The following is a 57671-nucleotide window of genomic DNA, read 5'->3' as shown; positions in this document are numbered from 1 at the left end:
CCACGGCCGCCGGCTACATCGGCAAGTCCTTCTGGCCGGACCCGCTGCTCAAGGGCGCGATCGACGACTTCACGGTGTGGCACTCGGCGCTGAGCGCCGAACAGGTGGCCGGTACGGTCGGGGACATGCCGACGGTCCAGGATCTCTCGAAGACGTCCTTCGAGGTCCGTACGACCACCGGAACCGCTCCGTCCCTCCCCACCGCCGTCCGCGCCTCCTTCTCCGACGGCTACGACCGCGATCTGCCGATCACCTGGGACGCCGTACCGTCCGACAAGTACGCCCAGCCCGGTTCCTTCACGGTGTCGGGCACGGCAGCCGGACGTGGCGTCAAGGCGACGGTCACCGTGGTCCGCGAGGGGCAGCTCACCGTCGACCTCGGCTCGGACACCGGCGCGTTCCACGGCGGTGCCTCCGGCACGCTCTACGGCGTGTACGGACCGGACGTCCCCAGCAACAACCTCATCGAGGGCATGGGCCTGCGCACAGTCTCCACCAAGGCGCAGGACGGCCCGCAACACCCCGGTGCCGACGCGCTGGAGGTGGTGAAGCCGCTGGCCGACTCCACCGACGGTGACGTCTACATCTACATGACCGACATCCACCGCGGGTTCCCCTACGAGTGGCCGGGCGACTCCCCCGCGCAGAAGCTCAAGCTCTACGAGGAGAAGATCGCCAAGCAGGTGGACCAGGTCCTGCGACTGCCGGAGCAGTACCAGGACAACATCGTCTTCGTGCCGTTCAACGAGCCCGAGGGCAACATGTTCGGCACCGGCCAGTGGAGCTACAACAAGGTCAGCTGGCTGAGCGACCCCGACGACTTCCTCGCCGCGTGGGACAGCGCCTACAAGCTCATCAAGGGCAAGATGCCCGACGCGCGCATCGCCGGCCCCAACACCAGCGTCCTCTTCGACCAGGTGAAGGGCTTCCTCGCGCACACCCTGGCCGCCGACACCGTCCCCGAGGTGATCACCTGGCACGAACTGAGCCACCCGGAAGCGGTACGCGCGAGCGTCGCCAAGTACCGGGCGTGGGAGAAGGAGCTGTTCAAGGGCACCGACCATGAGGGCACCCAACTCCCCATCAACATCAACGAGTACGCCTTCAACTACCACACCTCGGTTCCGGGCCAGATGATCCAGTGGGTGTCCGCGATCGAGGAGTCCAAGGTGGACGCCGACATCGCGTACTGGAACATCGACGGCAACCTCTCCGACTCCGCCGTGCAGTCGAACCGCGGCAACGGGCAATGGTGGCTGCTCAACGCGTACGCCTCGATGAGCGGGCACACGGTGACGGTGAACCCGCCGTTCCCCGGCGAGAACTACACCATGCAGGGCGTCGCCACCCTCGACGAGAAGAAGAAGCAGGCACGGCTGATCTTCGGCGGCTCCACCGGCAAGGGCCACATCACCTTCGCGGGCGTTCCGGAGGAGCTCTTCGGACAGAGCGTGCACGCCTGGGTGCGGGAGATCGAGTGGACCGGGCAGGTGGGCGATTCCTCGGGCCCGAAGCTGCTGGCCGAGCAGAACGTGGAGGTCTCGAGCGACGGCACGGTCTCCCTCGGCTTCGGCGACGGCACGCTGCCAAAGCTCAAGGAGTCCTCGGCGTACGAGATCGCCCTCAGCCCGGCCGGAAAGGCGAAGGCCACGCAGTCCCCGCCGGTGCGCTGGCAGAGCTCGTACGAGGCGGAGGACGCCGCTCACACCGGTTCCGGCTACTCCAAGAACGGTCCCGAGGGCTCGCCCCGTGATGTGTCGAAGTTCTACACCTCCGGCGGCTACAACGTCGGCGGCCTGCGCACCGGCTCGGACGTCACCCTCGACTTCACCGTGGACGTGCCCGAGGACGGCACCTACGACCTGAGTGTCTTCGCCAACTCCCTCAACACCTTCGACAAGGTGAAGGAACAGGGCCCCACCAACGTCTTCCTGCGCGTGGACGGCAAGGCGGACAGCGAGCAGGAGCTGTACCTGCCCCTCGGCTACAAGTGGGTGGTCTGGGACCACACCGACACCACGGTGAAACTCACCAAGGGCAAGCACACCCTGACTCTCGCCGCGAAGAGCGCCGACGGCAAGGGCGTCACCAAGGGCGACGCCATCGTCGACCGCCTCACTCTCTCCCTCCCCGAGGCATCCTCGAGCACCCAGGTGTACGAGGGTGAACTGGCCTGGCTGGACGGCGGGGCACGGCCCCTCTACGACCTGCCGAAGCGGGCGGACACGGGATCGGGCGCGGCCCGGCTCCCGAAGAAGGGCACCGCCACCTTCTGGGTCTACTCCCCCGCCGACCGCGAAGCCACCCTCAGGATCGACACCCTCGGCGGCACGGGCGCCCGCGTCTCCGTCAACGGCCAGCGCGTCCTGCGCCTGGGCAAGGACGGGGACAGCGTCGCGGTCTCCCTGTCCGGCGGCGTCAACAAGGTGACGGTGACCGGAGGTTCGTCCACCACCCTCGTCGACCGCCTGACGGTCACCCCGACCGAGGGCACCCTCAAGACGCGTACGTACGAGGCGCAGGACGCCACCCTCGCCGGCTCGGCCACGCTCAGCCCGCTCTCCCTGGCCACGGACGGCACCGCCATCACCGGCATCGGCGGTGACCCGGGCAACGGCAACACGGCCACGTTCACCGTCGCCGCGGACAGGTCGGGCCTGTACGCGCTGCGCATCCGCTACTCCAACCCCGAACAGTCCCCGGCCACCCACTACAACCCGGACCCGCTCGCCCGCCACGCCGACCTCACCGCCAACGGCGGCACGACGCAGCGGGTCACCTTCCCGCACACCTTCCACCAGAACGACTTCTGGGAGCTGACCGTCCCGGTCCAGCTCGAGAAGGGACAGAACACGCTCACCTTCCGCTCCGAGGAACTGCCCAACTTCGACGGCACCACCTACGCCTCGGACACCTTCCCCGGGGTGCTGCTCCGCTCCCGCTACGCGCCGCTGCTCGACCGGATCACGGTCGCGCAGTACGCGAAGGAGGTGCGATGAGGTGACCGGCGTCAGCGGCGAGGCGACGCGCCCGAAGACCGGGTAGCGAGGACGCGCCCGAAGACCGGGTAGCGGGGCACCGCCTCCCGCCCGCCAGGGCACGCCCACCCCGCCACCGACACCGCGAGCAGACGCCCGGGCCCGTCAGACCGACGGACCCGGGCGTTTCGCTGTTCGAAGCCTGCGCCGGCCCGGTCGGTGTCGTCGGCCGACGTCGGCGCCGTGACCTGCCGCTGATCGTCGAGGGACTCGCGCCGGCAACGGCAGCACCACGACCGCGTCCTCCACTCGGTCCCCAACCGAGCCGGGGCGGTTCACCCTGCTGGGCTTGCGAGCCGACAGCAGCGTTTGCACCACAGCCCGTCCAGCCGCTCTCACCCACACAACGAACACCGCTCAGTCAGGCAGCGCCACAGTGAGGTCCACCTCGACCAGCTGTCCCGGGCCGAGCTGCTCCATGCCCAGGAGCATGCCGACGGAGGGCAGTGCCGGACCCACGACGGAGCCGTGCAGCCGACGCCAGGCGCCGGCCAGGACATCGCTGTCGTCACTGCGCACGTAGACCACCGAGCGGACCACGTCCTCAGGCCGGGCACCGACAGCGTCCTCGACGCCTCGCCCACGCCCTCCAACGGCCGCTCCGCCTGGTCAACCTCTCTGGCGGAACGAGAGTCCCGCGATCACAGACGTCCCACGCGTGGGGCGGGGCCGGACGGTCCAGGCGGCGGCAAGGCTGTCGACGAGGATCAGCCCCCGACCGCTCTCGGAGTCGGCGCCCGGGTGGGCCAGTTCGGGTTTGCCGGTACCCGGGTCGGAGACGGCGAGCCAGTAGTGTCCGTCGGCGGGCCACAGGACGAGTTCGATGAGGTCCTCGCCCTCCCCGCAAACGCCGTGACGGATGGCGTTGGTGACCAGCTCCGAGGTCACCAGGCCCAGGTCGTCGCCGAGGTGGGGGCGTAGGACCTGCGGCAGCGATTCGGCGACGGCGTGCCGGGCCCGCCGTACGGAGGTGGGGTGGGCGGGGAAGCGCCAGTGGACGGGCACGAAAGGGACCTCGGGCATGACGAACTCCACGTCTGTGTAAGGGGTTTGGGGTCGCCGGTGACCTACCGCCCTGGCCGCGGACACACCCGTCCCAGGGCAGGCGGGCATGCTCGCGCGGTGCGCTTCCGGCATTGCGGTGTGTAACTTGCGCGATACTGACAGTAGAGCAAGCGGTGGTAAATTTTTCACGCGCTCAAGAGAATTCACCACCGAGAGGTAAGGCGGCCTCCGAGTGCGACAGAGCGGACCCGCCGGATGGAAGGAACCCCATGCCCCCGAGGACGACCCCCACGGAACGGCAGAAGCGACTGGGAAGTGAGCTGCGGCGCATCCGTACTGTGGCAGGCATGTCCGCAGAGTTCGCGGCGGGCCTACTGGGTGTGGACCGAGGCAAGATCTCCAACATCGAGTCAGGAGTTCGGGGCATCAGCACCGACCGCCTGCGCACACTGGCGTGCAACTGCGATGTGACCGATGAGGCATACGTCGAGGCGCTCGTAGAGATGGCCCAGGTGAGTACAGGCTGGTGGGAACGCTATCGAGGCATCCTGCCCCAAGGCCTGCTGGACATCGCAGAAACGGAAAGCAACGCTGTACGCATGCGCGGCGCCAACACCGTGCACGTGCCGGGCATGCTCCAGACATCGGAACAGGCGATGGCCATCTTCCGAGCCGCGGTCCCTGCTCTGCCCGAGCACGAGGTTGCCCTGCGACTCGCGCTGCGTTCGGAACGCCAGCAGGTGATCACCGGCGACACCGCGACCCCGTACGTCGCTGTCATCCACGAGGCCGCACTGCGGATGCGGTTCGGCGGTACCGACGTGGCCCGCGCCCAGTTGGAGTACCTGCTGGAGGTCTCCGAGCGGGACAACGTCACCGTGCTCGTCCTCCCCTTCACCCACGGCGCCTTCCCTGGAGCCGGTCAGACCGTCGTCCACATCGAAGGACCCGTACCGCAGCTCGATACAGTGCAGGTGGACAGCTCCCACGGACCCACCTTCCTCCACGCCGAGGGGCAGTTGGCGAAATACCGGGCACAACTCGATCTGTTGGAAGGTCTGGCACTGCCGCCAGAGCAGTCCCGAGACTTCATTCGTGAACTCGCACGCCAACTGTGAGGAGCACCAGTGCGCGACATCACCTGGGAGAACCCCTTCTGCGCCGAGGGCAGCTCCTGCTTCCGCCTCGGCACCGACGCCGAAGGCAACGCCTACATAGCCGTTGCCGGCCAAGAGGACCACTACCTCACCGACTCCCTCGAAGCCCTGCGCACCCTCATCACCGACATCAAGGCCGGCAAGGCCGACCACCTGCTGTAGGACCTGCCGCGCACTGCACCGCCAGGAGCAATTGTCAAGGCCTGTGGATGGGAGCCGGGCCGACCCAGCGGTGGTAGGCGTCTACGTCGACGTTGCTGCCGCACACGATGGTGACGACGTGTCGGCCGGCGAAGCGGTCACGGTCTTCGAGGATCGCCGCGATGCCGAGCGCGGCCGAGGGTTCGACGACGAGGCCGGCGTGGTCGAGGAGCATCCGCATACCGGCGGTGATCGACGCTTCCTGGACCAGGACGGCGTCGTCGGCGACCAGGAGGAGGTCGTCCAGGACGGCCGGGATGGGACACCGGCCGGCGACGCCGTCAGCGATGGTGTCGGTCGAGTCGGTGGTGACGACACGTCGTTGGCGCCACGAGTGTGTCAGCGCCGGTGCGCCCAGCGGCTGGACGCAGATCACCTCGACTTCGGGTGCCAATGCCTTCACCACATGACCCACGCCAGTGGCCAGCGCCCCACCGCCGAGAGCAATCAGGACGGTGTCGAACGACGCGCGGTGTCCACCAGTTCCAGGCCGATGGTCGCCGCGCCTTCGCAGGTCTCGATGTCTAGGCTGTCTTCGACCAGCCGGATGCCGTCGTACCGTTCTTCTCCGGCTTCCTGCCCAAGCTCCCGCAGCCCGTGCAGCCGCCGCGGCTGTGGGAGTGCCGCCCGCCCGCGTTCAAGACTGTCGATGCGGGCACGTTCGTCTTCGACGCGCCGAACCTCCTCATCGGGCTCGACCGGCACGGCTATCGCACCGTGTGCATCGGCGGGGTGACCTACTTCTCGCGGGAGACACCGCTCGGGTCGGTGCTGCCCGACATGTTCGACGAGGACCACTGGCGGCCCAGTTCTGTTCCCCGGAGCCCGACTCCACTCGCCACCAGGTCGACCACGCCCTGACCGTCGCCGAGCAGTACGCCAAACGGCCGCTGTTCCTGTTCGTCAACGTCTCCGCCACCCACGTCCCCCACGGCCACTACACAGGCGACAGTGGCGACTCCTGGCACTCACAGGCCGCAGCGCTCGCGTACGCCGACGAACACCTCGGCCGCCTGGTCGACGGGCTCACCGGCAAGAAGAGATGGCTGATCATCATGTGCTCCGACCACGGCGACGCTTTCGGGGAAGACGGCTACCACGGCCGTGGCATCGCTCACCCGACCGTGCTGAACGTGCCGTTCGCGGCCTGGCTGTCAGAGTAGGCGGCTACGCTCCCCGGCCATGACCGACACATCCCAACGGGGGACGAGGCGCGACGCTTCCGTCATCGTGGCCCGAGACGCGGACGGCATGGTCGCCGTCCTGACCGCCGAGTTCCCCCAGCACGGCGGCGAGTACGTGTTCCTGCCCGGAGGACGTCGGGAGGACGGCGAGACACCGGCGGAGTGCGCCCGGCGCGAGTTGCGTGAGGAAGCCGGCGTCACCGCCCAGACCTGGCGGCCCCTCGGCTCGTACGCCATCACCCTGAACTCCACTGCCCGCATCCACCTTTTCCTGGCCGAAGGTCTTACCTTCGGCCCGCAACAGCTCACGCCCAGTGAGGAGAGCTTCAAGCTCATGTGGTGGCCGATGCCTGACGCGATCCGGGCCGCCACCGAGGGACGCTTCCTGCTTCAGGGAGGCCCGCTGGCACTGCTGCTGGCTCAGCAGGTCATCGCGGTCTGAGAGGAGTCGATCCCGGGCACCGGCCGATAGCCCGGTCTTGTCATTTTCCACGTCAGCGGATACACCCCTTCTCGGCTGGCTGAGGCGCCGACACCCGGAGCCCAGGGGGCGAGCCACTGAACGGCCCTGCGCTGGTTCCCTGTCTCCGGCCGCGGAGGACAGGGTGCCGACCTTTGCGAAGAGGCCCCGGCGCCACCCCGTGGGTCAGGCAGCCGGGGCCGAGGGCCGTCCAGGGACACTACGCTCCGGGTGCCCGATCAGGGAGAGTGACGCCCCCTGCTCGGACAGCTGGCACGTTCACCTCACCCATTCGTACTCGTCGTCGTCCCCTCCGGCGTCGCGGCCGTCCTCGCTGACCCGCCGCGCGCCCCGCCGTCAGTCGATACCGTGTACAACAATCGACTGACGAGGCATCAGAGCGACTCGGAACGCGGGGACGCAACGCGTCGCACACACACGGAAGATCGGCGAGCAGGGCCGCTATGAGCTGATCGAGGAGATCGAGTCCGGCGGTATGGGCACGGTCTGGCGGGGCTACGACGCCGTTCTCGACCGGGAGATCGCGGTCAAGCTCATCCGGCCCGACGTCGTCGCGACACCCGCGCAGGCGCGGGAGTTCACCCGCCGCTTCGAACGCGAGGCACGCGTCACCGCTCGGATCGGGCATCACGGAGTGCCCCAGGTGTTCGACGCGGTACTCGACGAGGCGTCGTACGAGCGGCTGTACCTGGTGATGGAGTACGTGCGCGGGATCTCCCTGCGCAGGGTGCTCACAGGCGCGGAGGACGGCGCGGCGACGCGGCTCCCGGTGAGCTGGGCCGCGTCGATCGCCGCGCAGATCTGCACGGTCCTGTCGTACGCCCACGCGATCCCGGTCGTGCACCGCGACCTGAAGCCGGACAACGTCCTGATCGCCACGGACGGCACGGTCAAGGTGCTGGATTTCGGTATCGCGAAACTGCTGGGCACGGACGTCACCCGGCTCACAGCCACCGGCGACCGGATCGGCACCAGCCGGTACATGCCACCCGAGCAGATCGACAACGCGCAGATCACCCCGCTCAGCGACCTCTACGCACTCGGCTGCATGCTGCACGAACTCCTGGCCGGGCAGCCGGTCTTCAGTGGCGACAGCGACTACCAGCTCCTGCACCAGCACATGAACGTGCCGCCGAAGCCGCTGCGCACCCTGCGGCCCGAGGTGCCGGAGGGCCTGGAGGCGCTGACCCTGGACCTGCTGGCCAAGGCGCCCGAGCAGCGTCCGACCGACGCGTACGCGGTGTACGAGCGCCTCGCGCCGCACCTGCCGCAACCGGGATCGGCTGCCGATCCCGTGGCCCTCACCCACGGCGGCTCCCCTTCCGCGGTTCCCGACCCGACGGTGGTCTACCGGCAGCCGAACGCACCCCTGCGGCGGACCACGGCATCTGTGCCCCCCACCCGAGCCGATGGCCCCCGTACCGGTCCCGGCACGCGCCGACACCGTGCTGCGGGACGCGATCCGGGACGCCTACGCCCGGTCCGCGGACCTCGCCGAGAGCGGGCGGTTCGCCCAGGCCGCGGACGTCCTCAAGGCAGTGATCGCCACGGCGGCCACCGCGCTCGGCGCACAGAACCCCCGTGTGCTCGGTCTGCGGCGGCAGCGCGCGGCGGTCCTCATGGCCGGCGAGGACTTCCGGCGTGCCTTACCGGAGTTCGACGCGTTGGCCGCCGTCTACGCCCGTACGGCGGGACCGGCCGACGACAGCACGCTGGAGTGCCGTCGACACGCCGCCCACTGCCGGGCCAACCTCGGTCAGGCCACCGTCGCCCTGCGGGAGTTCCAGGAGGTGCTGGAGGTCGTGTCCGACGTGGACGGGGACGCCTCCGAGACCGCTCTCGACCTGCGTCACAGCATCGGCGTCCTCCTCTTCTCCGAGGGCCGCCGCACCGAGGCCGAGGGCGTCCTCGACGCCCTCCACGAGGACATGTGCGTCGTCCTCGGCGAGGACCACGAGGAGACCCGCGAGATCGCCGGTCTCCTCGCCCGGCTGCGCGGCCCGGAGGGAGCACGCCCCTGCTGACCAAGTCAGAGCCTGTGTCATATCCCCGGTCGGATCAGCGCGCGGCGTCTGGTGCGTGCAATCGCAAGGCGCCGGAGCGCCCTCGTGGCGGAGTCACGTGGGCGTTTCGGCAACGCGGCGAGTGTGCGTGCCAGGCGTCGCGCGCCCGGCCGGGGATATGACACAGGCTCTCAGCACCGAATCGGCACCGGCGGCAGGTCTGGGGCCTCAGGACGGCGGGCAGGCAGCTGAACACCACCACTGCGTCGAGGCGCCGGCCCAGAGAGGGGGTCGGCGCCTGGCACGCCGTGGCGCCCCGGACCGCGCGGGGGCCTCAGCTATGCCCACCGGGCGAGAAACAGCTGACAACCACGGCCATGGCGACCAGTTCGGCCCAGCCAAGCCGACTGAAACGGGGAGGCTAGGGTGCGGACATGGCTGTCGTGGATGTCCGCAACGATGCAAAAGGATGGCTCGTCATGTGGCTGGAGCCACTTGGTGAGGATCGATGGCTCAGGCCGGACGAGACGTTCCGGGTCCGATCCAACTACAACGGCGATGAGCTGGCCTTCTCCATAACCTTCTGGGTGGATGACGACGACCGGTCGGCGGGGATCGAGAACGTCGCCGTCTGGATCGAGAACGGTGACTGCTACGCGGAAGTCACCGACAGGGCGGGCAACCTTATCGAGTGCGGGCACCAGAGGCCTGAAGAGGTCAACAGGCGATGGCAGGCCGCGCTCGAAGAGGGGCACAGGCGTGCAGCGGAGCGCAAGGCCGGAGGGGAGGCAGTCGGATGATTGCGGCACCGCGCCACACCTCGACCGCGTCGTCCCCATCCGGGGACGGTGTCGGCCGGGCTGGTATAGGCACCCCCCAGCGATCGGAATGGGCGTCACCGCACATCCAACCGCCGGAATCACCAACCCGGCGAACCTTCCCGGTCAGAGCACTAGCAACCATCGACGGATTGCGGACGGACGACGGTTACTTCACGGCGCCGAAGTTTCGGATCTTTTCCACCTGTGCCTTGACCAACTCGTCCGGAATGCCGGCCGGATTCTTGTCGTCCGACCCGTTCGGCCTTCTAGAGGAATGGAACATCGCGACCGTCGCGCCTTCCCGCACCACCACCACCGCGTGGGGAACCCGTATCGGCGGGCCATCCGAATCCGACACGACCTCGACCAACCGCAAGGAGACGGATTCGTCCCCGTAGCCAGGATCGGGTTGCACATCGACATCCTCGAAGGACCTCTTACCGTCCTTGAAGGCGGTACACTTCTCAGCCGCCGTACTGAATTCCTGCACCACCCGTTTGGCATCACCGATCTTGTGCGACGCAAGGGTCATGACCGCCCCGGCGCCGGCTCCCTTGCGACTGAACATCCGATTGATCCGCGCATTGGCCGCGTAGGAACTGCTGCTCTGCCCCAGAGTCAGGGAAATCGCGCGGCACTCGACGGGCTCGGCTCTGCTCTCGTAAGGCCCCGCACTCATCGGCACACGACCAAACCAATCAAATCCCTCCTGCTTACCCAGCGCCACCCGATGCAGATCCGCCTCGGTCCACGGTTTACGTGAAGTGCTGTTCGCCGACGAATTCCCACTCTCGGAATTTACGCTCCCCTTCCCGGAGTCCTCCCCGCACGCGCTGACAAGAAATGCAGCCAGCACCGCGACCACCACACAGTTGATGCCTGATATGCGCAAAATCGTTCCCCAGTTCCGAAGCTGACGGTCGTGTTGTCGTGAGTACCAGAGACCCTACCTGATTCGATATCGGCAGGGCCTCTGGACTTCACACCCGGCTACAGTGGGAAGTCGTTTTTCCATGGTGCATCGAGAGAGTCCGGGTCGATTCCCAAATCCCTCACCACACTGTCGACCGCTTCCGAAGTCGCCACGGTAGCCACCTGCACGCGGTCGATATCCTCTTCCGCGAAGCAGATGCCTTCGTCGATGAAATGCTTGGGGATTTCCACGGTAGAGACCCTGAAGGTCTCGTCCTGCAACGGAAACACTCATACCCAGGCGTAGGCGCCCGCAGCACCGGACCGGATCCGGTCCGCAACACCCCCAGCACTTCGGCGGCGGCGGCCCAGCCCGGCCCGGATAGGAGTTGTGGTACATCAGCGCATCGGCCAGGTACTGGCCGAGTGCCTCGCTCTCCGGCAGCCGGCGCAGGATGTCGGCGTCCGTCACGGCCATCGCCTGAAGCGTGACGAGGGCGTGGCTGCGCTCACAGCGGCCCGGCTCGTCCGCCACCGACTCGGCGAGCAGTCGGCAGACCCAGCGCACCAGCAGGTCCGGCCAGGGCCAGTGCCGACCGGAAACCGAGGCGCCCTCACCGGTAGAACTCGGCGCGCGGGCATGCACGTCGGGGGAACCACAGAGTGCCGGGGTCGTCGGCGAACCGCACGCTCGGGCCCTGACCACCGCACCCCTCACCGGGCTTCGGCCCGCGCGACGCGCGCTCCGCGCATCACTCTCCGCGGTACATGCGGTGCAGGTCGACCAGCTCGACGTCGCTACGTCGTTCCGCCTCCCGCCGAAGATCGCCGGAGAAGCCGGAGCGGGCGAAAAGCAGCAGTTTGGGCAACGCACCCACCCGCGCGCTGGGCAGGAGCCCCCGCAGATGCTCCAGTCGCTCCAGCTGCGGCAGGCCGACGGGAGTGACGGTTCCCTTGGCCTCGCCGATCGCGATGATCCGATCCGTCCCGAACGCGGGCGATTCGGCCACGACGAGATCCAGTTCGTGCCCGCGACGGTGCTCCCGGCAGGCGATCTCGGTCGGGCGCACCCAGTTCGCCCGACCCCCGAGGCTCTCCGACCCGGCGTGCTCGAAACACCACTGGCGGGCGAGTTCCTCGAAGTGCGGACCGTAGATCTTCCCGGCGACGGTGTCCGCGTTCTCCTCCCACACCCGATCGGCCCGGCCCACCACCAGTTCTGGCTCATGGCGCTGAATCAGCAGTTGGTGCAGCCGCACCACCGGCTCGGCCACCCGGAAGACGCTGCGCTTGTCCCTTATGGCGTCCTCGACCTGCTCCAGCAGACCGATGTCCTGAAGTCCGGACAGCAGGTGCGCCAGCGCACTGCTCGGCCTGCCCAGGGCGCCGGCGATCTCCGACCGCCGGTGGTGCCCCGCACTCACCGCCGCCAGGACGGCGGCGTACGAGGTGGGGTCCGAGATCGAGGGCTCCTCGCGCAGCAGCAGCCCTCCCTCCCTGAACATGGCCGACGCCGGATTCAGCAGTCGGCGCGCCACCCACCGGTCGAAGTCCGCCACTCCGTCCGGTCCTGCGCCCCCGCACATCTCCTTGTACGCGGGGGTACCGCCCACCAGCGCGTGCAGCTGGAACGCCAGCTCGGGATCGTCCGTCACCCCCCAGAAGGCGGCGGCCTCCCGGAACCGGAACGGTCGCACCACGAGTTCCATGCTCGCCCGCCCCCGCAGCGGGGCACCTCCGCCGAGCAACTGGGCCATGGTGGTCAGCGCGCTGCCACAGAGGATCAGCCGGGTGCGGGTGTGCTCCTTGGCATGACTCAGCGGACTGAGCGCCTGTTGCAGGTACGAGGGAAGCGCGGGAGTCGCCGACACCAGGTACGGGAACTCATCGATCACGACAGTCGCGGGACCGTCCTCGCCGATCCGCAGCAGCTCGTCCAGAGCCTCCCGCCAGTCACCGAACATCACCGGCCGTCGCAGCCCCCGGAACGACGCGTACGCGGCTCCCAGGTCCGCCAGATTCTGCGCCTCACTCTGCTGGGTCGCCGCGAACAGAAACCCGCCCGCCTGTCGCGCCAGCAGTTCGAGCATCAGCGTCTTGCCCTGCCGCCGCCGCCCGTACACCAACCCCAGCAACGCACCCGGCTGCTCCGACGCCGCGAACTCACCCAGCTCCCGCCACTCCACATCCCGCGCGAACAGCCGCTCCGGCTTGACCACGAAAACCATCCCTGAAGCTACGATTGACGCAACTATCATAGCTGCACCTATGATTCCTGCCCGGTCACCCCGGTCACCCCGGTCACCCCGGTCACCCCGGTCACCGTGTTGCCGCGTTCCCGGCAGCGGCACCTCCAGAGGCGACGCGGCCTGGCCCGATCCCTCTCTCACTCGATGCGGTACACCCGGCGCAGCGCCTCGACCACGGCGTCGTCGAGTTCCGGCAGCAGGGGGATCGGGGTGGCGATGTACGAGAAGTAGACGGTGCGCCGGGAACGGGGGTCGCGGGCGGCGTCGGCAAGCAGGTCGATGATCCGGTCACGGACTTTCGCGGGGGTGGAAACGCGTTCACCGATGATCGACAGCAGCCGGGCTGCTGCCCAGGCGGTGACCGAGCTCGGCCCGGTCAGCGCGTCGGCCAAGTCGTCGACCAGGTCCTCGTCGACCAGGCGCAGCGCCCCGTAGGCGCGCAGCGCGGCCGAGCGCACGGTCATCACGTCCCGCAGCCCGCGTTCCAGCCCCCGCAGCACCGGACCGGATCCGGTCCGCAACACCCCCAGCACTTCGGCGGCGGCGGCCCAGCCCGGCCCGGATAGGAGTTGTGGTACATCAGCGCATCGGCCAGGTACTGGCCGAGTGCCTCGCTCTCCGGCAGCCGGCGCAGGATGTCGGCGTCCGTCACGGCCATCGCCTGAAGCGTGACGAGGGCGTGGCTGCGCTCCCAGCGGCCCGGCTCGTCCGCCACCGACTCGGCGAGCAGTCGGCAGACCCAGCGCACCAGCAGGTCCGGCCAGGGCCAGTGCCGGCCGGAAACCGAGGCGCCCAGCTCACGATAGGCGGCCAGCGCCTCCTCGTTCTTCTCCTCGTCGTAGAAGAACTGGGCGCCGATGCGGGCCAGCCGCGCGTGGGCGGTCGCCGCGTCAGCCGCGTCCGCTAGTGCGGTGCCCGGATCGGCGCCGCAGGACTGCCACAACGCGGCGGATGCGCGATCGACCGACCGCTCGTCGAGCACGCCGCCGGTCTCCTTCAAGGCGGAGTGGACCGCAGCCACCACATCGCTCGGGTCGGCGACCAGAAAGCGCTGCCCGCGCAGCCGGTCGATGTCCAGCGCCGACAGAGTCGCCCACAGCCGCTCCCAGCGCGGGGATCCAGGCTCCAGGGTGGCCTCGTCGCCGGTCCGCGCGTTGGTGTGGATCGACTTGACGCAGCAGTTGACCAGCACAGCCAGCAGCGCCGGGCCGGCCGTGGACAGGTGCGTCAACAGCTCGTCGAACACCCGGTCGTCGGTGGGGAGAAGGCGCTCCAGCAGGTACGCGGCGACATCGGCTTGAGGGCCGCCGGCGTCCACGGCGGCGCACCACCGCCGGAACGCGGACGGGTCGTCCTGCAGCACCCCGGACAGGTGCCAGTCGACGACCAGGCTGCCCGAGGGTTCGTAACCACGCTGGGAAACGGCGAACGCGGCCAGCTGCTCCAGCGCGGCAGACCCCAGGCGGGTGACCGAGTCGTGGGCGGTCTGCCGTTCGATCTTGGTGTCCAGGACGTCACGGGCCCGGCCGCGCAGCAGGTCGTCATCGTCGGTGAGCAGCTCGGTGACCGGCCCGACGGTGGTGGCGTCCAGACGGTGGTACTCGGTCAGCAGCAGGGCGGCCAGCTGGCGCAGCCGGGGGTGTCGGTGCGCCAGCCAGCCGGTCACCAGGGGCTCGGCCCCGCAGTCGAGCCGGACGAGCCGGGAGAGGATCGGGTCGAGGTCCACGCCCCGGGCCTCGGCCGCGGCCGTGACGGCCCGTACCACAGAGGCCCGGCAGTCGATCAGACCGTAGTCGTGGACGGCGAGCACCGCGGCGACCGCCTCCGGGTCCGGGGCCGCGGCCAGCCGGGCCCAGGCGGTCTCCGCCTCCGCCGTCCTCCTGTGCCGGCCCACCTCCAGGGCCCGGGCGTGGAGCGCTACCGGCGCCCAGACCTGAGCGGCCTGTGGGTCGCCACCGACCAGGGCCGGCAGACCCCGTGTCAGGACCGCGCCGGCGCCCGCCGATGCGCCCTCGGGCCCACCCGCAGCCCGTTCCACGGCGGTACGGACCGCGGGGCGGTCCCCGAACTCGGCCGACGCCCGCCGCAGGAGCGTCCGGCCGATCCGGTCGTCGGTCCCGAGTGCCCGGTCGATCGCCTTCAGGACCACCGGATCGCAGGCCGGTGCGGGCAGGAACCGGGCGAGCCGCAGCAGGGCCGTCGTCGCGTCATGGTCATCGGGTATGGCGTCGGCGCGGCGCAGGCACTCTTCGAGCGCGCTCGACCGTTCCGGCGTCGTGGTGAGCAGGGCGATCCGTTCGGCCAGATGGAAGGCCCGCACCGGGCCCCGGGTCCCCTCGGCGACCTGGTCGACCGAGTGCCTCACCAGTGCGAGCAGCTTCGCCCGGTGGGCGGGGAAGAGTTCGGCCAGGCGCAGCCACGCCCGCGCCCGGTACCACGGGTCCGCCACCTCGTCGGCCAGCCGGCGCAGATGGCCGTACGGGTCCGCGGTCACCGTCAGCTCCTCGTCGAACGGGGACAGCGTCTCGGCGGGGGCCCCGCCGCGCCGCTGGGTGCTGCTCCACGCCACGGCGAGGGCCTCCGGCAGCACGGGGTGACCGTTGATCAGCGGGGCCAGCACGTCGTGGAAGAGCCAGTTGGGGGAGAAGGACATCGGCGCGGGCAGGCGCAGGATCTGGTCGAGAACCGCGGACGGCACCGGGTCGTCGTCGTCCGTGAAGCAGAGTGGGTCGGCCGGCCACCAGTGGTGGTAGAGCCGGTAGCCGTCGACACGGTTGGCGCCACGGCCGTGCAGCGCGGCGATCAGCCGGGCGGCCGGGTAGTGGCGCCAGCCGATCCGGTTGGCGAACATCTCCGCGTTGTGGAGGAAGTCATCGCCGTACCCGAGAACATGCTGGGTGATCTCGTCGGCCAGGACCGAGGTCTGCGCGTGGTCGGGCAGGAGCGCAGGATCCGGGAACTCGATCGGCGGGGCGCCGGCCTCGATCAGCGTCGACGTCAGCACCTGGCGCAGTTCGTCCCACTCCGCGGTCGGCAGTCGGCCGGCCGCCGCGACCAGCGCCTCCACGGCCGCCGGCGCGGCCCGCACAGTGGCGTCGCGCAGCTGGGCGGCCAGCGCGGAGATCCGGGCCGAGGCCATCGAGGCCGCGGACGTGCCGTTCGAAAGGAACTCGTCCTGTTCCTGGCCCAGTGCCCACAGCGCCAGCGTGGCGTCGGCGGCTTCACGCGGGTCCGCGGAGCCCTGGCGGCCGGCCAGGAAGTCGGTGAGCCCGGGCAGGTCGTCGCGCTGCAGGGCCGAATGGATCCACCGGGTCAGCCGCGAGTCGCGCCAGATCGCCCCGACCACGAACCGCGGTGGCTGGGACCACCGCGCTTTGTGGCCGTGGGTGTCCAGGTGGACGGCCATCGTGTAGTCCGGGTTGTCGGAGCGCCACGTTTCGCCGAAGTAGTACTCGAGCTCCGAGCGCCGGGAGTAATCCAGCTGGAGGTAGTTGGCTATCCGGTGGTACTCGTCCAGCGCGCCGGCAGCGCCGAGGTCGGGCTGGCCGCCGTAAAGGCACAGGACGAGCGACTGCCACGGAGGGTCGGCCGCCACTCGCTGGGCGTCTTCGGGCGAGCGGCGGAGCAGGTCCCGCATCTTGAGCCGGCCGGAGCGCCAGTCCGCCGGCAGCCGGTCCCGCTGGTGCCTTGTCCCGGTCGGCATCATGCCGCCGAGTGCCGCGGTGATCGGATGGCCCAGGTCGGGGTCGTCCCGGTCTGCGGCGGCGGCGAGCGCCTCCGCGAGGCGTGGCGTGACCGCCCGGACCGCGGCGGCGATTTTGGCCGCCGCGCCCGGAAGGCCGCTCTCGGCGGGCTCGGCCAGCGCCTCGACGAGCGCCTCGTCGACCGCCGACGCGTCGCCGTCGTCGCGCAGTGCGGCGATGGCGGCCTCGATCAGCTCGCGGGTTCTCGACAGCCGTTGGCGGCCCGCCGCCGAGGCGTAGCCGGCCACCAGGGTGGTGACGATCGCCCGGACCGCGTCGGCCGGCACCTCGGTCATCTGCAGCACGGCGGCTGCCAGAAGCAGCCCCGTGTCAGGGAAGAACTCGGCCAGCCGGCCGTCCACCGCCAGCAGCTCCCGCACCACCACGACGAGGTCGGCGGACTCCCAGTTGACCAGCGCGAGCCCCATCAGAATCGGTTCGCGCCAGCGCGGATCGGCCAGCCGGGCGACGAGCCGCTCCAGCCGGCAGGCAGGTTCGGCCACCAGGTGGCGCGCGGCGAAGAACTCCTGGAACGTCTGGTGCGAGAAGCGGAAGGCTTTGGGCCCGCTCTCCACGAGGAGGCCCACCTCGGTGCGCATCGTCTCCAGCAGTGTGTCGACGCGGGCCTGCAGCAGCGGGTGGGGGCGCTCCGGGTCGGTGCGGTCGATCCGGGCCATCTCGCGCAGCACCTCGGCGCGGAACTCCGTCCAGGTGATCACACCGTTCGGTTTGGTGGCGTGGATGTGGGCGGCGACGGCGGGCAGCGCGGCGAGCATCGACTGGTATGTCGTACTGGAGAAACTCCCTCCCAGACGGCGCTTCCAGGCTTGCACCAGCGCGCCCGCCGCCTCGTCGAACAGCTCGACCCGCTGCGGCGGCAGGCTGCCTCCGCCATTGAGAAAGACACTGACGATCACGCTGGCCAGCAGCGGGTTGCTGGCCAGGTCGCGGGCGTGGCGGTTGGCGGGGGCGGCCAGCAGCGCCAGCAGGTCGTCCGCCGCTGCGACGGGATCGGTCAGTGCTGGCCGCGGTTCGCGGACGGCCCCGGCGATCTCGGCGATCCAGCCCCGTACGAAGACCTGCAGGGCCTGGTCGGTCATCCGCTCGACAGTGACCTGCGTCAGCTGCAGGGGCAGAGGGGCCAGGTGGTAGCCGGCAATCCGGCTGGTCACGAAGACCCGGTTGGCGTCCGGATCCGGCACGGGGCCGCCGGTCCAGGCACGGACGAACTCACTGACGGCGGCCGCGGTCTCCTCCCGCAGCTCTGCGGCGACCTCGTCCAGCCCGTCGAGCACCACCAGGGCCTGACCGCGGCGCAGGGCGGTGGTCAGCAGGTCCGCCACCGTCTCCTGCGGCAGTTGCTCGTTGGCCCGGTGCTCCCCGCTGTCGGCCAGCCAGACCGGGCGCCGGCCGTCCCAGGTGTGGTGGCCGAGGAACTCGGTGAGCCCGCGCGGCGGCAGGCCCCGGGCGGCCCGGTGCTGTCGGTCCGCCGCGTATTCCCCGACCCGCACCAGGATCGGCACCAGCGGACGGCCCAGTACCACCTCCTCCTCGGCCGACCCGGTGGTGTCGACCCGCGCGGAAGCCACCCGCACCTCCGGGTCGCGGTTACGCAGAGCCGTCGCGTGCACCAGGGCCAGCCAGCGCATGACGGTCGTCTTGCCGCTGCCCGGGTCGCCCAGGATCACCGCGGCGGCCTCGCGGCGGTAGAGCTCGTCGACCGTCAGGATCGTCGTCGGCTCGACCAGACGCTCCGAGAGCCGGTCGGCGGTCCCGAGGTAGTCGGCCACCGGAAGGTCGCTGTACAGATAAAAGCGGCGGCGCTCCACTTCCTCGGGCGGCAGGTCCAGATTGCCCAGGCGGGTGTCGAGCTCCTGCCGCAGCGCATCCACCGCGGCCGCCCGCTCGCGCGGGCTGCTGGTGTCGACCTTCAGGGCCACATACACCCGCTCCAGCTCCAGCTCGACCAGTCCCGAGGCCGCATGCAGACCGCGCACGGGCATCCGGCGGGTCACGTCGACCACCCAGGCCAGATAGCTGCTCAGCGCCGCGTCGCGACGGGGGTCCGGCGCAAGCCCGGCGGCCGGCTCGGAACGCGGCCGTCCTCCGCGCCGACTGTCCTTCTCCCGCCGCGCGTTCTCGAGCAGCTGGATCCAGTAATAGTCCGTTCTGCGCCGGTACGTGCGCGACGCACTCGCGGCCAGCTTCTGAAGGTGCACGACGAGCACCAGATAGAAATCCCGGGAGGCGCGGGCCGGCACGTTCGTGCCCGTCAGCCAGGAGCTGACGCTCGTGGTGGACGCCCTCAGCGGCGGACGCTGGTCGTTGGCGAGCCTGACCAGCGACTTCAACGTGGGCTTGCCCGCAGCCTCGTAGAGATCCGTCAGTTCCTGGTGAAACTCTGCGGTAGCAGCACTTTTCATGGCAGAAACCCCCCGTTGTTCCGACGCTTCGTCCGGACCGGAAAGTTCCCGGAAAACCCGGACCGCAGCCACGCCGTGCGGAAGCGCACCTCCCCACCCCGCGGCGACTCGCCGGAAACCCCCCGGACGCAGGGCAATGACCAGGCGCACCGGAGCTGTTCAGGCCGAGGGCGCACCAACAAGGGGAGAGAACCCGATGTCCGGATCCGCCCGCCGCGCGCCCGCCAACCGCACCGTCGGTACGTCGCCCGAGCCGCCCTTCCTGTCCCTGCACACCACCGTCGTCCTGCTGGTCGCGTTCGTGATCGGTCTGGTGATGGGGAGCCTGACGCTCCTCAGCGGTGTTCCGGTGGCGGGCGCCGTCGTGGCGGGGCTGACCGGGGCCGGGTCCGCCGTCCCCGTGCTCCGCCGCCTGATCGGACCGAGCCGCTGACCGAGGAGGCCCGGACGCCGTCCGGGCCTCCTCCCGTGAGAACTCGTCCGCGACCACTGGAGTTCAAAGCCCTGCACCATGTCCGCGACACCACCTTCGCCGAGGACGCCTCCCAGCTACGGACCGGCAACGCGCCCCGCGCGATGGCCACCTGCCGCAACCTCGCCATCGGAGCCCTCCGCACGGCCGGTGTGAGGAACATCGCGGCCGGCCTCCGCCACAACTCCCGCGACCCTCGCCGCCCCCTCGCACTACTCGGCCTCGCCTGATCACCAACCGGACGTCACGCGACTACGCCGAAGCCCTGGTCGACCACCCGGTTGCCGATATGAGTTAACGCCGATAAGTTATCGCCACTAACCAGGAGGGGAGTGACCCGTGGCCACAGCCGAAGACATCTACGCGCTCGCGCCGTATGCCAAGACGCTCGGAGTCGAGTTCCAGGAGATTACGGAAGCCGGCGTCCAAGCAGGACTGGCGCACGATCTCTCCCTTTCCACTGTGGGCGGCGGCCTCCACGGAGGGGCGTTGATGGGGCTCGCCGATGTGTGCGCTGCCGTGTGCGCCGCCCTCAACAGTCCAGCCGACACCGCACCAGCCACCGTGGAGTCGAGCACGCATTTTCTTCGGCCCGCACGCACGAGCGTTGTTGCGACTGCTCGTCCCTTGCGTGTGGGGCGCAACACTGTCATCGAGGTCGATATTCATGATGACGAAGGTGAACTGTGCGCCCGGGTGACCCAAGTGGTCACCACCATCAAACCGAAGGCATCTTGATGTCTGGTCACGCACCGTCAGAACATCGCGGTTCCGTCACGTGCGTATGGTCGCCTGCTCTCGAAGGCCCGTATCTGTGACCGGTTCCCGAGTCCGCGCCGCCAAGGGCCAGGGCGGTCTGCTCCGCAACCAGCTTCTCGACATCGCCGATCAGCTACTGGAAGCCGGAGGCGCGGACGCTCTTACGATTCGTGCAGTAGCAACAAGTGCGGGAGTCAGCCCGCCATCCGTCTACCTCCACTTCGCCTCGAAGAGGGAACTCGTCCATGCGACATGCCTGCGTGTGTGGAGCTCACTGTTTGCCGAGTTGGAAGCAGTGTCCCGGAAAATCCCGGATCCTGTGACGGCGCTCTACGAAACCTGCGTCGCCTACATCGCTTTTGGACTTCGTCATCCTTCCCAGTACCGGCTCGTGATGGTCGGTGAGGCCACCGAAGCCAGCCGCCAGAACGAGGACGCATGCTTCCGCTATTTCCGGGACAAGGTCATAGCCTGTGTGGATGCCGGAGTACCTGTGACGAGTAGCACCGAAACCGCCAGAGTGTTGTGTGCCGGCGTGCACGGAGCGGTTTCTCTCCTGATCCACCAAGAGCGTGATGTGTGGCCTCCGGACAGCGGCCGCTACGTCAGACGGGCGGCGTCCTCAGCCGTCCACGGCGCTCTTCTCACTGCATCCCACACGTTCAGACCCTCGATGGCCGACGTGACGCAGTCGGGCTGAACAGAATTCCTCCGTGAGCGGGCCCGCCATGACCGGGCGGTGGTGCGGCTTCACCCGAGGGACGGAGCAGGGAGCCGTCGTCCTCGCTACGCGTTCTCGCGGGCGACGAGGACCGACTCATCGGGACTGCCCAGGCCGTCCGGTCCTTCGGCGACGGTGCCGGGCACTACGCGTTCGCCGACTGGAAGGGGCGAGGCGGGAAGGCCAGGAGCACCTCGTGGCCAGGATCGCCACCACGCCCGCCGTGCTCAGCGGCAGCAAGGTGAGCAGGCGCCCGGCGATGTCAGGGTCGGCCGCGAGATGACCATAAAGCTCGACGAGCGAAACCGGCTCGAGCCGGATCTGCTGTTGACCACGGCCGACTACGACGGAGACCGCACCTGGTTCGCGCCGGACGAGGTGCGACTCGTCATCGAAGTCGTCTCACCCGAGTCCGCGCACCGGGACCGCACCGTCAAGCTGCGTAAGTACGCGGAGGCCGGTATCCCGCATCACTGGTGCATCGAGGACGAAGGCGGCGCCCCTGTCGTCCACGTCTACGAACTCGACGAACCGACTGGCGTCTATGCCCCCGCGGGCATTTTCCGAGGCACTCTGAAGCGTCCTGCGCCCTTCGAGATCAGCCTGGATCTCGACAAGCTCACGCCGCCGACGGGCAACTAGGAGTCAGCGCCAAGTCAGCACGGGAACGCAGAAGGGCCGAGCTCGCCAGAGCTCAGCCCCTTCCGACCTGCACGCTTGACACTTGCCTAGCGCACAGCAACCAGGCGGTCACACATTGAACCGGAACTCCACCACGTCCCCGTCCTGCATCACATAGTCCTTGCCCTCCATGCGGGCCTTGCCCTTGGCGCGGGACTCGGCGACCGAGCCGGTCTCCACGAGGTCCTCGAAGGAGATGACCTCGGCCTTGATGAAGCCCTTCTGGAAGTCGGTGTGGATGACACCGGCGGCCTCGGGGGCGGTGGCGCCCTTCTTGATGGTCCAGGCGCGGGACTCCTTGGGGCCGGCCGTCAGGTAGGTCTGCAGGCCGAGGGTCCTGAAGCCGACGTGGGCGAGGGTGGCGAGGCCGGGCTCCTCGGCGCCGACCGACTGGAGCAGCTCCAGCGCGTCCTCCTCGTCGAGCTCGGCGAGGTCCGCCTCCAGCTTGGCGTTGAGGAAGATGGCCTCGGCGGGGGCGACCAGGGCGCGCTGCTCGTTCTTGAAGTCCTCGTCGACCAGTTCCTCCTCGTCGACGTTGAAGACGTACAGGAACGGCTTGGTGGTGAGCAGGTGCAGGTCGTGCAGGAGCTCCGCCCGCTCGCTGCCCTGGACGATCCCGTGGGCGAACAGCGTGTCGCCCTTGTCCAGGATCTCCTTGGCCTCCTCGACGGCCTTCACCTTCGGGGCGACGTCCTTCTTGATCCGGGACTCCTTCTGGAGGCGGGGAAGGACCTTCTCGATGGTCTGGAGGTCGGCGAGGATCAGCTCGGTGTTGATCGTCTCGATGTCGTCCTTGGGCGAGACCTTGCCGTCGACGTGCACGACGTTCTCGTCCCTGAACGCGCGGATGACCTGGCAGATCGCGTCCGACTCACGGATGTTCGCCAGGAACTTGTTGCCGAGGCCCTCGCCCTCGCTGGCGCCGCGCACGATGCCCGCGATGTCGACGAAGTCGACGGTCGCCGGGAGGACCCGCTGGGACCCGAAGATTTCGGCCAGTTTCGTCAGGCGCGGGTCCGGGACCCCGACGACGCCGACGTTCGGCTCGATCGTGGCGAACGGGTAGTTGGCCGCGAGCACGTCGTTCTTGGTCAGGGCGTTGAACAGGGTCGACTTGCCGACGTTGGGCAGACCGACGATTCCGATCGTGAGCGACACGTTGCGACTTCCCGTACGTGAGGACTGAGCAGCTGACTTGTCAGGCCCGGGTCCCTGTCATGAAGACGACCTTCGTCCAGCGTGGTGCGCTTCCGAATGCGCGGGCCGATCCACCAGTCTACGGCGTGCGTAGGCCCGCCCCGGCGGCCGTATCGAACGCTTGGCCAAGCTCTGCCCCCTCGGCGTGTCAGTGGGCCCATTGGGCACATAAAACGACCTAAGTTGGTCCGATGGAGCACAGGACGCGTCCCCCTCAGCCCCGACCGCGCCGCGGTGCGCCTCTCCCGCCCCAGACGGCCAGAGGCGGGTACGCTCCGGCCCGGCCCGGCCGGCAGCAGGGCCCCTCGGGCGGCAGGGGGTTCGGAGCCGAGGGCCGGAGCCGGGGGCTCGGAGCCGAGTCCCGGAGCCGCGGCGGGGACGGACAGGGCCCCGGCGCGGGCGGACGCGGCCCCGGCGCGGGCGGCGGGCCCGGCGCGGGCGGGCCCAACCCGAACGGACGCGGTCCCGGCGCGAACGAACGCGGTGCGGGAACGGACGGAAGGGCCACCGGAGCGGGCGGACGCGGTCCCGGCGCGAACGGACGCGGTCCTGGGGCTGTCCCCCGTGGGTCCGGCGCGGCCGGCCGTGATCCAGCAGCGGGCGCGCGCGGTCCCGGCGCCGTCGCGCGACGGCCCGGTGGCGGTGGGCCGGGGCGTGCTCCGGACGGGCGGCGATCGCTGGGCAGGCCGGCGGCGCTGGTCCAGGCCGTACGGCGGTTGCCGAACCCCCGGCTCACCGGGCTCGGGGGCGGGCTGTTCTGCGGGGCGGTGATGCTCGCGTTCGGCGGCCTCGACCGACTGCTGTTCGGGGCCTCGCTGACCGTGTACGGCGTGCTGTTCCTGCCGGTCAGCGCGTTGACCGCGGTGTGGGTGCGGCGGGCCGACCTGGTCACCGCACCCATCGTCGTACCGATCGCCTTCGCCGTCGGGCTGCTCCCCGTCGCCGAGAGCGACGGCGGCGTCAGCGGACGTCTGGTGGGCCTGATCACCGCCCTCGCGCTGGGGGCGGGCTGGCTGTACGGCGGCACGCTCGTCGCCGGGGTCATCACGACCGTACGCAAGATCCGCCTGATGAGGCGCAGGGCGGCACAGCAGCGAGCCCGGGCGCCCCGCCCTCCGGCCCAGTCACGGGGCCGTATGTCCTGAGACCAGTGCCGGGAGCCGCGCAGCGCCTACGCCCGCGCCTGGGCCCGGGCCTCCGCCGCATGCATCGCCGCCCCCACGATCCCCGCGTTGTTCAGCAGCTGCGCCGGGACGATCTCCGCCCTGATGCCCTCGATCAGCGGCAGGAACTTGTGGGACTTGCGGCTCACTCCCCCGCCGATGATGAACAGCTCGGGCGAGAAGAGCATCTCGACGTGGGCGAGGTACTTCGTGACGCGCCGGGCCCAGTGCTCCCAGCTCATCTCGTGGTCGTCCTTGGCCTTGGTGGACGCCCGCTTCTCCGCGTCGTGGCCGTCCAGCTCCAGGTGGCCCAGCTCCGTGTTCGGCAGGAGGACGCCGTCCGCGAACACGGCGCTGCCGATGCCGGTGCCGAAGGTGAGCAGGACGACCGTGCCCTTGCGGCCGCGGCCCGCGCCGAACCGCATCTCGGCGACGCCCGCCGCGTCCGCGTCGTTGACCACCGTCACCGGCAGTCCGCCGAGCCGCTCGCCCAGCAGGGCGCTCGCGTCGACGTCGATCCAGCCCTTGTCGACGTTGGCCGCCGTACGGATCGTGGCGCCGCCGGTGACCACTCCGGGGAACGTGACGCCGACCGGGCCCGTCCACCCGAAGTGGCCGACGACCTCCTTCACGCCGTCGGCCACCGCGTCGGGCGTCGCGGGGTGCGGGGTCAGCACCTTGCACCGCTCGTCCGCCAGGTCGCCAAGGTCCAGGTCCACGGGAGCACCCTTGATCCCGGATCCACCGATGTCCACGCCGAAGATCTGCATGGCCCTACGTTACGTCGTACGACTGACGGTGACGTACGGGGATCGGGCGCACGGGCCGAACCTCGCAGAACCCTCACGACTCCGCCGTAGCCCGGCTCCCGCCACCACCGGGCGGAGGCCCGCCCCCGCGTCACTCCGCGGCGGAGTCCCGCCCCGTACGCTCCGCGACCAGGGTCGCCGCCTCCTCGCGCAGGTCCCGGCGCAGTTCCTTCGGCAGCGAGAAGGTGATCGACTCGTCGGCGGCCCTGACGAGCTCGACGTCCTCGAAGCCGCGCTGGGCGAGCCACTCCAGCACCTGCTCGACGAGGATCTCGGGCACCGAGGCACCGGAGGTGAGGCCGACGGTCGAGACGCCCTCCAGCCAGGCCTCGTCGATCTCGTCGGCGAAGTCCACGAGATACGCCTCACGCGCGCCCGCGAGCTTCGCGACCTCCACGAGCCGCTTGGAGTTGGAGGAGTTGCGGGAGCCGACGACGATCACCAGATCCGCATCCGCGCCCATCTGCTTCACGGCCAGCTGACGGTTCTGCGTGGCGTAGCAGATGTCGTCGCTCGGCGGCGAGACGAGCAGCGGGAACTTCTCCTTCAGCGCGCCGACCGTCTCCATGGTCTCGTCGACGGAGAGGGTGGTCTGGGAGAGCCAGACGACCTTGGACGGGTCGCGGACCTCGACCTTGGCGACGTCCTCGGGACCGTCGACGAGCGTGACGTGGTCCGGTGCCTCGCCGGAGGTGCCGATGACCTCCTCGTGGCCCTCGTGGCCGATCAGGAGGATGTCGAAGTCCTCGCCCGCGTACCGGATCGCTTCCTTGTGGACCTTGGTGACCAGCGGGCAGGTCGCGTCGATGGTGGCGAGCCGGCCCTGCTTCGCCTCTTCGTGGACGGTCGGCGCGACGCCGTGCGCCGAGAACATGACGATGTTCCCCTCGGGCACCTCCTCCGTCTGCTCGACGAAGATCGCGCCCTTCTTCTCCAGGGTCTGCACGACGTACTTGTTGTGGACGATCTCGTGGCGGACGTAGATCGGGGCCCCGTACTGCTCCAGGGCCTTCTCGACGGCGATCACCGCGCGGTCGACACCCGCGCAGTAGCCGCGGGGAGCGGCGAGGAGGACACGGCGGCCAGGCGAAGCAGTCATGCGTCCCATCGTAAGGGCCAGTCCTCACGGGGCCTCGCCCCGTGCCCCGGCAAGCGCGGGCCCGGTTTCCGGCTCGTCGCGACGTGCGGACCGCGGGTGGCTGGTCGCGCCCCCGTGTGGGACCACATATGTCACGCCGCGCGCCCACGCGCCGGACCCGCTTACGTCACGGCCGCGCGCCCACGCATCGAACCCGCATACGTCACGGCCGCGCGCCCCGACGAGCACCGGCGCGCCCGGGCGGAGGGGGCGCCCGGGCCGGGCCCCCCGCACACCCCGGCGTTGATGTCGGTGCCGCCCACTACTCTCGGGCGCATGGCACTGACTACGTCCGCGGACGCCCCGCTGCCCGTCGGCGAGGTGTCGCGGCTCATCGGGGGATGGATCGACCGGCTCGGCGCGGTGTGGGTCGAGGGGCAGATCACCCAGTTGTCGCGGCGCCCGGGCGCGGGTGTCGTCTTCATGACGCTGCGCGACCCGTCGCACGACATCTCCGTGGGCGTGACCTGCTACCGGCAGGTGTTCGACGCGATCGCGGACGTCGTGAGCGAGGGCGCCCGCGTGGTGGTGCACGCGAAGCCGGAGTGGTACGCGCCGCGGGGGCAGCTCTCCCTGCGGGCCGCCGAGATACGGCCCGTCGGCGTCGGTGAACTCCTGGCCCGGCTGGAGCAGTTGAAGAAGTCCCTTGCCGCGGAAGGGCTGTTCGCGCCCGAGCGCAAGAAACCGCTGCCCTTCCTGCCCCAGCTCATCGGCCTCGTCTGCGGCCGCGCCTCGGCGGCCGAGCGCGACGTCCTCGAGAACGCCCGCCACCGCTGGCCCGCCGTCCGCTTCGAGGTGCGCAACGTCGCCGTGCAGGGCGTGCACGCGGTGCCGCAGGTCGTCCAGGCGGTCAAGGAACTGGACGCGCTCGACGACGTGGACGTGATCATCGTGGCGCGGGGCGGCGGCAGCGTGGAGGACCTGCTGCCGTTCTCGGACGAGCAGCTGATCAGGGCGGTGGCGTCCTGCCGTACGCCGGTGGTGTCCGCCATCGGCCACGAGCCGGACAACCCGCTCCTGGACCACGTGGCCGACCTGCGCGCGTCCACGCCCACGGACGCCGCCAAGAAGGTCGTGCCGGACGTCGGCGAGGAGTACGAACGGGTGCGCTGGCTGCGGGACCGGGCGCGGCGCTGCATGGACGCGTTCATGGACCGCGAGGAGCGCGGGCTGGCACACGCGCTGGCCCGGCCCTCGATGGAGGACCCGCACCGCATGGTGGACGAGCGCGCGGACCAGGTCGCCTCGCTGGTCGACCGTGGCCGGCGCTGTTTCCGCCACCAGCTGGACCGCGGCGAGTCGGAGCTGACGCACACCCACGCGCGCGTGGTGGCCCTCTCCCCGGCCGCGACCCTGAGGCGGGGGTACGCGGTGCTGCAGAAGGCCGACGGCCATGTGGTCCGCTCCCCCGAGGAGGTCACGGCGGACGAGCCGCTGCGGGCGCGGGTGGCCGAGGGTGAGTTCGTTGTCAGAGCCGACACATAGGGTGGAACGCATGACCGGCAACGCGAGCGAGACCGCCGAGACCCTCGGGTACGAGCAGGCGCGGGACGAGCTGATCGATGTCGTACGACGCCTGGAGGCGGGCGGTACGACGCTGGAGGAGTCCCTCGCCCTGTGGGAGCGCGGCGAGGAGCTGGCCAAGGTGTGCCGGCGGTGGCTGGACGGCGCGCGGCGGCGGCTGGACGCGGCGCTGGCCGAGGAGGAGGCCGCGGAGGCGGGCGCGGAGGACACGGACTCCGAGTGAGGGTTCGGAGTCGTCGGAGTGAGGGCTCGGAGGGTCTGTGAGGGCTCGGAGGGATCAGTGAGGACTCGGAGGGATCAGTGAGGGCTCGGGGGATCAGGGCGCTCTGAGCGACGGCTCGGCATGACGGCGTTCTGATCGGCTCAAGGCTGTGAGGCCGCTCACCCAGCCCCGCCTTTTGTTGAAGCTTGAACTTCCCTGGCGTACGGTCGGGCACGTCCACCGAAACCCGGACCGGACTCACACGTACGTCCCGAGAGAGTTCACCCCATGTCCCTCGTTCTCGACCCCGCCGCCCAGGACCTGCTCTTCCGCGAGGCCCGCACCGCGAACACGTTCACCGACGAACCGGTGACCGACGAGCAGGTGCAGGCGATCTACGACCTGGTCAAGTACGGGCCGACGGCCTTCAACCAGACGCCGCTGCGTATCACCCTGGTCCGCTCCCCCGAGGCCCGCGAGCGCCTGGTCCAGCACATGTCCGAGGGCAACCAGGAGAAGACCGCCACCGCCCCGCTGGTCGCGATCCTCTCCGCGGACAACGAGTTCCACGAGGAGCTGCCGGCCCTCTTCCCCGCCTTCCCGCAGGCCAAGGACCTCTTCTTCACCGAGCGCACGGCCCGTGAGGGCTCCGCCGCGCTCAACTCCGCCCTCCAGGCCGCGTACTTCATCGTCGGTGTCCGCGCCGCGGGTCTGGCCGCCGGCCCGATGACCGGTTTCGACGCCGAGGGCGTCCGCAAGGAGTTCCTGGACGACGACCACACCCCGCTGATCGTCGTCAACATCGGCAGGCCCGGCGAGAACGCCTCCTACCCGCGTTCGCCGCGCCTGGCCTTCGACGAGGTCGTGACCACGGTCTGAGCGACACCGGACGAGACGACCATGACGCGTAGGGACGGGCCCCGGCATCACCGCCGGGGCCCGTCCCTACGCGTCTGCCGCTCACTCCGTCTTCAGCGCCTCCGCCATCTCCGTCAGCCGGGCGAAGGACGCCGACCCGGTCACCACGGTCGTCACGCCCTTGTCCTCGAGGACAAGGGCGTCATACCGGTCGCCCTCGTAGCGCTGCCAGACCCGGTCGCCGACCTTCTGGGTGTCCCCGGTCTCCTCGGCGTCCTGGGCGGCGTCCTCGATGAAGGCGGACGGCTTCCGAGTGGACTGCTCGACCGCCACGTACTTGCCCTCGGGGTCCTGGAAACCGAGATGCCAGGCGTCGAAGTCGTCACCCCGGAACCGGACCGAGGTCGCCTTCCAGGTACTGGGCAGGCCCTCGGGCGCGGCCACCGAATAGGACGCCGCACGGCGCGCCGTCAGCAACTCGACACGGTAGTCGACACGCTTGGCCGGAGGCGTGGTGCCGTCGTGCGGAACGAAGATGTAGATGACGCCGGCCGCCAGACAGCTGACCCCGAGGGAGAGCGCCATGTTGCGGACCGACCGCTTGCCTTTCATACCTGCCACGCCCACATCGTCGCAGGTGCCCTGGTCTGCTCATCCGTGGGGTTCCCTGCTCATTCTGTCGTACTGACGATAGAGTCGGCCCGAACCCTCATCCGGCCGTCGTCGTATCAGAAAGGTGCGCTCCGATGACCGAGAACCATCATCTGCCGTCCGAACTCGAGGTTCCGTCCGAGGCTCCCGACCGCAACCTCGCCCTTGAACTGGTCCGTGTCACCGAGGCCGCCGCGATGGCGGCGGGCCGCTGGGTCGGCCGCGGCGACAAGAACGGGGCCGACGGAGCCGCCGTACGCGCCATGCGCACCCTTGTCTCCACCGTGTCGATGAACGGTGTCGTCGTGATCGGGGAGGGCGAGAAGGACGAGGCCCCGATGCTCTTCAACGGGGAGCGCGTCGGCGACGGGACGGGCCCCGAGTGCGACATCGCCGTGGACCCGATCGACGGTACGACGCTCACCGCGAAGGGCATGACGAACGCCATCGCCGTGCTCGCGGCGGCCGACCGGGGCACGATGTTCGACCCGTCGGCCGTCTTCTACATGGACAAGCTGGTCACTGGGCCCGACGCCGCCGACTTCGTCGACATCAACGCGCCCGTCTCGGTGAACATCCGCCGGGTCGCCAAGGCCAAGCGGTCCACTCCCGAGGACGTCACGGTCGTCATCCTCGACCGGCCGCGCCACGAGGGCCTGATCGACGAGATCCGGGAGACCGGAGCGCGGATCAAGCTGATCTCCGACGGCGATGTCGCGGGCTCCATCCTGGCGCTGCGCGAGGGCACGGGCGTCGACCTGCTGCTCGGTGTCGGCGGTACGCCCGAGGGCATCATCTCGGCCTGTGCGGTCAAGTGCCTGGGCGGCACGATCCAGGGCAAGCTGTGGCCGAAGGACGACGAGGAGCGGCAGCGGGCCGTCGACGCGGGGCACGACCTCGACCGTGTGCTGACCACGGACGACCTGGTCTCGGGCGAGAACGTCTTCTTCGTGGCCACCGGTATCACCGACGGCGAGCTGCTGCGCGGAGTGCGCTACCGGGCCGAGACCGCCACGACCGACTCGATCGTCATGCGGTCGAAGTCCGGTACGGTCCGCCGGATCGACTCCGTGCACCGGCTGAGCAAGCTGCGGGCGTACAGCTCGATCGACTTCGAGCGCGCGAAGTAGCGTCCGGCGCGGTGCCACCACGGCGAAGGGGCGCCCCTTGTGCGGAGGGAGCGCCCCTTTCGACTGTGCACCGGGCTCGGCCGGGATGCACCCGCCTCAGCCGGGATGCACCGGCCTCGGCCGGATATGCCGACCGCTGCCGGGATGCGCCGGCTACCCGGCGGCAGCTATCGTGCCCGCGGCTCGCGCGGCCTTCTTCAGCTCCAGATCCCGGCGGCGGCGCCGGGCCAGGACCACACGGCGCTCGGCGGCGGTGAGACCGCCCCAGACGCCGTACGGCTCGGGTTGCAGCAGCGCGTGTTCGCGGCACTCCACCATGACGGGACAGCGCCCGCAGACCCGCTTCGCCGCTTCCTCGCGGGAGAGCCGGGCCGCGGTGGGTTCCTTCGACGGTGCGAAGAACAGTCCGGCCTCGTCACGCCGGCACACCGCCTCCGTATGCCACGGGGCGTCCTGATCCCTGTCTCGCACCGGCACCCGCTGGGGTGGAACGGCAGCGACCTGCAGGGACGAATGCGGCGGTTGCAGCACGGTCTACTCCTGACGACGGCTTCGCGAGCGAGAGACGATGCAGCAAGCCCTACCCGTTGTGCGCGGGCCTATGCACTGAGTTCCAATCCGCTGGTTTTTGAGGGCGGGGCCGTGTGACCGCGAACGAATTCATGCGCTTCGGTGACAAACGGATTCACAACCGTCAACGGTCCAGGTGTTTGCGCAAACTGTTGTCGACCTTGCGTGAGACACGGGCGGCCAGGTCGGCGATCAGCCTGCCCCGCCGGGGCCTGGCCTCCACGCTTCCCAGCACGGCCAGCCCGTCCACGTAGACCACGGGTGCGTCGACCTCGTCCGAATCGAGTGTGTCCACCTCGAAGCTGCCGAGGATGCCGCCGCCGCTGCCGCGCAGCGAGACGTTCTCCGGGACGCTGACCTCGACGCTGCCGAAGACCGAGAACGCCTTGATCACCACCTGCCGGTACTCGAAGATCGCCTCGCTGAGGTCTATCTCGACGCTGCCGAATATCGCGTACGCGTGGATGCGCCGGCCCGCCCGCCAGCGCCCCTTGCGCAGCGCGGCACTGAAGACCGCCACCACGTGCTCGTCCGGATCGACCGGAATCGCGCCCGGGTCGGGGCGGTTGGGCACCGGTGCGTACGCCGTCGCCCTGCGGACATGGGCCGCCGGCAAGTCCCGTACGAAAACGTCGAGTTCGCCCACCGTCTTGGCGCTCAGCACCCCCTCCACCCGCTCGGCGTGCTCGTCCGCCGTGAGGCGGCCCTCGGCGAGGGCGTCACGCAGAACGTCGGCGACGCGGTCGCGGTCGGCGTCGGAGGCACGCAACTCCGCCGGAGGCAGCGGTTCCTGGGTCGGGCGCTTCGTAAGGTCCACGACAGCAGCGTACCCAAACGCGATAGATCGCGACTAGGGGGCGTGCGTCAGTGGTGGATACGGAACTGAGCCTTACCTCACAAGCCCGCCGCCCGAGGCAGGTTCTACGCTGGTGGGCGCTGCCAACGGAGGCCAGCCGCTGTCTGCCGGCTGTCTGTCGAGTGAGGAATGGGCGAGATGCCTGAGTTCGCGTACACCGATCTGCTCCCCACGGGAGAGGACACCACCCCCTACCGGCTGGTGACCTCCGAGGGTGTCTCCACCTTCGAGGCCGACGGGCGGACGTTCCTCAGGGTCGAGCCGGAGGCGCTGCGCAAGCTCGCCGAGGAGGCCATCCACGACATCCAGCACTACCTGCGGCCGGCCCACCTCGCCCAGCTGCGCCGGATCATCGACGACCCCGAGGCGTCGTCGAACGACAAGTTCGTGGCCCTGGACCTCCTGAAGAACGCGAACATCGCGGCGGCGGGCGTCCTCCCCATGTGCCAGGACACGGGCACGGCGATCGTCATGGGCAAGCGCGGGCAGAACGTGCTGACGGAGGGGCGGGACGAGGAGGCCCTGTCCCGTGGCATCTACGACGCGTACACGAGGCTGAACCTCCGCTACTCGCAGATGGCCCCGCTGACCATGTGGGAGGAGAAGAACACCGGCTCCAACCTCCCGGCCCAGATCGAGCTGTACGCGACGGACGGCGGTGCGTACAAGTTCCTGTTCATGGCGAAGGGCGGCGGCTCGGCCAACAAGTCGTTCCTCTACCAGGAGACGAAGGCCGTCCTGAACGAGGCCTCCATGATGAGGTTCCTGGAGGAGAAGATCCGTTCGCTCGGCACGGCCGCCTGCCCGCCGTACCACCTGGCGATCGTGGTCGGCGGCACCAGCGCGGAGTACGCGTTGAAGACCGCGAAGTACGCCTCCGCGCACTACCTGGACGAGATCCCGGCCGAGGGCTCACCGCTCGGGCACGGCTTCCGGGACAAGGACCTGGAGCAGAAGGTCTTCGAGCTGACGCAGCGGATCGGCATCGGGGCGCAGTTCGGCGGCAAGTACTTCTGCCACGACGTACGGGTCGTCCGGCTGCCGAGGCACGGCGCGTCGTGCCCTGTCGCCATAGCGGTGTCGTGCTCGGCCGACCGCCAGGCCGTCGCGAAGATCACGGCGGAGGGCGTCTTCCTGGAGCAGCTGGAGACGGACCCGGCGCGGTTCCTGCCGGACACGACGGACGAGCACCTGGAGTCGTCCGACGGCGATGTGGTGCGTATCGACCTGAACCAGCCGATGGACGAGATCCTCGCCGAGCTGACGAAGTACCCGGTGAAGACGCGACTGTCGCTGTCGGGGCCGTTGGTCGTCGCCCGCGACATCGCGCACGCCAAGATCAAGGAGCGGCTGGACGCGGGCGAGGAGATGCCGCAGTACCTGAAGGACCACCCCGTGTACTACGCGGGCCCGGCCAAGACCCCCGAGGGCTACGCGTCGGGTTCCTTCGGCCCGACGACGGCCGGCCGCATGGACTCGTACGTCGAGCAGTTCCAGGCGGCGGGCGGCTCCAAGGTGATGCTGGCGAAGGGCAACCGCTCGCAGCAGGTCACGGACGCGTGCGCCGCGCACGGCGGCTTCTACCTGGGCTCCATCGGCGGCCCGGCGGCCCGCCTCGCGCAGGACTGCATCAAGAAGGTCGAGGTCGTCGAGTACGAGGAGCTCGGCATGGAGGCCGTCTGGAAGATCGAGGTGGAGGACTTCCCGGCGTTCGTCGTCGTCGACGACAAGGGCAACGACTTCTTCAAGGACCCGGCGCCGGCGCCTACGTTCACGTCGATTCCGGTACGGGGGCCGGGGCTGGCGTAACGGCGACCGCCTCAGCCTGCTCTGCTTGACGGGCCGCCCTCACCTGCGCGTTGCGGGGTGGGGGCGGTTTCGTTCCTTGGCGTCCGGCTCACTGGCCCCTCCCGCTGCACGGTCGCGCCCGGTTCATCCAGGACCGCACCCGCTATCGCGTACGCCACCGGCGTGCACGTCTCGTCGCCCGCTGTCACGTCCTTCTGCGCGATGGTGGCTGTGGACTTGCTGACCTTGTGGCCCTCAACGTCCCCGTCCTCCAGCGCGACCTTGGTCAGCTCCGTCTCGGACAGCGCCGGGCCCTTGCTCTCCTCCACCACCGCATCCGACGCGCCCTCGTCCGGCTCCCCGCTGTCGGAGCCCGAGCACCCGGCCGACAGGACCAGCGACAACGCGACGGCACCGGCGGCGCAGGCCTGGCGTATGACAGCTCGACTCACTTCACGACCTTCTCAGCACGCTGGCCTGTGGTTCCGGAACGGCTTCGTGAACCAGGCATCACCTATTCGTCCTCATCCTGGCCCGCCATCGCAAACAACTTCTCGATGGCCTCGGCATAACGGGCCGAGAAACCTTCGCTTCGCTCCAAGTCACTCGGATCGTGGAGCTCGCCCCGGGTGTCCCGCTCCCGGGCCTCCGATTCCATCAGACCGAGAGGCGCCGGCTCCCAGTTCTCGCCCCCGTACTCCTCACGGCCCAGTTCCTCGTGGGCCTCGGCGAGTTCATCCGCACGCTCAAGGGCCCTGGACAACTTGCTCAACTCTGCGGGCGAGATCAGAAAATCCAGAACGTCATCGGCGAAGACCAGATGATCGAAGATCTCCGCCTCGAACGGCGGGCCTTCAGGATCGTTCTCCTGGAGCACCGCCGTCAGCGACTCCCTGAGATCTGCCAACTCCACCTCGGCGGCCCGGCCGTCAAGAATCACGCGCGCCACGTCGCTCACGGCCTTCAGCATGTCCCGCTGCGCTTCGAACCACGGCGTAAATCCATTGATGTGGTGAAATCCGCAGTACCTCACAAGGAGCAGTGCACCGATCCGCAACCGCTCTTCATTACTGCGGGATTCAGCCTGACGCAGGTCCTCGTCGATCGAACTCATCCGAACATTCTCCCGCCCATGTAGTTGAAGAGCCGCCCCAGGTATTTGACGCGTCCAAGATGGGTGGGGCCTCCGACTGACATACCTCGGTTCATGATGTCGTTTTCGCAATGAGCGCAGACGATGGTCGCCCTGGCCATCCACATCCCAGCCCTGCTCCAGACCACGGACCACACCCGCGCCATGCTGCGCGAGGCGGTGCCCGCCTTCCGTCCGCATCAGATCGAACACCGCCTCTCACACCGCATCAAGCGTCAGACGGTCCTGCACTGCGACAACCCCCCGCCCTACACCGCGCTGCTCCACGAGGCCGCCCTGCACATCCAGTACGGCGGCCCGGACACCGCCCGGGCTCAACTCGCCCACCTGCTCCACCTGAGCGAAGAGGAACACATCACCCTCCGGGTGATCTCCTACAGATGCTCGGGCTTCCCCGGAAACGGCCAGACGATCAACTATGTGCACGGCGCGGACGCACACCTCGACACCGTGCAGCTGGACACCCACCACGGCTGCGACTTCCTTGATGCCCAAGCTCAGTTGACCAAGTACCGCACTGTCCTCGACCGCATGGAGGCCGTCGCGCTCAAGCCGGAGGCCTCACGCGACCTCATCGCCGACATCATCCGGAGCCTGTGAAGCAGTGGCCGCTATGCCCCCGTTCACCTGGCAGAAGTCGACGTTCAGCCCGGACGGCTCCGACTGCGTCTACGTGGCCACACCCCACGACGGGACGATCCTGCTCCGCGAAAGCGACGAACCCGAGGCAATCCTGTCCACCGGCCCACGCCAACTCCAAGCGCTCATAACCAGCGTGAGGAGCAAGCCGAACCGAACGGTCAGGCCAGCTTGACGAGCTGGGCGTCGACGACCTCGGTCGGGAAGGCGAAGTTCTTGCCGCTGGCGGCCGAGGCGATGTTGATGGCGGTGAAGTAACCGAGCGTGCTGCCCTTGCGGATCACGACCACCTTCATCGGCACCTTCTCGCTGGTGACGTTCAGCGCGATGGCCTGGTCCGCGCCCTGAGGGGCGGTGGTCTTGGCAATCTTGGTGACCTGCTGCTCGGTGCCGTCGACGGTCAGAGTAAAGCCCTTCGTGCAGGAGTCGGCCGCCTCGCTGAGGGAATCCATCGCGGCCTGGGCCTCGTCGCCCTCGTACGCGGACAGACGCACCAGCACCCTCGTGATGTCCGGCGCCGCGGATGCCTTGGCCCTGGCATCCGGCTCACTGGCCGTCTCCCGCTGCACGGTCGTGCGCGGCTCACCCAGGACCGTACCCGCCACCGCGTACGCCACCGGCACGCAGGCCTCGTCGCCCGCCTTGACATCCTTCTGCGTGACAGTGGCCGTGGGCTTGCTGACCTTGTGGCCCTCCACATCCCCGGCCCTCAGCGTTACCTTGGTCAGCTCCGCCTCGGACAGCGCCGGACCCCTGCTCTCCTCGACCACCGCATCCGACGCACCCTCGTCCGGCTCCCCGCTGCCGGAGTCCGAACACCCGGCCAGCAGGATCAGAGATAGCGCAGCGGCACCAGCGGCACAGGACTGGCGTATATCAGCTCGACTCACTCCACGACCTTCTCTTCGATATCGCCCCGATGGTCGACGTCCCGCATGCCTCCACCGATTGGTCCGGGTTCGAAACATGTGGCGGGACTCAACGACCTATGAGAAATTCTTCAACCGAAAGCCCCATGGCGGCAGCCATGTAAGAAAGTAGAGATTTCGCACCGCCACCATCAGAATGACCACTAAGACAGCTCCGGAAGATTTTGTCCGACACCTCTTCCAGAGCTTCCGGGGAGATGGCAGGATGAAGCCATTTCAGCCATTCCATCACAGTGGCAATTCCGTATCGCACTCGCGCTTCAGAAATTTCTTCCTCCGATGCGCGTCGCAGAATCCTCAGAGCCGCCGCCAGACGGTCCTCGGGGTAATTGTGGCCAGTCAGCACCAGGTCGATCCGTCCGAGCGACGAGATCTCAGCCACCGAAGCCACGAACCCGCTTCTACTCCTGACGTCCGGCAAGGAGTCGGCGGTCGGGCAAACAACGATTGTCACATCCGTAGCCTCATCCCACGCATCGGTGCCGATCGAGAGCGTGACCCGCGCCCCGGCGCTCACAGTCGGCCACAGGAAAAAGGGTGGCTCCAACACCTCCCTCATCGTCAGGTATCCCGTCGCGAGTACCACATCGCCAGTGAAGATCTGCCGGGCCGGCTCCGGCGCGGCTCCACGCCACACCCGAACCCTGACGGGTGCGATCTGCGCACGCGTGGGAAGCATGACGTGGTGCGCGTCACTCGCCGGCAGGGTGGAGTCCAGAAGGTCGAAGTCTGGATCACTGTCCGATCCGACCACCAGAGTCCCGTAATTCAGGAATACCTGGACTTCAGCGACCTTCACGACAACCCGCCCGATCGATAGGGCGCCTCTTCATGCGAAGGGGGCGAGGCTCTCGACGGAGTCCACCACGTCATCATCAGTCAAGACGCTGTCCATTCAAGGTGTCGGCAGCCGTCGGCTGCCAGGAGTCATTCTAGGCCCCGGGGCCCCTTCAACAAACTGCCCCTGACCTCACTTACCTTCGGAGTAATCGCCGTTCGCCACGTCGAACAAAAGTGAGTACCAGAAGCCGGGATCGTCGTGCAATGCAGATGGGTCTATCGCCTCGATGGCCTGCTGCAAAGACGCCGCAACCTCTTCCCAGTCCTCAGGCTCGGGATTTGGCTCTTTGGGCGCCTCGGAGATGCCTCTATCGAGAACATCGAGGCAAGCTGCAAAGTCCCTGGGTGAGTTACTCACGTGGAACGAGGCGAGGCCGTCCGCTGTGACGTAGCGTCATTCGTCCTTCTCGTAGGCTGAGCCGACCGAGTCCGGGCACGCCCACTAAAACGGCGGCTCGTCAACTGATCCCCGCTTGTCGTGCGAATTGTGATCCTTCCCGCGCCCGTCGGAGGGGAGTGGATCGGTAGGGCGTTCCATCAACATGCGCCCTTGCTCCCAAGACGCCAACGCCTCGGAGGCCAAACTTCTGTGCCGTTCGCTGGAGCTTTGCGCTAGAACGTTCTCCATCAAAGGAGTCAACCTCCTGCGATGCATCGCCAATGCCGGGGACTCCAGAAATCGAACGGCCGCAACAAGAGCCGCCTCAACCACTCTCGGATCAGAGTCATCAAAGTAGGAAGCGACGCCCGGAAAAGCTTCCGGGTAAATACTCCTGATGTTCAGGAATTCGGGAAATGGCTCGGTCGGCGAATATTCCCCCCACTCTCGAATGCGCTGCTCCTGCTCAATGCTGACATCGAAGGCCACGTCGGCCAGCCATGAAAGGAGCTTGCCTCGAAGTGGGAATTTTTCCCCATCCCATGAAGGAGTGAGTGCGGCTCGACTTTCGCGGTCACCCAAAAGCGCGGCGACATACCTGAAAGCCGGCGCGGTCGCAGAGTAGACGACTCCGTCGTTGAGGAGAGCGTCATACAGGTGGTGGAGTGAACTCGTTACCGCGGAAAAGTCACCCGACACCAAGTCGCGCAGCTTGGTCGGAGTAACCGGGAAGGCCGACCCGTTGGCATTCTCGAGCTCAGCCCAGTCGGTGAGATCGATGATCGCGCATGGATTCAACTTATCGCCGTTCATGTCCATAAGGCCAGCATAGTGGCCTGTAGGAAAGCAGCCAAGGCGCGGCAACTGGGCCGCGCCCTGGCGAATGCATCAGAAAGGTACCTCACTGAAAACTTGCCCGCGCTGAGATCGAACCGCTAGCGATGAGCTCCCCGGCAACATTCCTGCCACGTTTGGCGTGCAGAAACCGCATGGCCCGCCAGGCTTTGAAACCATCAGTCGGCCGGTCAAACCCCCGGATCCCGACTGTTTGGCCAGAATCCTCATGATAGTGGCCGCCTGAACCTCGACATGCGAGCCAAAGAACTTACCGCCGCCGGGGCTCGCCGCAGCAGGAATCTCGCCCATGTTGGCTCTGATCAACGGATGGAGCCGATCGGAAGCCAGGTCAAACTCTCCGTGCCCCTGAACCCAGAGGTACCCGCCGGTAGCAACGTCCGGCCTGCTGGAATATGCAGCATTCTCCGATGCTCTGGCATGCGCCCGTTCATCCGCAGTGGAGCAGTTGTGAACGAGTGCTGAGGTCCCGCCTGCGACCACATAGTACGTGTGGATGCCGGTGATGGTGAGGTCGTGGGTGCGCTGGCGCTCGGTGTAGTGGGCGACGGCGGTGATCTGGACGTGGGTGCCCGCCGACGTCCGCAGCCACTGACCGGGCAGAAGTTCGCCTGCCTCGACCCACTGCCTCAGGGCCGGTACCCAGAAGGGATGGTGGTCCGTGGCGGTCAGCTTCGATGAATTCGGCCGGCCATCGCCGTCGTCCTTGCCCGTGGCGACGGTGAGAATCGTGAAGGCCTTGTCGTCCTCACTGGTAATAGTCGCCGTGACCGCCTTGACCTTGTTCTTGTTGGTCTCGGTGTCCGTGGTGACGATCTTGTCGCCGTTCTTCACCTTCTCGATCGGCTTCGTCGTGCCGTCGTCCATCAGGACCTTGGTACCGGGCAGGAAGCTGTGCAGCTTGGTGCAGGACGGTCCGGCGGACTCCGCCCTCTGCTGGGCAGGTCTCCGAGCCGACGAGTTCGACGACGACTTCGCCTTCCTCTGGACCGCGTTGCCGATCTTCTTCGCCGCGCTCTTCGTCGCCCGCGTGATCGACTCCTTCGCAGCCTTCTTCTTCAGCTGCGCGGCCTTCTTCGCCTTCCTCTTGAGCTCCTCCATCCGCTTCTTCAGCTCAGCGGCCTTCCGCGCCGCCTCGATGATCTTGCGGGCCCTCTCCTGCGCCTTGCGCCACGCGTTGATCGCACCGATCGTCCGCTCGATGGCGTTCCAGATCTTCTTGCCCTTGGTGAACAGGGCGCCCCACGGAATGGCCTCCATGATCAGGCTGCCGCAGGCCCACATGTCACCGCGGGTGAAACAGCCCACGATGTCGCCCCAGCCCACGAACTCCTTCAGCACCGCCCAGCCGACCGACAGGATGATGTCGCCGATCGACTTGTTCAGCTGCGAGCGCGCCCAGGCCACCTCCGACGAGGACGGACCACCGTAGTCACCGCCACTGCTCGACTCCGAGGACAGACCCGAAGGGTCCGCGTACGTGACCGGGTTGTTCTCGCAGTACACGTAGCCGTTCATCTGGACCGGGTCCGCCAGGTCCAGCACCGGATCCGGGGAGAGGAAACGGCCCGTCGTCGGGTCGTACTCCCGTGCCCCCAGATGCACCAGACCCGACGACTCGTCGTCCGTACCGCCCACATACCCCTGGTGCGAGGTCCAGTTGTTCGCCTCAGAGCGCTCCACGCCGAACGGATCCGACTTGGAGAACCTCACCGCGTTCCCCGACGCCAGCGCCACGTTCACATACGCCGTACCGTTCTGGTCGGCCACCTGCACCGACAACGACGCCGAACCCGACCCCTGCGCATGCCGCATCACCGCCGGCGCACCCGGCTGCGCGTAGTACCGCTCCGTGTACGAAGCCGCACCCGTCGCCGTCGTCGCCACCGTCGTGTCACCCAGGTACAGGGTGCGCTCGCTGTCACTGACCGAGATCAGACGCTCACCGTCAGCGCCGTAGATGTACGACGTCTCGTTGTCCGGCGCCCACTTCTGTGGGTCGGTGCCGTTGCAGGTGTACAGCTGCAGGTCCGTGCCGCTGGTGTAGTTGCCGCTCGGCACGTCCAGGCACTTGCCCGACGAGACGTGCTTCAGCGCGCCCGTCGAGGTCGCCGTCCACTTCTGTCCGTCCGTGCCCGTGCAGGCCCCGATCACCACGGCCGTGCCGTTCGCCGTACCGCCGCCGGACGGCACCACACACTGGCCCAGGATCTTCAGCGCGCCCGTCGACGGGTCCGAGGACGAGGCCGGCTCGATGCGCAGCTTCTGCGCCTTGGTGCCGTTGCAGGAGTAGATCTGCATCGGGGTACCGGCGATCGTGGACGCCGAGGACAGGTCCAGGCACTTGCCCGACGGTGAGTTCAGCCAGGGGCCCTCGCCGCCGTCGCCGAAGCCGGTGACCTTGGCGACCTTGCCGTCCCACGTCCAGTCCAGGGCCTGCTGGTCACCGCCGTACGTACGGGTCTTGGTGTTGCCCGCGTCGTCGTACGTCAGCGTCGCGGCCTCGGTGATCTGCGCGCCCGCGTCGTTTGTGTACGTCGACGACATGCCCGTGAGCGTGTGCGGCTGGGCGCCGTCCGTCTTGCCGTACGCGTACGTGGTCGTGGCGTCCTTGGCCGTGTTCAGGCCCGGGTCGTGCTTGACCAGCTTCTTGCGGTTGCCCAGCGCGTCGTACTCGTACGTGTGCCAGTAACCGCTGTTCGCCGACGTGACGTTGGTCGTGCCGTCGGAGTACTTCGCCTCGCGGGTGGTCTTGCCGGACGCCTTGCAGCCGGCGTTCGGGGACGTCCACGCGTCGGTCAGCTGGCCGAGCGCGTCGTAGGAGAAGCACTGGCGGTCGGTGAGGCTGTTCCAGTAGTCCGTGATCTGCAGGACGTTGCCCGCGGCGTCGTAGTCGTAGTAGCGGCTGTTGACGCGCGTGCCCGGGACCGTCGAGGTGTCGCTGGTGGACTCGCGGTCGACCACGCTGCGCAGCAGTTCGCCGCTGGACTCGTCGTACAGGTTGGTGGTCCACACGCGGTGGCCCTGCTCGCCGCTGGTCGTGCGGAGCACCTCGCCGTAGACGCTGTAGGTGGTCTCGGCGGTGTAGTGCTTCTCGCCGGAGGTCGAGATCGGCAGGCCGTCCGCGTTGTAGCGGGTGATGACCTTCTCGCTGCCGAAGCTGCCCGCCTGGGGGAGGGTGACCGACTTCGGCAGGCCGGTGCGTGTGTAGTCGTACGTGTAGGTGTACGTCGGCTTGAAGCCGTACGCGGTCGCGATGGACTGCGGCAGGGTGACCGTCTTGCCGGTGGGCAGGTACTCGGACGTGTAGCCGGCCACCGACGTCGTGTAGGCGAGGCCGTCGGTGTAGCGGGTGGCGCTGGTGGGCAGGCCGAGGCCGCCCGGAGACAGGTCGTAGACGTTCTCCGTCAGGAGCGGGCCGGTGAGGGAGTCCCGGTGCTGCTCCTTGACCCGCGACAGCTCGTCGTACTTGGTCCAGACCGTCACCTCGTTGGAGTCGGTGACGCTCTCCGGGCGGTCCATGACGTCGTACGTCGTCGTGGTCGTGCCCGTGTCGGGGTCGGTGGCCTCCTTGACGCGGCCGCGGGCGTCGTACTTCCACGTCCAGAGGTTGCCCTGGGAGTCCTTGGCCTCGACCCGGTCGCCGCGGGCGTCGTACTTGTACCTCGTCGTGCGGTACTCGGTGCGGGCCGCGTTGGTGAAGGTGTCCACGCGGACGGTGCGGCCCTGGGCGTCGGTGTAGCTGCGCTGGGAGGCGCCGCCGGCGGGCTCGATGACCGTGGAGTTGTCGTAGTCGTAGACGTAGCGCGTGGCCTTGTCCGGCTTGGGGGTGCCCTTCTCGTAGGGGGTCTCCGACAGGACGCGGCCCAGGCCGTCGTACGCGTACAGCGTCGCGTTGGGGATCTGCGACTCGGAGGCGTAGTCGTACAGGACCGTGTCGGGGGCGCCGGTCGCGAAGTAGGCGTTGTTGGTGCGCTTGACCGTGCCGTTGGCACTGTAGAGCACGTCGGTGATCAGACGGCCCTCGCCGCCGACCGCCGGGGTCTGGGTCTGCCGCTCGCGGCCGAGGCCGTCGTAGAAGGCGACCGACTTGGAGTACGTGCCGTCGTCGCCGAGGGCGGCGGTGACCACCGAGGGCGTCTCGGTCTTGGTCTTGTCGATGTTGTACGTGTACTCGACCGACGGGTCCTCGCTGGTCGACTGCGACGCGCTCCAGCCGGCCGTGGTGCGGCCCAGGGCGTCGTAGGCGAACTGGGTGGTGTTGCCGTTGGCGTCGGTCTCCTTGAGCGCGGTGCCGCGGCCCGGCTCGAGGTAGCTGGTCGACGCCTGCTGCTTGGCGTTCTTGCTGGTCACCGAGTAGACCTGGCCCGTGCTGGGCGTGAAGGTCGTGGTCTCGGTGTTGCCCGCGGCGTCCGTCGTGGAGGTGGCGCGGCCGTAGGTGTCGTAGTCGAGTTCCGCGGCCTTGGTCCAGCCTCCGCCGTCGCCGCTGACGTTCCAGGTGGTGGTGGCGAGGCCCGTGGTGGGTGTGGCGCCGTGGACGCCCTCGTCGTAGGCGACGCGCGAGCCGGAGATCCAGTCGGCGGCGGTGGCCGTGGCGGCCGCGTCGCAGGTGCCGGCCGTGGTCAGCGTCTGCTTGGTCAGGCCGATCAGGTGCTTGTCGGTGTTGTGGACGTACTCGCTGACCGTGCAGGACTCGTCGCCGGTCACGATCGTGTCGCCCTGCACCTCCACCTTGGTCGGGAGGCCGTAGGTGCTCTCGTACGTGTTGACGGTCTTCGTGGTCCGCCAGGTGCGCGTGTCCTCGGCGCTGACCGTGCCCGATGCCTGGGTCACGGAGATGGAGTGGTCCTCCTGCACCCGGTAGGCCTTGAGGTCCGGTATGCCGTCCCCGCGGGCGCGGGTCGCGAGGACCGTGGGCGTGGTCGGGTAGTCGACCGTGCGGGTCAGCAGGTCGCCGCCGTACTTGGTGTAGGTGAGGGTCTCCGCGGCCCGGCCCTGGTAGGCGAACCGGTCGGGGGAGATGGTCTCGTCGGCGTAGTCCGTGACGGAGACCGAGCGGGTGGTGCCGTCCGGCAGCGGGTCGCCGTGCATGCCGCGGAAGTAGCGGGTCTCGGACACGCCGGCGGTGGTGGCCGTGTGGGCGTCGGCCTGCGTGGCGTCGACGTTGGCCGCCACGGTGTCGCCGGTGACGGTGCGGACCAGCCCGTAGCCGCGCCACTGGTCGTAGGTGCGGGTCTTCTTCTTGGAGAACTCGGCCTGGTTCAGCGCCCAGGCTCCGCCGCCGGCGTACTCGTAGCGCGTGGTCTCGTCCGGTACGCCGTCGATGTTCGCCATCTCGGTGACGGACTCGACGCGGTACTTGTTGAACCAGGAGATCTTCTCGTCGCTCTTCTCCGGGTCCGGGTGCCAGTACGCGGGGAAGCACAGCCCGGTGTTGCTCTCCGGGGCGGGGAAGCCGCTGCCGCTCCCGCAGGCGCCCGAGGGCGTTGAGTAGGTGACCTTGGTCTCGCCGCCGTACTCGTTGACGACGCGCTCGATGCGCAGCCGGTCGAAGACGGGACGCTCGTCGTTCGCACCCTGCTTGACGCGGTTGGGCATGGGCACGGTGTTGGCGACGAACTCCACGGGTGCGAGGCCCAGGTTCGCGCCGTCCGTGCCGTAGCCGGTGCGGGTGATGGACTCCAGCCACAGGGCCGTGCCCTCGTCGGTGCGGTCGACGGGGAGCGACTGGTCGAGGGTCCAGGTGTCGACCAGCTTGGGTGCGGTGGTGGTCGCGTCGCGCTGGGCGTACGTGGCCACCTTGGCGAGGCGCTTGCGCGACCAGAAGGTGGGGACGGGGACGAAGCACTCCTCGCCGGTCTTGCCGGAGCAGTACAGGTCGGCGGGGGTGTCGTACCAGATGCGGTTCTTGTAGTAGTCGCCCGACGTGAAGTTGGCCGGGTCGCAGGTGAGGTCGCCCTCCTTGAAGCAGCGCTCGTCGACGGTGAACTCGACCTTGGCGACCGGTTCGGCGCTGAAGAGGGAGCTCGACCGCTGGCCGTACTTGATGGTCTTCAGGTAGCCGCCGCGGTCGTACTGGACGGGGTTCTTGAACTTGAGGTTCTTGGAGTAGTAGTTGGTCTCCTTGCCCCACCACAGCGACATGGCGTTGCCCTGGAGGTCGACGACGTAGTCGAGGTTCCAGCGCCAGGCCTGGTCGCAGAAGGAGTTCCCGAAGTCCGTCTTGGTGGAGCCCTGGTAGCAGGGCTCGCCGCTCTGGTTGCCGGCCACGGGGACCGACAGGACGGAGTCGGTGACGGGGTCGCCGCTCGCCCAGCCGGGGAGCTTGTGCCGGCCGAAGTAGTACTGGGTGCCGTCACGGGTGGTGACCCGCCAGTACTCGCCGTCCGCGTCGCCGTTGCCCCGGGTGGTGTCCTTGATCAGCTCGACCTTGGAGCCGTCGCCGTTGGCGGTGACCCACTTGTCGCCTACGGGGGCGGAGCCGTCGGGCAGGACCAGCTCGGTGGTGGTGCCGCCGAGGGTGAGGGTGGCGTTGTCGGAGCCCCAGCACAGGTCGGGGGTCTTGTGGTCGGCGTTGTTGCCGTTGGTGCGGTCGTCGCGGCAGGCCTTGTAGGTGCGGGTGATGGAGCCCGCGTTGTACTCCCAGCCGTCACCGATCCAGGAGGACTGGTTGTTGGTGGCGGAGGTACGGCCGTCCACCACCTGGGAGTTGTAACCGAAGGACAGGTTCGGCGAGGGGCCGCCGGGCACACCGGGCACGTTCAGGCTGTAGGTGTAGGTGAACGCGCCGGAGGAGCCGCCCGCGGCCCAGGAACCGGCGCTGACCAGCGGGGTGGCCGAGAAGTCGCCCTGGGAGCCGCTGCCGTGGGAGGTGGCGGCGAAGACGGTGGAGCCGGAGGAGGTCGCCGTCCGCAGCACCTCGCTGGTGGTCTTCCCGGGCCGGTAGACGGCGTCGGTGACCGTGCCCTCGCCGTCCGCTGCGGCGGTGGTCGTGCCGGAGGTGGTGGTGTCGGTGAGGGAGGTGACGTCGACCGTGGCCATGATGCGGCGTTCGCCGTCCAGCACCTGGTCCTCGGTGACGTCGGTGCTCAGCGGTTCGACGACCGTCTCGGTGGGGATCTCGACGGGCTCGGAGCAGGCATCGACGTCGGGGGTGTCGAGGAAGCAGGAGGGGAGTTGCGTGAGGTTGAGCCGGTCGGCCCAGCCCGCGCCGTACAGCTCGGCGAAGTCCGTGTAGTCCAGGGAGATCACGGCGTCGCCGGTGGCTCCGGCGGGCGGGGTCACGGTGAACGCGACGCCCTCGAAGGCCTCGTACGACGCGGTGGCGAGGTCCGTCTGGTCGATGAGGCTGACCTGCCAGGTGCCCTCCAGGGCGTCGGCCTGGGCGGCCGTGGCCGTCTCGGGGGCGCCGATCTCGACGGGCAGGGTGGAGACCTGCTCCAGTTGGCCGGGGGCCAGGGTGGTCACGTTCTCCGAACCGGTGCTGCTGGCGGGTGCCGTGACGGCCTCGGGGTCGTACTCCTTGACCGTGGGGACGTCGTCCGTCTGCATCTCCTCGAGCGCGGCGGACGAGTCCGGGGCGACGACCTCCTCCTCGGGGAGGTCGACGAGGTCGACGGCGGTGCGGTCGTCGTCCGGCGGCACGGCCACCGCCGCCACCGGCAGCATGCCGACGACGAGCGCGACCACGAGTGCGCCGAGCAGTCCCAGGCGGAGGCCTCTTCGCCGTCCGCGCTGGGCCGAAGTCCGGGAAAGGCGGCCTCGGCCGCACCACGAAAGCATCCCCCACACGGCTGCTGAGGCCCCCCACATTCCAGTCGGGCACACATGGGGAGAGCACATGGAGAAGGCTCGGGCATGCAACCACGACAGTGAACTGACGGGCCGAATCGTGGGGCCAAGGTAAGGAAGTCGTCAACAGTGGCCAAAAATTGCGTGATTTAGATCACACGCAAAATTGGGCAAGTCGCTGACCGTATGGCAGTGCCACATGAACAGCAATTCAAGTGCCCATTGCGCCATCCAGCGCATACCATGATTAAATCGGGCAACGCCGCACCAACCAGCACCGATTCGATGCCTCTTTGCGCTGCCATACACCGGTTTGCAACCTGGGGAAGGCCCCTGGAAGCCGAACTCGGCACCCCTCCCACACTTTTGTGACGTGCTTCGAGCCGGACGGGTTCCACGGCCGGACAAGCCTCGGCACTGGCACTTGGGTCGCTATTCGGTCATGCTCTGCGCGTCATTTCTGGCCTGCCGCGCAATTCACGCGCTCTCCACGGGAGAGACGGAAATGCCGGTTCGGCTCCGGTTCACCGTGGGGGGATTCAGGCACCGTGGAACGTCGTCGCTTCGGACGGTTTCCCGCCAACCGGCGCGCTGCGGGCGGGGTGGCGGCACTCGTCGCCGCCGCGCTCGGGGTGGGACTGCTCGTGCCCGACTGGTCCGGCTCGCCGGAGGACTCCGCCGCGAAGAAGCCCGACCGTTCGTCGGGCCCGCTGGACGAGCAGGAGGCCCGCAGGAAGGCGGTCGCCACCGGCAAACGGGTCGAGGCCACCGCACTGCGCGACGCGACGTCCACCACGTACGCCAAGCCCGACGGCACCTTCGAACTGCACGTCAGCAGTGCCCCGGTCCGCGCCGAGGTGGACGGCGAGTGGAAGCCCATCAACACCACACTGCGGCGGGTGAAGGGCGGTTGGGCACCCGAGGCGGCGGCCGAGCCCGTGGTGTTCTCCGACGGTTCGGGCAGCACGTCGTCCGGTACGGCGCGGGGGGCCGCCGCCGACGAGGCGGGAGCGGTCCGGCCCGCCGTGTACGCCGTCTCCCGGAACGGCGGCTCGGATACGGTGACGGCCGCGGACGAGAACACCGCGTACACCGAACTCGTCACCATGACGAGCGGCGAGCACCAGATCACCGTGAGCTGGCCCGGTGCGCTGCCCACGCCGGCCATCAACGGCGCGCAGGCCCTGTACCGCGACGTGTTCCCCGACGTGGACCTGCTGCTCACCGCGCGGGACAGCGGCTTCGGCCACGTGCTGATCGTGCACGACGCCCAGGCGGCGGCCAACCCCGATTTGGAGAAGCTCAGTTACGGGCTGTCCTCCCCCGACCTCGTCTTCAAGCTCGACGAGAACACGAAGGTCGTCACGGCCGTGGACGGTGACGGCACGGAGTACGCCGTCAGCCCCACCCCGATGATGTGGGACTCGGCGGGCGCACCGGCCGTGACCGAGGGCGCCGACCCCCAGCCGGCCGAGCCCTCCGACGAGCCCGAGGTGTCCACCTCCGAGTCCGCCGCACCCAACGAGGACGGCGCACGCGAGACGGGCGAGCCCTCCGGCGGTCTCGACACCGACGCCCCGGCCGACCCGGCCGCCCACCGTCAGGCCCACCGCGGCACGGGTACGGGCAAGGGCGCGGGCGCGGTCCCCGCCGCCTACCGCCAGGTCGCCGAACGCCTCACCGACACCGAGGTGTTCGCGCTCACCGGACTGGCGGGCCCCGACCCGGGCACGCACCTGGCGGTGGCGGACGCCGACCTCTCCGCCCCCGGGACCACCGACACCGCCCTGACCATCGCCCCGAAGCAGTCGCTGCTGACGGACGACGACACCGAGTGGCCGGTCTTCGTCGACCCGTCCTTCACCGGCCCGTCCACCAACTGGACCACCGCGTACAAGAAGTACCCCACCTCCAGCTTCTACGACGGCGCCAACTACAACAGCGGCACCACCGAGGCCCGCGTCGGCTACGAGGCGACCACGTGGGGCACCTCACGCTCCTTCTTCCGGCTGAAGCTGACCAACACCGAGGGCACCCGCAAGCTGAAGGGCGCGTACATCTCCTCGGCCAAGCTGCGCACCCTGGAGACGTACTCCTGGTCCTGCTCGGGCCGCGTGGTGGAGCTGTGGCACACCGGCTCCATCTCGTCCTCGACCACCTGGAACAACCAGCCCGACTGGAAGTCCAAGGTCACCTCGCGGGACGTGGCCCACGGCTACAGCTCCTCCTGTCCGGACGAGTACGTGGAGTTCGACACCAAGTCGCTCGTCCAGGACGCGGCGGACAGCGGCTGGTACTCGGTCACGCTGGGGCTGCGCGCCTACGACGAGACCTCGGCGTACCCGTGGAAGAAGTTCAAGGCGGAGGGCGAGAAGGCGCCCAAGCTGGTCATCACGTACAACCACAAGCCGACCGTCTCGTCGACCTCGCTCGACATGTCGCCCGGCCCGGGCTGCGACCGCGTCCTGGAATACCCGACCATCGGCAAACGCGACCTCACCCTGTCCGCGAACGCGAACGACGCCGACGGTGACGAGTCGCTGGACCGTGTGGTGTTCCAGCTGTGGCGCACCAACTACAGCAGCACCACGCTGATCGAGAAGACCGACACCACGCCCTCCGCCACCGGCCAGGCATCGGTCACCTTCCCCGCGAGCACGCTCACGAACGGCTGGACCTACTCCTGGCAGGTCCAGGCCCGGGACAACAGCGGCGCCAGCTCGTCGTGGTACCCGATCAACGAGAAGGACAAGGCCGACACCTGCCGGTTCGTCTTCGACAGCTCGGTACCCGACTCACCCCTGGTCCTCTCCGACGACTTCCCCAAGGAGAGCCCGTCGGGAGACGTCTGGTCGGTGAAGAAGCTGGGTGAGCAGGGTGCGTTCACCTTCGCCACCGACGAGACCGATGTCACCGCGTTCAGGTACGGCTTCAACACCGGTTCCTGCACCAGTTCGCCCCTGACGGCCGGCTCGGGAACGTACGTGGACGAGGACGGGACGTCGAAGTCCGGCAAGAAGTACACCCTGACCACGGGTGTGCCCCTCGCCGGCCCGAACGTGCTGTACGTGTGCGCGCAGGACAGCGCGGGCAACCTCTCGTCCGCGAGCCAGTACGTCTTCTACGTGACACCGCGCGACCAGCCCGACGAGCCCGGTGACGTGACCGGCGACGGCTACGCGGACCTGTTCGTGATCAACGAGTACAAGGATCTGGCCATGTACTCCGGAAGCTCCACCGGCGACCTCCACCGCAGCCTCAACGCCGCCCACGACAAGGGCACGCCGCTGGACTGCGACCTCACCGCGGAGGCGGACGACATCGCGGAGAACTGCTGGACGGATGCGACCGGCACGCAACCCGCGCTGATCGCCCACTACGCCGACAGCTATCCCGGCGACGGCATGACGGACCTCTTCGCCCGTATGCCCGACGACGAGTTGTACCTGTACAAGGGCGACGGCTACGGCAGTATCGACACCAGCAAGCGGCTGACCGTCTACCTGCCCGACGGCTCCCCGGACCCGGCCACGTTCACGCAGATGATCGTCGCCGACTACGACCTGGACAAGCGGCCCGACCTGTTCGCCACCACCGACGGCGGCGGCATGTGGGCGTTCACCGGCTACAGCGGGGCCTCCTTCGGCACGGCCACCAAGATCGCCACCACGGCGTGGGAGCCCCGCGACCTGGTGTCGGTCGGCGACCACGACAAGGACGGCGCCCCCGACCTGCTGTGGCGCTCGGAGACCTCGGACCGGCTCTACCTCCGGTACGGCGTCAAGGACACCACCAACGGCGGCGCCACCATCGCCTCCCTGTCCACCGCCGCGGACTCCCGCACCGGGGCCGACGAGATCTATGCCGAGGGCTGGAGCGAGACGGCCATGCCGGTTCGTCTGATCCACGGCACTCCGGACGCCACCGGGGACGACATCCCCGACATCTGGAGCCTGGCGAGCGACGGCAGCGTCAAGCTCTACAAGGGCGGGGCGAGCACCATCGGCACGGCGACCACGGTCATCAGTTCCAGCAGCGGCTGGGGCACGACGAAACTCGCCTTCGGCTGACCGGTGCCCCCGGGCCGACGTCACCGTCGGCCCGTCCGGGCAGGCGCTGCCGCGGCCGGGGAACAACCCCGTCCGCGGCAGCGCTGAACCCGTCATGAGCGACTACCGCATCGAGCACGACTCCATGGGAGAGATCCGCGTCCCCGCCCACGCGAAGTGGCGGGCCCAGACCCAGCGGGCCGTGGAGAACTTCCCCGTCTCCGGACAGCATCTCGAACGCGCGCACATCGAGGCCCTCGCCCGGATCAAGGGCGCCGCCGCGAAGGTCAACGCCCGGCTCGGGGTGCTCGACAAGGATGTCGCCGAGGCCGTCCAGGAGGCCGCCGCGGAGGTCGCCGAGGGGCGGTGGGACGAGCACTTCCCGGTGGACGTGTTCCAGACCGGCTCCGGCACCTCGTCCAACATGAACACCAACGAGGTCGTCGCCACCCTCGCCAGTGAACGGCTCGGCCGGGACGTACATCCGAACGACCACGTCAACGCCTCGCAGTCCTCCAACGACGTGTTCCCCTCGTCCATCCACATCGCCGCCACGGCCGCCGTGACCCGCGATCTGATCCCGGCCCTGGAGCACCTGGCCGACTCCCTGGCCCGCAAGTCCGAGGAGTTCGCCGATGTGGTGAAGTCCGGGCGGACCCACCTCATGGACGCCACGCCCGTGACGCTGGGCCAGGAGTTCGGCGGGTACGCGGCGCAGATCCGGTACGGCGTCGAGCGGCTCCGGGCCTCGCTGCCCCGTCTCGCCGAACTGCCCCTCGGCGGCACGGCCGTGGGCACCGGCATCAACACCCCGCCCGGCTTCTCCGCCGCCGTCATCGAGGAGGTCGCCCGGGCCACCGGGCTCCCCCTCACCGAGGCCCGCGACCACTTCGAGGCGCAGGGCGCGCGGGACGGGATCGTGGAGACCAGCGGGCAGCTCCGGACCATCGCCGTGTCCCTCACCAAGATCGCCAACGATCTGCGGTGGATGGCCTCCGGGCCGCGCACCGGGCTCGCCGAGATCTCCCTGCCCGACCTCCAGCCCGGCTCCTCCATCATGCCGGGCAAGGTCAACCCCGTGATCCCCGAGGCGGCGCTGATGGTCGCCGCGCAGGTCACCGGGAACGACGCCACGGTCGCCGCCGCGGGGGCCGCGGGCAACTTCGAGCTCAACGTGATGCTGCCCGTGATCGCCAAGAACGTCCTGGAGTCGATCCGGCTGCTCGCGAACGTCTCGCGGCTGCTCGCCGACCGCACCGTCGACGGGATCGTCGCGCACCGCGAACGGGCCCGCGAGTACGCCGAGTCGTCGCCCTCCGTCGTCACGCCGCTGAACAAGTACATCGGGTACGAGGAGGCCGCGAAGGTGGCCAAGAAGTCGCTGGCCGAGCGGAGGACGATCCGGGAGGTCGTGATCGAGAGCGGGTACGTGGAGCGCGGCGACCTCACCCTCGAGCAGCTGGACGAGGCGCTGGATGTCCTGCGGATGACGCGTCCGTAACCGGAGATGACGCCCCTGCGGCCCCGCGTGACGCGCCCGTGACCGATTCCCGCCAAGGCGTGAACCGTGACGCCCGCCGGGGCGTCGTATGCGTACGGCACCTAATATCTGTGCATGACGGATGAGGCAGCGGTGGGACGAGTGGAAAAAGGCGGATCGGCTGCTCATTGGACGCCCGGGAGCCAGATCCTGTGGCGCTACCGGGAGAACGCCGGCGAGGGCTTCCACATCGTGCGCCCCGTCACCGTCGTACGGGACGACGACGAGGTGCTCGCCGTGTGGCTGGCGTCCGGTACCGAGTGCGTCAAGCCCGTGCTCGCCGACGGCACCCCGGTGCACGTCGAACCGCTGGAGTCCCGCTACACCAAGCCGCGGACCGTGCAGCGGGACCGCTGGTTCGGCACGGGCGTGCTGAAGCTGGCCCGGCCCGGCGAGCCGTGGTCCGTGTGGCTGTTCTGGGAGCCGGGCTGGCGGTTCAAGAACTGGTACGTGAACCTGGAGGCGCCGCAGACCCGTTGGGAGGGCGGTGTGGACTCCGAGGACCACTTCCTGGACATCTCGGTGCGCCCGGACCGCAGTTGGCGCTGGCACGACGAGGACGAGTTCGCACAGGCCCAGCGGGACGGGCTGATGGACCGCCAACTCGCCGAGCGGGTGCGCGCGGCGGGCCGCCGCGCGGTGGAGGTGATCAACGCCTGGGGCCCGCCTTTCTCGGAAGGGTGGCAGCACTGGCGCCCGAACCCCGAATGGGGCGTACCCTCCCTTCCGGACGACTGGGACCGCACTCCGGCGCACATCTCGTCGTGAGACCCTTGATGCGCCCCCGGTCCACAACCGTAGGATCGTCCTCCGCAAAGTACTTTCACAGGGGCAACTCCCGCACGATGCGCAGTGCCTGACCATACGTCACCGAGGGGCGGCAGGACGTGATCAAGGGGTACGAGGGCTACATCGGTACGGACCGGACAGGTCCACTCGCACGGGCCGCGCGATCGGTGTCGTCTGCGGCCGGGTCGGCGGGTACCGTCTGTGGCACAGGAACTCCCTCTGGCCACGCGGGAATTCCGTTCCCTGGGCACGTATTCCGGGTATCGGGACTTCTGCGGGACGAAACAACGGGCTTGCTGCGCGACGAACTGCACGCACGGCGCGCAGTCCCGGACGGATGGATTCGACACGCGTGACGGAGCACTCGACCTCCCACCACGAGCGCCCCCAGCCGGGCGCGGGCCCCGCGGACCCCCGCGGGGCGCTCCTGCGTACCCCGGAGGCACTGCCGATGCCGGCCACCGAACCGCTCCAGCTGCCCTCCTCCGCCGCTTTACCGGCACAGGCGCGCATGGGCGACGCACCCGCCGAGCCGGGTACGACGCCCTGCGCCAAGGGCTCCCAGGGTGCCTCCCCCGGCCCTGGCACCACCGCGAACGGCGGCGCCTCCGCCACCAGCGACACCTCCGCGGCCGGCGGGCCGGAGCACTCCCAGCCCGCGGCCACCGAGTCCGACGCGCACCGACCGCGCCCCGCTCCGGAGAGCATCCCGGCCCAGCCGGGCGGCGACCAGGAGCGGTCCGCGAGCGTGTCGGACGGGCAGGAGCGGCGCAGGGGTCAGGGGCTGCCGCCCGGCAGTCCCATGCCCATGCGGCGTGACGGGGACCGGCTGCGGTTCGTGGGCGCGGCGACCCGGCGGATCGCCCGGGGCATCGACCTGGACGAGATCGTGATGGGTCTGTGCCGGGCCACCGTGCCGACGTTCTCGGACGCGATCCTCGTCTATCTGCGCGAGCCGCTGCCGGTGGGCGACGAGCGGCCGGTCGGTCCCCTCGTGCTGCGGCTGCGCCGTACCGACCGGATCCCGGCGGAGCGCGACACCGAGAACGGGTTCATGCCCGCGGTCCAGCAGGAGCCCGCCGACCTGTCGGCGGTCACGGCGGAGCTGTGCCAGGTACGGCCCGGGGGCGCGCTCGCCGAAGTGCTGCGCGGTGTACGGCCCGTGTTCGCGGACGCGCCCGCGGCCCGTGCCGCGCTGCCCGAGCTGATCGGTGAGGACAGCGAGTTCACGGTGCCGTCGGGACAGCGGGCGATCCTGGCCCCGCTGCGCGGCCGGCGCCGGGTGATCGGCGCGGCCCTGTTCCTGCGCCGCCCGGAGCGGATGGCGTTCGAGCAGGACGACCTGCTGGTCGCCGCCCAGCTGGCCACGCACAGCGCGCTCGGCATCGACAAGGCGGTGCTGTACGGCCGTGAGGCCTACATCGCCGACGAGTTGCAGCGCACGATGCTGCCCGAGACGCTGCCGCGCCCCACCGGTGTACGGCTCGCGCACCGCTACCTCCCGGCCGCCGAGACCGCGAGGGTCGGCGGCGACTGGTACGACGCGATCCCGCTGCCCGGCAGCCGGGTCGCCCTGGTCGTGGGCGACGTGATGGGCCACTCCATGACCTCGGCCGCGATCATGGGCCAGCTGCGCACGACCGCGCAGACCCTGGCCGGGCTCGACCTGCCGCCGCAGGAGGTGCTGCACCACCTCGACGAGCAGGCCCAGCGCCTGGGCACCGACCGCATGGCGACCTGCCTGTACGCGGTCTACGACCCGGTCTCGCACCGGATCACCATCGCCAACGCCGGGCATCCGCCGCCGGTCCTGCTGCACCTGGGCGGCCGGGCCGAGGTACTGCGGGTACCGCCGGGGGCGCCGATCGGCGTGGGCGGGGTGGACTTCGAGGCGGTCGAGCTGGACGCGCCCGCCGGAGCCACGCTGCTGCTCTACACCGACGGTCTGGTCGAGTCCCGCCTCAGGGACGTATGGACCGGCATAGAACAGCTGCGCGAGAAGCTCGCCGCCACCGCGCAGCTGACCGGCCCGGACCATCCGCCGCCGCTGGAGGCGCTGTGCGACGAGGTGCTCGACATGCTCGGCCCGGGTGACCGGGACGACGACATCGCGCTGCTCGCCGCCCGCTTCGACGGGATCGCCCCCAGTGACGTCGCGTACTGGTTCCTGGAGCCGGAGGAGATGGCCCCCGGCCGCGCCCGGCGCCTGGCCCGGCACGCACTGTCGCGCTGGGGCCTGGAGGAGCTGAGCGACTCCGTGGAGCTGCTGATCAGCGAGGTCGTGACCAACGCGGTGCGGTACGCCACCCGCCCGGTCACCCTCCGGCTGCTCCGTACGGACGTGCTGCGCTGCGAGGTCACCGACGACGTGCCCCAGCTGCCGCGGCTGCGCACGGCGCGCGCCACGGACGAGGGCGGGCGCGGACTGTTCCTGGTGAACAAGGTGGCCAGGAGGTGGGGAGCGACCCGCCTCTCCGCCGGCAAGGTGGTCTGGTTCGAGCTCGGGGTGCCTGCCACCACCTAGTGACGGCCCTGAGGCGGCCCCTTTCACACGCACGGCCGGTGGCCGGTGCGCGCGAAAGGGGCCGCCCCTGTTCTCCCTCCCGCTGTGCCGGTGACCGCCCGTTTCCCCTGTTCGAGTGGCATTTGCGGTGCTGACACGCAAGGCGCGTTGTCCGGCGGGGTTTCGCCGCATGGAATGACTCGCCGGTGCCCCAAGGCCGGGCACACGCAGTCACCCCCGGGAGGATGCATGCCTTCTGCCACTGTCCGCCGCGCCATGACGGCCGGCGCGCTGACCGCCGTACTGACCCTCTCCCTGTCCGCGCAGGCCTCGGCGGACGCCGGGGACGAGGACATCGTGCGGATGAAGTTCACCGGTTACACCACGGTCGACACCGCCCCCAAGCACATGGAGCCGGGCGCCGGCTGGGTCACCTACCAGGACCTGTACTCCGAGAACAAGAAGTCCAAGGGCAAGAAGTTCCTCGGCGACGCCAGTGCGCGGTGCGTCGCCGTCCACGCCGACGAGCACCGGCTGACCACCCAGTGCACGCGCGTGCTGCGCCTGAAGGGCGGGGAGATCACCCTGCACGACATGGTCACCCGCGTGGACGACAAGCCCATCACGGCGAAGACGGCCATCGCGGGTGGCACGGGCCTCTACAACGACGCCGAGGGAGAGGGCTACATCACCCAGGAGGGTGACCGCGTCCACTACGACCTGTACATCGATGACTGATCGGTGCCTCTCGCCCGACCGCAATGACTCGCCCATGCTCCGGAAGGCCTGGGGCACTTTCTTCGGCCTGGAGGTTCCGTGATCAAATCGGCTGTCCGTGGTGCAGTCGTCACCGCTCTCACCGCCACGTTCGCCCTTCTCCCGTCGTTGGCACACGCCGAGGAGAAGGACAAGGACAACGACATCGAGCGGGTGGAGCTGACCGGCATCAACGCGTTCGACACCATGCCCGGGCGCATCCGGACCGGTGACAGCTGGGTGGCCCACCTGGAGCTGTACGCCAAGAAGACGGGGAAGCCGGGCAAGAAGAAGCACCTGACGCACGTCGGTGACGGTGAGTCGGAGTGCAGTGCGGTCCGCGCCCACGGCGACTGGGTGACCATGCAGTGCACGCGGACCCTGCGCCTGAAGAAGGGGACGCTGACGCTCAGCGACATGATCACCTACAACCGTTGGCAGAGCGTGACCGCGAAGACCGCCGTCACCGGCGGCACCGGCCACTACCGCTCCGCCTACGGGGACGGGTACATCACCCTGGCCGGTCGTTACGTCCACCTGGAGCTCAACGTCGACGAATGACGCCGAGCACCCACCGGTGCGGGAGACGCGAAGGGCGTCTCCCGCACCGGTGTCTTTTCCGCCGCCTTCACTCACTCACCCCGGAGGTCTTCTCGATGAGGCGGGTGAAAACGATGAGAGCCCCCAGAGCGGGCAGAAGGCTGGCCAGCGTCCATATGACGCAGAATCCCGCCGCCGCCCCGGCCATCATCCGTATGGCACTCGGAGCGTCCTCGGGAACTCCGGCCACCACCAGAAGGAAGATGGTGGACAGGACTCCCATGGCGATCACGGTGAAGAACGGCCACAGGTAGTTCGTGATGGGCAGGATGCGAGCCTTTCTGGCTTTTCTCAGAAAGGTGTTGTCGCAGGCGCGGGTGATCATCGCCAGGATCGCGAACACCGACCCGATGATGACGCCCACCATGGAGACGGCGACCCCCAGGGTCTCCTCTATCGGCAGGTCGCCGTCATGACCGAGCCAGGCGCCCCCCGCCGCGCCGCAGGCCGCTCCCAGCGGCTCTCCCCACCACCAGCTCCTCAGACTCACATGGACGAGCCCTACGAACTCCTTGAAGTACTTGTCGCCCAGGGTGCGCCCGCTGGGCTCCTCCGGATGCGGGTCCGCATCGAACTGTCTTTCGGTGGTCATCACAGCCCCCGCCGGTCGACGGCCACTCCCACTGAGCCGCGTGTTCGCGGCTCAGCTCCTCGTCGCCTCACCCTCCTCACGGTTTGCGGAAGCGGCCGTCACCATCACGTCCACGCTTTTCCGCGGCTATCTCCGATCCGTACGTGCTCATCTCGCGTATCGCGTCATACAGCGAAGCGGCGCGTTCAGCGGGAGACCCCTCCTCCGATTCCGCTCCGGAAGCCCCGGTGGCCTGGTCGAGACGGCTCAGGGTGATCTTCGGGTCGCGTGCGAGGCCCACATTGAAGTCCTGAGTGCCGACCGTGCACTCGGCGAGCTCTCGAAGAGAACTGTCCATTGCTCGTGCCACCTTTCATGTGCGTGCCGGCGCCGCCGGGGAACGGGGCTAAAACTGCGCTCCACGATAGGCCGGTGCCGTGGCCGGGGCCCGTCAGGACGACATTTGGGTGAACGCAGGGTGAACAGCGCGGCGACATGACCGGCTCCCGGTGGCAAGGAAGGGCGCCCGGTGCTCACGCAC

46 protein-coding genes and 3 pseudogenes (1 of these 49 running past the window's edge) are annotated in these 57671 nt (G+C 69.0%); 26 read left to right on the top strand and 23 right to left on the bottom strand.

The features are described from left to right. Positions 1–2999, top strand: the 3' portion of a protein-coding gene (locus FNH04_RS03735; RefSeq protein WP_152780247.1) for a LamG-like jellyroll fold domain-containing protein. Its footprint begins 655 nt before the window's first position; 2999 of the gene's 3654 nt are visible here — the last part of the coding sequence; the start codon falls outside the window, past its left edge; the stop codon is at positions 2997–2999. A gap of 396 nt (positions 3000–3395) precedes the next feature. Here the strand turns inward: FNH04_RS03735 and FNH04_RS03730 are convergent, their stop codons facing one another. Together FNH04_RS03730 and FNH04_RS03725 are read right to left on the bottom strand one after the other, a co-directional pair. Beyond that, positions 3396–3578 carry a hypothetical protein gene (locus tag FNH04_RS03730; RefSeq protein ID WP_152780245.1) on the bottom strand — a complete coding sequence of 61 codons (183 nt, stop codon included), beginning with the start codon at positions 3576–3578 and terminating at the stop codon, positions 3396–3398. Between the two features lie 69 nt (positions 3579–3647). Then, the gene (locus FNH04_RS03725) at positions 3648–4061 is read right to left on the bottom strand and encodes an ATP-binding protein (protein WP_152780243.1); all 414 of its coding nucleotides are present in this window, start codon (positions 4059–4061) and stop codon (positions 3648–3650) included. Between the two features lie 251 nt (positions 4062–4312). Here FNH04_RS03725 and FNH04_RS03720 point away from each other — a divergent pair, with 251 nt between their 5' ends. Together FNH04_RS03720 and FNH04_RS03715 are read left to right on the top strand one after the other, a co-directional pair. Further along, the gene (locus FNH04_RS03720) at positions 4313–5161 is read left to right on the top strand and encodes a helix-turn-helix domain-containing protein (RefSeq protein WP_152780241.1); all 849 of its coding nucleotides are present in this window, start codon (positions 4313–4315) and stop codon (positions 5159–5161) included. A gap of 9 nt (positions 5162–5170) precedes the next feature. Continuing rightward, positions 5171–5362 (top strand): hypothetical protein, encoded by a 192-nt coding sequence (locus FNH04_RS03715; protein WP_322722558.1) that lies wholly within the window; start codon positions 5171–5173, stop codon positions 5360–5362. A gap of 34 nt (positions 5363–5396) precedes the next feature. Here FNH04_RS03715 and FNH04_RS03710 read toward each other — a convergent pair. Next, positions 5397–5962 (bottom strand): annotated as a pseudogene (locus FNH04_RS03710) (pyridoxal-phosphate dependent enzyme); the annotation flags it as partial. A gap of 158 nt (positions 5963–6120) precedes the next feature. On the opposite strand from FNH04_RS03710, the gene FNH04_RS47335 reads away from it, so the two are divergent. From FNH04_RS47335 to FNH04_RS03690, 4 genes and pseudogenes are all read left to right on the top strand, one after another. Next, positions 6121–6564 (top strand): sulfatase-like hydrolase/transferase, encoded by a 444-nt coding sequence (locus FNH04_RS47335; RefSeq protein WP_322722557.1) that lies wholly within the window; start codon positions 6121–6123, stop codon positions 6562–6564. A gap of 19 nt (positions 6565–6583) precedes the next feature. Further along, positions 6584–7027 (top strand): NUDIX hydrolase, encoded by a 444-nt coding sequence (locus tag FNH04_RS03700; RefSeq protein WP_152780239.1) that lies wholly within the window; start codon positions 6584–6586, stop codon positions 7025–7027. A 514-nt stretch (positions 7028–7541) separates the two neighbouring features. Continuing rightward, positions 7542–9090, top strand: a pseudogene (locus tag FNH04_RS49305) (protein kinase domain-containing protein). A 413-nt stretch (positions 9091–9503) separates the two neighbouring features. Continuing rightward, on the top strand, positions 9504–9869 hold the full coding sequence (locus FNH04_RS03690; protein ID WP_152780237.1) for a hypothetical protein: 366 nt from the start codon (positions 9504–9506) through the stop codon (positions 9867–9869). 187 nt (positions 9870–10056) lie between these two features. On the opposite strand, the gene FNH04_RS03685 is transcribed toward FNH04_RS03690, so the two are convergent. The 5 genes from FNH04_RS03685 to FNH04_RS03670 form a co-directional block, all read right to left on the bottom strand. Further along, positions 10057–10755: a hypothetical protein gene (locus FNH04_RS03685; protein ID WP_152780235.1), complete on the bottom strand. Its 699-nt coding sequence runs from the start codon at positions 10753–10755 to the stop codon at positions 10057–10059. Positions 10756–10880: 125 nt separating this feature from the next. After that, positions 10881–11054, bottom strand: a complete 174-nt coding sequence (locus tag FNH04_RS46350; protein ID WP_194236538.1) for a hypothetical protein — start codon at positions 11052–11054, stop codon at positions 10881–10883. A gap of 500 nt (positions 11055–11554) precedes the next feature. Next, complete coding sequence (locus FNH04_RS03680) at positions 11555–13030, bottom strand: AAA family ATPase (protein ID WP_152780233.1); 1476 nt, start codon at positions 13028–13030, stop codon at positions 11555–11557. A gap of 158 nt (positions 13031–13188) precedes the next feature. After that, positions 13189–13551 (bottom strand): hypothetical protein, encoded by a 363-nt coding sequence (locus FNH04_RS03675; protein WP_152780231.1) that lies wholly within the window; start codon positions 13549–13551, stop codon positions 13189–13191. Then, positions 13515–19217 carry an NACHT domain-containing protein gene (locus tag FNH04_RS03670; protein WP_152780229.1) on the bottom strand — a complete coding sequence of 1901 codons (5703 nt, stop codon included), beginning with the start codon at positions 19215–19217 and terminating at the stop codon, positions 13515–13517. The genes FNH04_RS03675 and FNH04_RS03670 overlap by 37 nt, the downstream gene beginning before the upstream one ends. Before the next feature lie 196 nt (positions 19218–19413). On the opposite strand from FNH04_RS03670, the gene FNH04_RS03665 reads away from it, so the two are divergent. From FNH04_RS03665 to FNH04_RS03645, 5 genes and pseudogenes are all read left to right on the top strand, one after another. Further along, positions 19414–19650, top strand: coding sequence for a hypothetical protein (locus tag FNH04_RS03665; protein WP_152780227.1), 237 nt, complete (start codon positions 19414–19416; stop codon positions 19648–19650). 35 nt (positions 19651–19685) lie between these two features. After that, entirely contained in the window at positions 19686–19919 is a 234-nt protein-coding gene (locus FNH04_RS03660; protein ID WP_386576143.1) for a hypothetical protein, read from the top strand. A 109-nt stretch (positions 19920–20028) separates the two neighbouring features. Next, on the top strand, positions 20029–20427 hold the full coding sequence (locus FNH04_RS03655; RefSeq protein WP_322722555.1) for a PaaI family thioesterase: 399 nt from the start codon (positions 20029–20031) through the stop codon (positions 20425–20427). Between the two features lie 76 nt (positions 20428–20503). After that, positions 20504–21148 (top strand): TetR/AcrR family transcriptional regulator, encoded by a 645-nt coding sequence (locus tag FNH04_RS03650; RefSeq protein ID WP_322722554.1) that lies wholly within the window; start codon positions 20504–20506, stop codon positions 21146–21148. 267 nt (positions 21149–21415) lie between these two features. Next, positions 21416–21811, top strand: a pseudogene (locus FNH04_RS03645) (Uma2 family endonuclease); the annotation flags it as partial. A 108-nt stretch (positions 21812–21919) separates the two neighbouring features. Here FNH04_RS03645 and ychF read toward each other — a convergent pair. Next, entirely contained in the window at positions 21920–23008 is a 1089-nt protein-coding gene (ychF, locus tag FNH04_RS03640; protein WP_322722553.1) for a redox-regulated ATPase YchF, read from the bottom strand. A gap of 755 nt (positions 23009–23763) precedes the next feature. On the opposite strand from ychF, the gene FNH04_RS03630 reads away from it, so the two are divergent. Beyond that, positions 23764–24192 carry a DUF6542 domain-containing protein gene (locus tag FNH04_RS03630; RefSeq protein WP_152780225.1) on the top strand — a complete coding sequence of 143 codons (429 nt, stop codon included), beginning with the start codon at positions 23764–23766 and terminating at the stop codon, positions 24190–24192. A gap of 26 nt (positions 24193–24218) precedes the next feature. Here the strand turns inward: FNH04_RS03630 and ppgK are convergent, their stop codons facing one another. Together ppgK and FNH04_RS03620 are read right to left on the bottom strand one after the other, a co-directional pair. Further along, complete coding sequence (ppgK, locus tag FNH04_RS03625; RefSeq protein WP_152780223.1) at positions 24219–24980, bottom strand: polyphosphate--glucose phosphotransferase; 762 nt, start codon at positions 24978–24980, stop codon at positions 24219–24221. Between the two features lie 130 nt (positions 24981–25110). Beyond that, positions 25111–26118, bottom strand: coding sequence for a 4-hydroxy-3-methylbut-2-enyl diphosphate reductase (locus FNH04_RS03620; RefSeq protein ID WP_152780220.1), 1008 nt, complete (start codon positions 26116–26118; stop codon positions 25111–25113). A gap of 315 nt (positions 26119–26433) precedes the next feature. Here FNH04_RS03620 and xseA point away from each other — a divergent pair, with 315 nt between their 5' ends. From xseA to FNH04_RS03605, 3 genes are all read left to right on the top strand, one after another. Continuing rightward, a complete protein-coding gene (gene xseA, locus FNH04_RS03615; RefSeq protein WP_152780218.1) occupies positions 26434–27642 on the top strand; it encodes an exodeoxyribonuclease VII large subunit in 1209 nt (402 codons plus the stop codon). Positions 27643–27652: 10 nt separating this feature from the next. Further along, positions 27653–27904, top strand: a complete 252-nt coding sequence (locus FNH04_RS03610; protein WP_152780216.1) for an exodeoxyribonuclease VII small subunit — start codon at positions 27653–27655, stop codon at positions 27902–27904. Between the two features lie 267 nt (positions 27905–28171). Continuing rightward, positions 28172–28762, top strand: a complete 591-nt coding sequence (locus tag FNH04_RS03605) for a malonic semialdehyde reductase (protein ID WP_152780214.1) — start codon at positions 28172–28174, stop codon at positions 28760–28762. An 81-nt stretch (positions 28763–28843) separates the two neighbouring features. On the opposite strand, the gene FNH04_RS03600 is transcribed toward FNH04_RS03605, so the two are convergent. After that, positions 28844–29362: a DUF4245 domain-containing protein gene (locus FNH04_RS03600; RefSeq protein WP_322722552.1), complete on the bottom strand. Its 519-nt coding sequence runs from the start codon at positions 29360–29362 to the stop codon at positions 28844–28846. Positions 29363–29487: 125 nt separating this feature from the next. Here FNH04_RS03600 and glpX point away from each other — a divergent pair, with 125 nt between their 5' ends. Continuing rightward, positions 29488–30522: a class II fructose-bisphosphatase gene (gene glpX, locus FNH04_RS03595; RefSeq protein WP_152780212.1), complete on the top strand. Its 1035-nt coding sequence runs from the start codon at positions 29488–29490 to the stop codon at positions 30520–30522. A gap of 153 nt (positions 30523–30675) precedes the next feature. Here glpX and FNH04_RS03590 read toward each other — a convergent pair whose 3' ends face one another. Further along, positions 30676–31053 carry a WhiB family transcriptional regulator gene (locus FNH04_RS03590; RefSeq protein ID WP_322722551.1) on the bottom strand — a complete coding sequence of 126 codons (378 nt, stop codon included), beginning with the start codon at positions 31051–31053 and terminating at the stop codon, positions 30676–30678. Positions 31054–31216: 163 nt separating this feature from the next. Further along, positions 31217–31909: a DUF1707 SHOCT-like domain-containing protein gene (locus FNH04_RS03585; protein WP_322722550.1), complete on the bottom strand. Its 693-nt coding sequence runs from the start codon at positions 31907–31909 to the stop codon at positions 31217–31219. Positions 31910–32077: 168 nt separating this feature from the next. Here FNH04_RS03585 and FNH04_RS03580 point away from each other — a divergent pair, with 168 nt between their 5' ends. Next, positions 32078–33757: a fumarate hydratase gene (locus FNH04_RS03580; RefSeq protein ID WP_152780210.1), complete on the top strand. Its 1680-nt coding sequence runs from the start codon at positions 32078–32080 to the stop codon at positions 33755–33757. Between the two features lie 11 nt (positions 33758–33768). On the opposite strand, the gene FNH04_RS03575 is transcribed toward FNH04_RS03580, so the two are convergent. Next, on the bottom strand, positions 33769–34188 hold the full coding sequence (locus tag FNH04_RS03575; protein ID WP_152780208.1) for a hypothetical protein: 420 nt from the start codon (positions 34186–34188) through the stop codon (positions 33769–33771). Between the two features lie 62 nt (positions 34189–34250). Next, positions 34251–34850, bottom strand: a complete 600-nt coding sequence (locus FNH04_RS03570; protein WP_152780206.1) for a hypothetical protein — start codon at positions 34848–34850, stop codon at positions 34251–34253. Positions 34851–34973: 123 nt separating this feature from the next. On the opposite strand from FNH04_RS03570, the gene FNH04_RS03565 reads away from it, so the two are divergent. After that, positions 34974–35489 (top strand): DUF5753 domain-containing protein, encoded by a 516-nt coding sequence (locus tag FNH04_RS03565; RefSeq protein ID WP_152780204.1) that lies wholly within the window; start codon positions 34974–34976, stop codon positions 35487–35489. Between the two features lie 13 nt (positions 35490–35502). Then, positions 35503–35703 (top strand): DUF397 domain-containing protein, encoded by a 201-nt coding sequence (locus FNH04_RS03560; protein WP_152780202.1) that lies wholly within the window; start codon positions 35503–35505, stop codon positions 35701–35703. Here FNH04_RS03560 and FNH04_RS03555 read toward each other — a convergent pair. The 5 genes from FNH04_RS03555 to FNH04_RS03535 form a co-directional block, all read right to left on the bottom strand. Further along, on the bottom strand, positions 35690–36298 hold the full coding sequence (locus FNH04_RS03555) for a hypothetical protein (protein WP_322722549.1): 609 nt from the start codon (positions 36296–36298) through the stop codon (positions 35690–35692). The genes FNH04_RS03560 and FNH04_RS03555 overlap by 14 nt on opposite strands. Positions 36299–36506: 208 nt before the next feature. Beyond that, positions 36507–37256, bottom strand: coding sequence for a hypothetical protein (locus FNH04_RS03550; protein WP_152780200.1), 750 nt, complete (start codon positions 37254–37256; stop codon positions 36507–36509). A 171-nt stretch (positions 37257–37427) separates the two neighbouring features. Beyond that, complete coding sequence (locus FNH04_RS03545; RefSeq protein ID WP_322722548.1) at positions 37428–37655, bottom strand: SUKH-4 family immunity protein; 228 nt, start codon at positions 37653–37655, stop codon at positions 37428–37430. 84 nt (positions 37656–37739) lie between these two features. Next, a complete protein-coding gene (locus FNH04_RS03540) occupies positions 37740–38495 on the bottom strand; it encodes a hypothetical protein (RefSeq protein WP_228031081.1) in 756 nt (251 codons plus the stop codon). Between the two features lie 69 nt (positions 38496–38564). Further along, complete coding sequence (locus tag FNH04_RS03535) at positions 38565–46220, bottom strand: ricin-type beta-trefoil lectin domain protein (protein ID WP_322722547.1); 7656 nt, start codon at positions 46218–46220, stop codon at positions 38565–38567. 650 nt (positions 46221–46870) lie between these two features. Between FNH04_RS03535 and FNH04_RS03530 the strand changes: the two genes are divergently transcribed. From FNH04_RS03530 to FNH04_RS03505, 6 genes are all read left to right on the top strand, one after another. Next, positions 46871–50392 (top strand): FG-GAP-like repeat-containing protein, encoded by a 3522-nt coding sequence (locus FNH04_RS03530; protein WP_152780196.1) that lies wholly within the window; start codon positions 46871–46873, stop codon positions 50390–50392. Between the two features lie 94 nt (positions 50393–50486). Further along, positions 50487–51872: a class II fumarate hydratase gene (locus tag FNH04_RS03525; RefSeq protein ID WP_152780194.1), complete on the top strand. Its 1386-nt coding sequence runs from the start codon at positions 50487–50489 to the stop codon at positions 51870–51872. Positions 51873–51986: 114 nt separating this feature from the next. Then, on the top strand, positions 51987–52679 hold the full coding sequence (fomD, locus tag FNH04_RS03520; RefSeq protein WP_152780192.1) for a cytidylyl-2-hydroxypropylphosphonate hydrolase: 693 nt from the start codon (positions 51987–51989) through the stop codon (positions 52677–52679). Positions 52680–53037: 358 nt separating this feature from the next. Then, positions 53038–55224, top strand: coding sequence for an ATP-binding SpoIIE family protein phosphatase (locus FNH04_RS03515; protein ID WP_152780190.1), 2187 nt, complete (start codon positions 53038–53040; stop codon positions 55222–55224). 228 nt (positions 55225–55452) lie between these two features. Beyond that, positions 55453–55941: a hypothetical protein gene (locus FNH04_RS03510; protein WP_152780188.1), complete on the top strand. Its 489-nt coding sequence runs from the start codon at positions 55453–55455 to the stop codon at positions 55939–55941. A 78-nt stretch (positions 55942–56019) separates the two neighbouring features. Continuing rightward, positions 56020–56520, top strand: coding sequence for a hypothetical protein (locus tag FNH04_RS03505; RefSeq protein WP_228031079.1), 501 nt, complete (start codon positions 56020–56022; stop codon positions 56518–56520). Positions 56521–56587: 67 nt separating this feature from the next. Here FNH04_RS03505 and FNH04_RS03500 read toward each other — a convergent pair whose 3' ends face one another. Together FNH04_RS03500 and FNH04_RS03495 are read right to left on the bottom strand one after the other, a co-directional pair. Then, positions 56588–57151: a hypothetical protein gene (locus FNH04_RS03500; protein ID WP_152780183.1), complete on the bottom strand. Its 564-nt coding sequence runs from the start codon at positions 57149–57151 to the stop codon at positions 56588–56590. 76 nt (positions 57152–57227) lie between these two features. Further along, complete coding sequence (locus tag FNH04_RS03495; protein ID WP_152780181.1) at positions 57228–57488, bottom strand: hypothetical protein; 261 nt, start codon at positions 57486–57488, stop codon at positions 57228–57230. Positions 57489–57671 lie beyond the last annotated feature (183 nt).

It is taken from the genome of Streptomyces phyllanthi, assembly GCF_009377205.1.
In the GTDB taxonomy this organism is placed as follows: domain Bacteria; phylum Actinomycetota; class Actinomycetes; order Streptomycetales; family Streptomycetaceae; genus Streptomyces; species Streptomyces phyllanthi.
The sequence above is the reverse complement of the archived record's forward strand: the minus strand, read 5'-3'. Positions and strand labels throughout refer to the sequence as shown.

Excerpts from the sequence above, each read along its gene's own strand:
- FNH04_RS03725 (WP_152780243.1), bottom strand. The coding sequence starts at position 4,061 with ATGCCCGAGGTCCCTTTCGTGCCCGTCCACTGGCGCTTCCCCGCCCAC.
- FNH04_RS03720 (WP_152780241.1), top strand. The coding sequence starts at position 4,313 with ATGCCCCCGAGGACGACCCCCACGGAACGGCAGAAGCGACTGGGAAGT.
- FNH04_RS03700 (WP_152780239.1), top strand. The coding sequence starts at position 6,584 with ATGACCGACACATCCCAACGGGGGACGAGGCGCGACGCTTCCGTCATC.
- FNH04_RS03690 (WP_152780237.1), top strand. The coding sequence starts at position 9,504 with ATGGCTGTCGTGGATGTCCGCAACGATGCAAAAGGATGGCTCGTCATG.
- FNH04_RS03680 (WP_152780233.1), bottom strand. The coding sequence starts at position 13,030 with ATGGTTTTCGTGGTCAAGCCGGAGCGGCTGTTCGCGCGGGATGTGGAG.
- FNH04_RS03670 (WP_152780229.1), bottom strand. The coding sequence starts at position 19,217 with ATGAAAAGTGCTGCTACCGCAGAGTTTCACCAGGAACTGACGGATCTC.
- FNH04_RS03665 (WP_152780227.1), top strand. The coding sequence starts at position 19,414 with ATGTCCGGATCCGCCCGCCGCGCGCCCGCCAACCGCACCGTCGGTACG.
- ppgK (WP_152780223.1), bottom strand. The coding sequence starts at position 24,980 with ATGCAGATCTTCGGCGTGGACATCGGTGGATCCGGGATCAAGGGTGCT.
- FNH04_RS03620 (WP_152780220.1), bottom strand. The coding sequence starts at position 26,118 with ATGACTGCTTCGCCTGGCCGCCGTGTCCTCCTCGCCGCTCCCCGCGGC.
- xseA (WP_152780218.1), top strand. The coding sequence starts at position 26,434 with ATGGCACTGACTACGTCCGCGGACGCCCCGCTGCCCGTCGGCGAGGTG.
- FNH04_RS03610 (WP_152780216.1), top strand. The coding sequence starts at position 27,653 with ATGACCGGCAACGCGAGCGAGACCGCCGAGACCCTCGGGTACGAGCAG.
- FNH04_RS03605 (WP_152780214.1), top strand. The coding sequence starts at position 28,172 with ATGTCCCTCGTTCTCGACCCCGCCGCCCAGGACCTGCTCTTCCGCGAG.
- glpX (WP_152780212.1), top strand. The coding sequence starts at position 29,488 with ATGACCGAGAACCATCATCTGCCGTCCGAACTCGAGGTTCCGTCCGAG.
- FNH04_RS03580 (WP_152780210.1), top strand. The coding sequence starts at position 32,078 with ATGGGCGAGATGCCTGAGTTCGCGTACACCGATCTGCTCCCCACGGGA.
- FNH04_RS03570 (WP_152780206.1), bottom strand. The coding sequence starts at position 34,850 with ATGAGTTCGATCGACGAGGACCTGCGTCAGGCTGAATCCCGCAGTAAT.
- FNH04_RS03565 (WP_152780204.1), top strand. The coding sequence starts at position 34,974 with ATGGTCGCCCTGGCCATCCACATCCCAGCCCTGCTCCAGACCACGGAC.
- FNH04_RS03560 (WP_152780202.1), top strand. The coding sequence starts at position 35,503 with ATGCCCCCGTTCACCTGGCAGAAGTCGACGTTCAGCCCGGACGGCTCC.
- FNH04_RS03540 (WP_228031081.1), bottom strand. The coding sequence starts at position 38,495 with ATGGACATGAACGGCGATAAGTTGAATCCATGCGCGATCATCGATCTC.
- FNH04_RS03525 (WP_152780194.1), top strand. The coding sequence starts at position 50,487 with ATGAGCGACTACCGCATCGAGCACGACTCCATGGGAGAGATCCGCGTC.
- fomD (WP_152780192.1), top strand. The coding sequence starts at position 51,987 with ATGACGGATGAGGCAGCGGTGGGACGAGTGGAAAAAGGCGGATCGGCT.
- FNH04_RS03515 (WP_152780190.1), top strand. The coding sequence starts at position 53,038 with ATGGATTCGACACGCGTGACGGAGCACTCGACCTCCCACCACGAGCGC.
- FNH04_RS03510 (WP_152780188.1), top strand. The coding sequence starts at position 55,453 with ATGCCTTCTGCCACTGTCCGCCGCGCCATGACGGCCGGCGCGCTGACC.
- FNH04_RS03500 (WP_152780183.1), bottom strand. The coding sequence starts at position 57,151 with ATGACCACCGAAAGACAGTTCGATGCGGACCCGCATCCGGAGGAGCCC.
- FNH04_RS03495 (WP_152780181.1), bottom strand. The coding sequence starts at position 57,488 with ATGGACAGTTCTCTTCGAGAGCTCGCCGAGTGCACGGTCGGCACTCAG.